The sequence below is a fragment of the Hydrogenophaga defluvii genome, from assembly GCF_042665235.1.
GTDB classification, from domain to species: domain Bacteria; phylum Pseudomonadota; class Gammaproteobacteria; order Burkholderiales; family Burkholderiaceae_C; genus Hydrogenophaga; species Hydrogenophaga defluvii_A.
Genome location: NZ_JBHTBZ010000040.1, coordinates 756 through 55,978, shown reverse-complemented (window position 1 = coordinate 55,978; position 55,223 = coordinate 756). Strand labels below are relative to the sequence as shown.

Here is a 55,223-nt window from a genome sequence, read left to right as displayed (position 1 = left end):
GCATCACCCGCGACGAGGTGTACATCGCCGATGAAGCCTTCTTCACGGGTACCGCCGCCGAAGTGACGCCCATCCGCGAACTCGACCGCATCGAACTCGGTGCCGGCTCGCGTGGCCCCATCACCGAGAAGATCCAGAACGCGTTCTTCGACATCGTGGGTGGCCGCAACCCGAAATACGCCCACTGGCTGACCCTGGTCTGAAACACCCATCATGAGCACACCCACAGCCAACGCCGCCATCGAGCTGGCCGCCACGGACCTCAACGCCCACGGCGGCGTGTTCTGCCCCAGCCCGCTGGCCGACATGAAACTCTGGAACAGCCACCCCAAGGTCTACCTGGACGTGGCCAAATCGGGCGAAGCCCGTTGCCCGTATTGCGGCACGGTGTACCGTCTCAAGGCCGGTGAACACGTGGCCCAAGGGCACTGAATAGGTGGGGCCGCATGGAGGGGCCCCAAGACCAAGCCAGATGACAAGAACAGATAGGGCGGTAGGTGCTCTGGCCACGGCACTGGGCATAGCGGTTTTTTTGCCGGTAGGTGCTTCCTACCTTTTGCTGTTTCTGCTGACGTGTTTGCTGTTGTCGGACAGCACGTCATTCTGGGAACGCTGGCCATTTGCCGACCACCCCGGTCTCGGCTGGCTGTTGCTGGCATCGCTGGTGTGGCCGATGGTGGTGCTGCTTGCGACCGGCTGGGAGGCAGCCAGTGCGAGCCGGCTGTTTCACATCGTTCGAGTGGCGTGGGTGCTGACACTCGGGTTGATGCTGAGGCCGAACGAGGCGTGGCAAGCTGTGTATGGTCTGCTCATTGGCGCTGGACTGAGTGTGACGGTCATCCTCGTGCACCAGGTGTGGCCACTGCCTGACAACCCTCTGTGGGCCAAGCTGCTGATCGTAGACGGCAATGCCAGCAGCCAGAAGATGATCATGCTCGCCTGTACCGCAGGTGTTGGTCTCTGGCTGGCCTTGCAGAATCGGCACGGCACCTTGCACCGTGTCTTGCTCCTCTCGCTGGCGGGGGCCGCGATGACTGCCGCCGCCAGATACGGCTACTCACGCAACGCCTATCTGCTGCTGGTGTTGTTGCCAGGCGCGCTGTTTCTGTACCGCTTGCGACACCACCGTGCAGCGCTGTGGGTGCCGCCGGTGTTGGTCTTGACGATATTTGCACTGGCTTGGTCGCTGTCACCTGTGATGCAAGCCCGCTGGCTGCGAGCCGTCAGCGAGCTGCAAGCGTCGTTGGCCGGTCTCGACTACGAGGGCAGCAGCGTGGGCGTGCGCTGGGCCATGTTCCGACTGGCCTGGGACAGTATCTGGGCACACCCACTCCTGGGCACCGGACTGGGCAGCTGGGAGCCGATATGGCATGCCCACTCTGTGCAAGCGCCGTTGATGAGCCTGACCAACAATCCCCACAACGACTTCCTGCTGTATGGCATGGAAACCGGGCTCCCGGGCATGCTGATCTTGGCGACAACCTTGGGTTGGTTTCTTTGGAAAAGCTGGGTCAACCACTCCCCTCTGGGCGGTATCGCCTTTCTTCTTGCCATCGCTGTGGTCGTTACCGCGACGATCAACGCGCCTTTCCGAGATGCGACCTTGGGCATGTCGCTCATTTGGTTGATGGCCGCCACGACAAGCCTACACACCAGGTTGCCACAGACACACTCCGATCAACACGTCGTCATGACCCCGAAGCCCAACACACCATGAGCATCCTCGTCACCGGCGGCGCCGGCTTCATCGGCGCCAACTTCGTTCTCGACTGGCTCGCACAATCCAACGAGCCCATCGTCAACCTCGACAAGCTCACCTACGCCGGCAACCTGGAAAACCTGGCCTCGCTGCAGGGCGACGGGCGCCACACCTTTGTTCAAGGTGACATCGGCGACCGTGTCCTGCTCGACCGCCTGCTGGCCGAGCACCACCCGCGCGCCGTGTTGCACTTTGCTGCCGAAAGCCACGTGGACCGCTCCATCCACGGCCCCGAGGACTTCATCCAGACCAATGTGCTCGGCAGCTTTCGCCTGCTCGAAGCCGTGCGCGGATACTGGAACACCCTGCCCGAGACGGAAAAAGCCGCCTTCCGTTTCCTGCACGTGAGCACCGACGAGGTGTATGGCAGCCTCTCTCCCACCGATCCGGCCTTTGCAGAAACCCACCGCTACGAACCCAACAGCCCGTATTCCGCCAGCAAGGCCGCCAGCGACCACCTGGTGCGCGCCTGGCACCACACCTTCGGCCTGCCGGTGCTCACCACCAACTGCAGCAACAACTACGGGCCCTACCACTTCCCCGAAAAACTCATCCCGCTGATGATCGTCAACGCCCTGGCCGGCAAACCGCTGCCGGTGTATGGCGACGGCATGCAGGTGCGCGACTGGCTTTACGTGAAAGACCACTGCAGCGCCATCCGTCGCGTGTTGCAGGCCGGTCGCCTGGGCGAGACCTACAACGTGGGTGGCTGGAACGAGAAGCCGAACATCGAGATTGTGAACACCGTGTGCGCCCTGCTGGATGAAATGCGACCACGCGCAGACGGCCAGCGTTACGCGACCCAGATCACCTACGTGAAAGACCGCCCCGGCCACGACCGGCGCTACGCCATCGACGCGCGCAAGCTCGAAGCCGAACTGGGCTGGAAACCGGCCGAGACGTTCGAAAGTGGCATACGCAAGACCGTGGCCTGGTACCTGGACAACGCCGACTGGGTGGCGCGTGTACAAAGCGGCGCCTACCGGGACTGGGTGGCCACCCAGTACGAAAGCGCAGCGTGAAGGTACTTCTGCTGGGCAAAAACGGACAGGTTGGCTGGGAGCTGCAGCGCAGCCTGAGCGTGGTGGGCGAACTCGTGGGGCTCGACCGCCACAGCACCGATCACTGCGGCGACCTTTCCCAGCTCGACGGCCTGCGCGATACCGTGCGTGCCCTCAGCCCTGATCTCATTGTCAACGCCGCCGCCCACACCGCGGTGGACAAGGCCGAGAGCGAGCCCGAGTTGGCGCAGCGCATCAATGCCCTGGCCCCGGGGGTGTTGGCCGAAGAAGCGGCCCGGCTGGGCGCGCTGCTGGTGCACTACAGCACCGACTACGTGTTTGACGGTGGCGGTTCAAGGCCCTGGCTGGAGTCCGACACCACCGGGCCACTTTCGGTCTACGGCAGCAGCAAACTGGCCGGGGAACACGCGATTGCCGTCAGCGGTTGCAGCCACCTCATCCTGCGCACCAGTTGGGTGTACGGGGCACGCGGTGGCAACTTCGCCAAGACCATGCTGCGCCTGGCCGCTGAACGCGAGCGGCTGACCGTCATCGACGACCAGTGGGGGGCTCCCACCAGTGCCGAGCTTTTGGCCGACGTGACCGCACACGCGGCCCGCAGCACCCTGCTGCATCCCGAACGTGCGGGCCTCTACCACTGCGCCGCTGCGGGCGAAACCACCTGGAATGGCTATGCCCGGTGTGTGCTGGCGCACGCACAATCTCGGGGCCGCATACTCAAGGCGGGGCCGGAGCAAGTGGACAAGGTGCCCACCTCAGGTTTTCCGACCCCCGCCCGCCGTCCCCACAACTCGCGGCTGGACTGCACCAAGTTGCAAACCACCTTCCGCCTGCGCCTGCCCCCCTGGCAACAAGGTGTGGCCCGCATGCTCGATGAAATTCTCTGACAACACCCCATGACCCAACGCAAAGGCATCATCCTCGCCGGTGGCTCCGGCACCCGCTTGCACCCGGCCACCCTGGCCATCAGCAAACAGCTGCTGCCCATCTACGACAAGCCCATGGTCTATTACCCGCTGAGCACGCTCATGCTCGCGGGCATGCGCGACATCCTGCTCATCAGCACGCCACAAGACACGCCGCGTTTCGAGCAACTGCTGGGCGACGGCAGCCAGTGGGGCATCAACCTGCAATACGCCGTGCAACCCAGCCCCGATGGCCTGGCTCAGGCCTTCATCATTGGCGAGCCCTTCATTGGCAACAGCCCCAGTGCCCTGGTGCTGGGCGACAACATCTTCTACGGCCACGACTTCCAGCCCCTGTTGCACGCGGCCGATGCCCAGACCAGCGGCGCCACCGTGTTCGCTTACCACGTGACCGACCCCGAGCGTTACGGTGTGGTGGCGTTTGATGGCGCCGGCAAGGCCAGCAGCATCGAAGAAAAACCCAAGGTCCCCAAAAGCAACTACGCCGTCACCGGTCTGTACTTCTACGACCAGCAGGTCATCGACATCGCCAAGGCCACCAAGCCGAGCGCCCGTGGCGAACTGGAAATCACCACGGTGAACCAGACCTACCTGGAACAGAACCAGCTGAGCGTGCAGATCATGAAACGGGGTTACGCCTGGCTGGACACCGGCACCCACGACAGCCTGCTGGACGCGGGCCAATTCATCGCCACGCTGGAGCGCCGCCAAGGCCTCAAGATTGCTTGCCCGGAAGAAATTGCCTGGCGCAGCGGCTTCATCGACGACGCGCAGCTCGAAAAGCTCGCCGCGCCACTGGCCAAAAGCGGCTACGGCCAGTACCTGCAAGGCCTGTTGAAAGACAAGCCATGAACGTGATTGAAACCGCCCTGCCCGGCGTGCTCATCATCGAACCCAAGGTGTTTGGTGATGCGCGCGGCTTCTTCTTCGAGAGCTTCAACCAGCAGCGCTTCAATGAAGCCACGGGCACGCGCTTTGACTTCGTGCAGGACAACCACAGCCGTTCGGCCAAGGGTGTGTTGCGTGGCCTGCATTACCAAATCCAGCAACCCCAGGGCAAACTGGTGCGGGTGGCACGGGGCGCGGTGTTCGACGTGGCGGTGGACCTGCGCAAAAGCTCGCCCCACTTCGGCCAGTGGGTGGGGGTGGAGCTGAGCGAGGACAACCAGCGCCAGCTGTGGGTGCCACCGGGTTTTGGCCACGGTTTTGTGGTCACCAGCGACAGCGCCGACTTCCTGTACAAAACCACCGACTACTACGCGCCGGCCTTCGAGCGCTGTGTGGCCTGGAACGACCCATCCATCGGCATTGAATGGCCGAAGCTTGGCATGACCCCCTTGTTGTCGGCCAAGGACACCGCTGGCCTGACCCTGCAAAACGCCGACGTGTTTGCCTGACCAGCGCTGCGGCCACCCAGCGTTGCTGGGTCGTGCCGCTCGTTCAAGCCTCAATCAACCTTGGCGCCGCCCTTGAACCACTGGGCAAACAAGGCCCGCTCATCATCCGTGAGGCCGGTCGCGTTGTTCATGGGCATGAGCTTGCTGACCACCACCTGCTGGTAAACCGTTTGAGCGTGCTGTTGCAACAGCGCCGGGCTGTCCAGCCGCACGCCCTTGGACTGCAGTGCCTCGCCGTGGCACATGGCACAGCGTTGTTCGATCACCGGCTTAAGCTGGGCGTAGCTCACCACAGCGGGTGCCGCGGCGGCAGTGGGCGAAGGCGCGGGCTTGAGCCACACGATCAAACCGATCAACACCACCACACCCACGGCGGCGTATTTCCATGGGTGGGGGTTGCGACCCAACTTGTGACCGTGGCGCATGACAAAAAACTGTCGGATGGCCGCGCCGGCAAACATGAGCCCAATCAGGATGAGCCAGTTCTGCGGATGGCTGTAGGTGAAGCTGTAGTGGTTGCTCAGCATGGCAAACAGCACCGGCAGCGTGAAGTAGGTGTTGTGCACGCTGCGCTGTTTGCCACGCTTGCCGTGGATGGGGTCCACCGGCCGACCGGCCTTCAGATCGGCCACCACGGTGCGTTGGCCGGGAATGATCCAGAAAAACACGTTGGCGCTCATGGCGGTGGCGATCATGGCGCCCACCAGCAAGAAGGCCGCCCGACCTGCAAACATCTGTGTGGCCGCGTAGGCGGCAATACACACCAGCACCAACACGGCAGCGCCCACTTTGGCATCGCCGTTCTCACCTTGGCCCAGGGTGCGGCAAATGCCGTCGTACAGCAGCCAGAACACCACCAGGAAAGCCAGGGCAGCACCAATGGCGGCCGCCGGCGTCCAGGCCATCACCTTGGGGTCGATCAGGTAGACGCTGGGGCTCCACAGGTAGGACACCAGGAACAACGCGAAGCCGCTGAGCCAGGTGGAGTAACTTTCCCAGTAGAACCAGTGCAAGTGATCGGGCAGCTTGGGCGGGCTGACGTTGAACTTGACAGGGTGGTAGAAACCGCCACCGTGCACCGCCCACAACTCGCCGCTCACGCCCTGCTTTTTCAGGTCATCATCGACCGGTGGCGTGAGGCTGCTGTCAAGGAAGACGAAGTAGAAGGAGGAGCCAATCCAGGCAATGGCGACGATGACGTGCAGCCAGCGCAGCAGCAGGTTGGCCCAATCGAGCAGGTAGGTTTCCATAGCAGCCTCTCCCAAGTGACGGCGTTGCGGTTCACCACTGCGGGCGCTCTGAACCACTTCCGAACCGCGAACCAGACAAACCTGAAACCCTTCAGCTTGCCAGCACCGCTGCGATTGCTGAAGCAAAGTGTATACAGTTTTTGGGAACCAGGCACCCAAGGGATTACCCTTGTCTCGCCATCATGCAAGGACGATGCCAAGCTAGGAGTCTGCGCGGCAGAAGCGCGTCGGCTGCAACGCGTGGAGAAAAGTCCCACTTTGCACCCGTTTTTCCGGCTGTGGCTACGGCCAGAGTCCTCAAAAGCGGGCACAAATTGGACTCTTTTCCCACGCGTTTCGCTTCGACGCCTTCTGCCGCGCAGACTCCTAGGTGGCGGACCGATGTCTCGAGACACGACCTCAGGGCGACTGCCCCAGGACGCACTCACATCATCAGCGCCTTCACCAGATCGAGCTGGCGCCCCGCGCCCACCTGCTGCAGATCCAGGCTGGCTTCAAGCCGGCTGAGGTGATCCATCATGTACGCCACTGCGGCATCGGTGTTTTTTTCTTCGCACAACCGCAGAAACTGCTCGTGTTCATCGGTGGCACAGTGGGCGTCGTTGTGGCTCTGGTAAAGCATGGCGATCAGGGAACTGCGCCCCACCAACTCTGTGACGATTTCTGTGAGGATGTGGTGCCCCGTCAGTTCGGCCAGTGCCACGTGGAAGTCGCCGAGCAGTTGTTCTCGCACCGCCCCCAGCGCCAAGCCCTTGAGACTGGACCGTTCCATGCGGACGTGCTGCCGCAGGCGATCAAAGTCGGCCCGCGTTGCACGGGCCACAAACAAGCGCACGATTTCGCTTTCAATGAGACGGCGCGCCGAAAAGATTTCGCGCGCCTCCTCCACCGTGGGCTGGCAGACAAACGTGCCCTTGTCGGGCACGGTATGCACCAGCTTGTCCTTGGCCAGCATCACCAAGGCGGCACGCACCTTGGTGCGGCTGACCGCATACACCCGCCCCAGGGCCTCTTCACGCAACCAGGTGCCGGGGGCAATGCGCCGCTCGACGATGGCGGCCGCCAGGTCTTGGGCAATGCTCTCGACAGTGGGGGCCGAGCCAGCTCCCTGCGAAGCAGAAGCCGCCCCCGGTACTGGACCGGTTGAGGGCGCTGTGTGGGCAGAGGAGCGGCGAGTGACCATGCACCCGATTCTAGGCTCAGGCCCTCCGTGCGACAGGTACCGTGCCCTGGTCCACGGGTTGGGCGCCGTCCATGAAGCGGCGGCTAGGTGCCCAGTGCTTCATCAGCAGGTAGTAGCACAGGCCAGCGGGCAAGAGGCTGGCATACCAGCTCACCTTGGAGAAGTAGAGCGCCACCACCGCGCCAAACAGGGTGGCGATGATGCCAGCCCAGTTCACGCCACGGTAAGGACCGTTTTCATCGTAGAGCTTCTGCAAGTCCAGCCGACGACCGCGCAGGATGTAGTAGTCCACCACCAACACGGCAAAAATCGGCCCCAGAAAAGCGGAATAGGTCTGCACAAACATTTGCAGCCCACTGGACGACTCGTCCTTGACCAGCTCCCACGGAAAGGTACAGAAAGCCAGCAAGCCCACCAGCACGGCCGATTTTTTGAACGACAGCTTGAACACGTCCATCAGCACGTAGGCGGGGGGCACCACGTTGTTGAGCACGTTGGTGGTGACCTGCGCAAACGCGATGAACAGCAACGTGATCACCAACAGCGGCTTGTTGTCCACCGCACTGGAGAACACCGCAATGGGGTCGCTGGTGCCGGTGGCGCCCGCCACCATCAGTCCGATCAGGCCCATGAAGATCGTGGCTGGCAGGATGGACATCGCGTAGATCGTGGTCAACAGGCCGGGACGCACGTCGCGGTGCAATTCACGGGAATAGTCGCTGACGTTGAGCATCATGGTGCTGTAGATGCCCAGAAACAGCATGGTGGCACCCCAGAAAGGCAGGCCCCAGGTGCCTTCGATGCTGGTGATCTTGGCGTCAATGGCACCCCCGTACTTGGTGATGACGGCCCAGAACATGTAGAGCAGCGAAGCGATGATGAAAACGCTGCCGACGTTTTCCAGCCACTTGATGCCCTTGAAGCCATACACCGACAACGCAATCTGGAGCACCTGGAAAATGATGAACCAGACCACCAGGTTGTCGAAACCCAGCAGCGCAGCCGAAACGGCGTTCAACGCACCCGCACCGATCCAGCTCTGAAAGCCGAACCACACCACGGCGGGCACCGCACGGATCAAGCCGGGGAATCGGGTACCGGCAAAGCCGAAAGCGGTGCGCGCCTGCACCATGAAGGGTATGCCGTACTTGTGGCCGGCTGCCCCATTGATGGTCAGGGCCACGCCGATGACGAAGCAGCCCACCGCAATGGCCGTCACCGCCTGCAACATGTTGAGTTGCCCCACCAGGCTGGAACCCATGGCGAAGGTGCCGATGGACACGCAGCCTCCCAGCCAGGCCAGCAGGTAGGACCATTTGTCCATGATCCGTGTTTGTTGTGGCGCCAGCGATTCTTCGCCCGCCGACTTGTCGTGAGATTCACTCATGGATTGCCTCCGTCGATCGTTGAAATACGCGCCGCTCAGGCGCTGAAATGCCTGAACTGGCCTGCAAAGGCCTTCGGGCGTGGGAAATCGAGGTCACCGTGTTTGCTGGTCTTGAGCCCCAGGTGCACGAGGGATTCGGCCAGCTTGACGGCCGCGCTGACGCCCTCCACCACCGGCAGGCCAACGGCGTCCGAAATGGTGTCCGTCAGATCGGCCATGCCGCCGCAGCCCAGCACGATGGCGCCGATGCCATCCTCGTGTTTGGCCCGCAAGCTTTCCTCAATGATCTTGCGCAGCGCAGCATCCGGATCGTGCTCCAGGTCCAGCACCGGAATTTCGGCGGCCCGCACCTTGCGACACAAATGCGCAAACCCGTATTGCTGCAACAGGTGCTCCGCAATGATCCCGGTGCGACCCAGGGTGGTGACCACCGAAAAGCGCGTGGCCACCATGGCCGCCATGTGAAACGCGGCTTCGGCGATGCCAATCACCGGCGCCCGTGTGAGCTCACGGGCCGACCAAAGCCCCGGGTCTCCAAAACAGGCGATCACATAGGCGTCGGTTTGCTCGCGCTCACCCGCCAGCACTTCCTCGGCCACGCCCACGGCGGCAACAGCTTCATCGAAATGGCTCTCGATGGACACCGGCCCCCCCGCCGGCTGGGTGGCCACGATCTGCGTGCCGGGGCCAGCCACACGGGCTGCGGCCGCGCCAATGGTCTCGGTCATGGCGCACGTGGTGTTCGGGTTGATGACACGTATTTTCAAGGACCCTCCGTTTATGGTTAAAGTTTGAATTCAATTTTTGTACACAATATTTGGATTCAATAACAAAAGACGGTCCACCAGCATAGGGATTTACCCCCAGCAGCAGGCAGGCGAGCTCGGTTGAACGAAGGGGAAAAAGTCAGAGCACCCCCATGCACAGGGGGCGCTCCCACGGCCGACAGGGGCGTCAGCGTGCTTGGCGCATCAGCAGCTGCGCTGCCACCGAGGCCGCAATCGTGGCCGGAGCCTTGCCTGTGATCTCGGGCAAGCCGATCGGGCAGGTGATGTGGGACAACTCGGCGGACGTGAAACCACGCGCCTCAAGGCGGTGTCTGAAGGTGGCCCACTTGGTGCGGCTGCCAATCAAGCCCACAAACGGGAGATCGCCGCTTGCGCGTTGCCGAAGCAGGCAGGCAGCCACCACATCCAGATCCTCGGCGTGGCTGAAGCTCATGACGAGCACCAACGAACCTGGCCGCAAGTCGGCCACCGCCCCATGCACCGGATCGGAATGTTCGGCCTGCACCTGGGGCGGCAAATCGGCCGGGAACACCTCGTCGCGGCTGTCTGTCCATTGGATGTCAAAAGGCAATGGCGTCAGCGCCGCCACAATGGCGCGCCCCACGTGCCCTCCGCCGAACAAGGCCACCGGCGTGTGCTGCGCGCGCAGGCGCTGGCTCAGCGCGTCCCGGTCGGTTGGGCCCGCCCACTGGTAGCGCAGCGTGACCTGACCGCCACAACATTGGCCCAGGCTCGGGCCCAGCACCACCGTGTGTTCTTGCGCCGGACCTGGCCCCGAACGCAGCAACTCACGGGCATGTTCAGCGGCACGCCATTCCAGGTGCCCACCCCCCACCGTCCCGATCTGCCCGTGGAGCAACACCGCCATCCAGGCCCCGGGCTCGCGTGGCACCGACCCTTTGACGGCGACCACCTCGACCAGCACCGCGGCAGCGGTGTCCAGGTGCGCAAGCAATTCCGACAAATGGGACATGGGCGTAAACAAATGCAAGGAATGTCAGGCAAACAGTATGCCGTGCAACACCCTCAGGCAGGCTCTGCGATGGCGCATACACTCCCAACGCAAAACCCGATGAGGCACCGGCCATGCAAACGAACATCGACCTTTCCCGCCGCCTGACACGCGCCCTGCCCCTGACCCTGGTGGCGCTGCTCGCTGCCTGCAGCCTCCCCCCATCGATGCGCCCCGGCACCTCGCCAGCGGACGGCACACCCACAGCGCCACCAACGGCCAAGCCACCGCCCCCGGCAGCCGATGGGGTGAAAACCTCGTATGCCACCGATCCCCGCAGCTACCGCCGCGATGCGGCGACCCACCTGTATTCGCTGAATACCGGGCGCATCTTTGTGGGCAAACTGCCGCCTTTGTTGTATGCCGTGGGCGTGATGCAGGTGGAACTGGACGGGCGCGGACACGTGCGGCATTTCAGCTGGCTCAGGGCCCCCAAACACGCACCCGAAGTGATGGCAGAGATTGAGCGCACCGTGCGCCGCGCTGCGCCGTTCCCAGCACCCGCTCGGCTGGGCAAGGTCACCTATACCGAAACCTGGCTGTGGGACAAAAGTGGGCGCTTCCAGCTCGACACCTTGACCGAAGGCCAGCGCAGCGAACTGTGAACGCGGGCGCCAGCGCCGTGGCCACAACCGGCGCACAGGCCCTTCAACTGCCGCGGTACGTCGAGTAAGACCAGGGGCTGACCAGCAGAGGCACGTGGTAGTGCTGATCGGTGTGGGCCACGCCGAAGTCCAGTGCCACGCGACCCAGGAAGTTGGGCTCAGGCAAGACCACGCCTTTGGCCTTGAAATAGCCCTCCACGTCGAACACCAATCGATAGGTGCCGGCCTTGAGACTGGTGTTGTCGTACAGCGGACCATCCGGGTTGCGGCCGTCGTCATTCAGCTGGAAACGCTTGACCAGACTGGCACGCAGTTCGTCGCTGCCAGCCACGCGCTCGGTGGTGTACAGCGCCACCGACATGCCCGCAGCGGGGCAGCCGTTCATCGTGTCCAGTACGTGGGTGCTCAGGCCCATGGCTCTTCCTTTGTCTCAATCGGTGAGGGATGTGCGGTCGACCAAAAGTGTATACAGTTTTTGGATTTGTGGCTATGATGAATCCATGGAATCGTCCAGCACACGCCAGATTGTTGAATCGCTGAGCCGCGCCATCGTGGAGCACCGGCTGCACCCGGGCACCAAGCTGGCCGAGCAGAAATTGGCCGATCATTTTGGTGTCTCCCGCACCTTGGTGCGGCAGGCTTTGTTCCAGCTGGCGCAGAACCGCCTGGTCACCCTCGAACCGGCACGGGGGGCGTTTGTGGCCACACCCTCGGTGGAGGAAGCGCGGCAGGTGTTTGCGGTTCGGCGCATGCTCGAAGCGGAAATGACGCGCGAGTTTGTTCGCACCGTCACACCCGCAAAAATCAAGGCCCTCAAGGCGCATGTGGCCGAAGAACGCAAGGCCGTGGACGGCACCGACGTGGCCAGCCGCACCGAATTGCTGGGCGACTTTCACGTGCGCATGGCCGAACTCATGGGCAACCACGTGCTGGCCGGCATGTTGGGTGAGCTGATTTCGCGGTGCGCCTTGATCACCTTGATGTACCAGAGCGCACACGCCGCCGGCCATTCGCACGAAGAGCACGAAACCATCGTCAAGGCGCTGGCCGCCAAGGACGCCGACCTGGCCGTGCGCCTGATGAACGAACACCTGCAACACGTCGAAGAAAACCTCAGCTTCGACCGCAAGCTGCCCGCCAACACCTTGTCAATGGCCCTTTCCTGAGCGCCCCCATGAGCACCCACAACAGCACCTACGACACCACCCTCGCCTACCCGCGCGACCTCCTCGGCTACGGCCGCCACACGCCCCACGCCCAATGGCCGAGCGGCGCCCGGATAGCGGTGCAGTTCGTCCTGAACTACGAAGAAGGCGGCGAGAACTGCGTGTTGCACGGCGATGCCGGCTCGGAGCAGTTCCTCTCCGAAATGTTCAACCCGGCCTCCTACCCCGACCGCCACATCAGCATGGAAGGCATCTACGAGTACGGCTCGCGCGCCGGCGTCTGGCGCATCCTGCGCGAGTTCGAAAAACGTGGCCTGCCTCTCACCGTTTTCGGCGTGTCCATGGCGCTGCAGCGTCACCCCGAACTGACCGCTGCGTTTGTCGAACTGGGCCACGAGATCGCCTGCCACGGCTGGCGCTGGATTCATTACCAGAACCTGGACGAGGCCACCGAACGCGAGCACATGCGTATCGGCATGGAGATCATCGAGCAGATGACAGGCAGCCGGCCCCTGGGCTGGTACACCGGCCGCGACAGCCCCAACACCCGCCGCCTGGTGGCCGATTTCGGCGGCTTCGAGTACGACAGCGACTACTACGGCGACGACCGGCCCTTCTGGATGAAGGTGAAAAAAAGCGACGGCAGTGTGGTGCCCCAACTCATCGTGCCCTACACGCTGGACTGCAACGACATGCGCTTCGCCCTGCCCCAGGGTTACTCGCACGCCGACCCCTTCTTCCAGTACCTCAAGGACACGTTCGACGCGCTCTACGCCGAGGGTGACCCGAGCGGCGACAACGCGCCCAAGATGATGAGCATCGGCATGCACTGCCGGCTGCTGGGTCGTCCGGGCCGCATCACCGCGCTGCAGCGTTTCCTCGACCACATCCAGGGCCATGACAACGTGTGGGTGTGCCGCCGCCTGGACATCGCGCGGCACTGGAAGGCGACCCACCCCTACAAGAACACAGCGGAGACATGACATGGCTTTGACACTGGAACAACTCAACACCTCGCCACCAAGCGAGTTGCTGGCCGAGCTGGGCGGCTTGTACGAACACTCACCCTGGTTCGTGGAAACGGCGCTGCAAAGCCGCCCCTTTGCGTCGCTCGCGCACTTCAAACACACGCTGGTGCAAGCGGTGGATGGCGCCGGCCGCGAGTCCCAGTTGGCCCTGGTGCGCGCCCACCCGGAGCTGGCCGGCAAAGCCATGGTGGCCAAAACGCTGACCGCCGAATCGACCAACGAACAAGGCAAGGCAGGCCTGACCGCCTGCACGCCCGACGAGTTCGCGCGCATTCAGCAGCTCAACGCCGACTACAACGCACGTTTCGGTTTCCCCTTCATCCTGGCGGTGCGCGGCGCGCGTGGTCTGGGCCTGAACAAGGCACAAATCATCGAGACCTTCGAGCGACGGGTCTACAACCATCCCGACTTCGAACTGGCCGAGGCCTTGCGCAACATCCACCGCATCGCCGAGATCCGCCTGAACGACAAGTTCGGCGTCGAACCCACGTTGGGCAACGACGTGTGGGACTGGCAGGAAAAACTCAGCGTACACAGCGACCCCGGATTTGCCGAAAAAGGCCAGCTCACCGTCACCTACCTGACCGACGCCCACCGCGCTTGCGCCCAGCGCATCAGCCACTGGATGCGGGACTGCGGATTTGACGAGGTCGAAATCGACGCCGTGGGCAACGTGGTGGGCCGCTACCACGGCGCCACACCAGATGCGAAGTACCTGCTCACCGGCAGCCACTACGACACCGTGCGCAACGGCGGCAAGTACGACGGGCGCCTGGGCATCTTCGTGCCCATGGCCTGCGTGCGCGAACTGCACCGTGCCGGCCGCCGCCTGCCTTTCGGCTTTGAGGTGGTGGGTTTTGCCGAAGAAGAAGGCCAGCGCTACAAGGCCACCTTTCTGGGCTCCGGCGCACTGATCGGCGACTTCAAGCCCGAGTGGCTGGACCAGAAGGACGCCGACGGCATCACCATGCGCGAGGCCATGCAACACGCCGGCCTGTGCATCGATGACATCCCCAAGCTGCAGCGCGACCCCGCACGCTACCTGGGCTTCGTCGAAGTGCACATCGAGCAAGGCCCGGTGCTCAACGAACTCAACCTGCCACTGGGCGTGGTCACCTCCATCAACGGCAGCGTGCGCTACGTGTGCGAAGTCATCGGCATGGCCAGTCACGCGGGCACCACGCCCATGGACCGCCGCCGCGACGCGGCCTGCGCCGTGGCCGAGCTGGCGCTGTACATGGAAAAACGTGCCGCCCAAGACGGCGATTCGGTGGCCACCATCGGCCAACTGAACGTGCCCAGCGGTTCCATCAACGTGGTGCCCGGGCGCTGCACCTTCAGCTTGGACCTGCGCGCGCCCACCAACGAACAACGCGATGCCCTCGCGCGCGACGTGCTGGCCGAGCTGACCGCCATCTGCGAGCGCCGCGGCGTGCGCCACACGCTGGAGGAAACCATGCGCGCCGCCGCCGCGCCCAGTGCACCGGCCCTGCAGCAGCGCTGGGAAGCCGCCGTGCGCGCCCAAGGCCTGCCGGTGTTCCACATGCCCAGCGGCGCCGGCCACGACGCCATGAAGCTGCACGAAGTCATGCCCCAGGCCATGCTCTTCGTGCGCGGTGAAAACAGCGGCATCAGCCACAACCCCCTCGAATCCACCACCAGCGACGACATGCAGCTGTGTGTGCAAGCCTTTGCCCACCTGCTCGACAGCCTGGCCGCCAACCCCCTTTGATACCTGACACAAGCATGTCCTCCACCACCAACTACGCCGCCCTCGACCAATGGATCGCCGACCACTTCGATGAAGAAGTGGCCTACTTGCGCGAACTCGTGCGCGTGCCCACCGACACACCGCCCGGCAACAACGCCCCGCACGCCGAACGCGCCGCCGAGTTGTTGGCCGGCATGGGCTATACGGCCGAAAAACACGCCGTGCCTGCATCGGAGGTGCAGGCGGCTGGCTTGCAGACCATCACCAACCTGATCGTGCGCCGCCGCTTTGGCGACGGTGGCAAGACCATCGCGCTCAACGCCCACGGCGACGTGGTGCCGCCCGGCGAAGGCTGGACCCACGACCCCTACGGCGGCGACGTGGTGGACGGCCAGATGTTCGGCCGTGCCACGGCCGTGAGCAAAAGCGACTTCGCCAGCTTCACCTTCGCACTGCGTGCGGTGGAAGCTGTGGCCCAGGCCCAGGGCCTGAAGCTCAAGGGTGGCGTGGAGCTGCACTTCACCTACGACGAGGAATTCGGTGGCGAGGTCGGCCCGGGTTGGCTGCTCAAAAACAAGCTGACCCAACCCGACCTCATGATTGCGGCCGGCTTCAGCTACCAGGTGGTCACCGCCCACAACGGCTGCCTGCAAATGGAGGTGACGGTGCAGGGCGAAATGGCCCATGCCGCCATCCCCGACAGCGGCACCGACGCGCTGCAGGGTGCGGTCCACATCCTGAACGCGCTGCACCGTCTGAACGCCGACTACATGAAGGTGACGTCCTCGGTCGAGGGCATCACCCACCCCTACCTCAACATCGGCCAGATCAGCGGCGGCACCAACACCAACGTGGTGCCCGGCAAGGTGGTGTTCAAGCTCGACCGCCGCATGATCCCCGAGGAGAACCCGGCCGAGGTGGAGGCCGCCCTGCGCCAGACCATCGCCGACGCGGCCGCCAGCTTCAAGCCGCCGCGCGGTGGCAAACAGTTGCAGGTGGACGTGCGCCGCATGCTGCTGGCCAACGCCATGAAGCCCCTGCCCGGCAACCAGCCGCTGGTGGATGCGATCCAGAAACACGGCGGCGAGGTGTTTGGTGAGCCCATCCCCGCCGTGGGCACGCCGCTGTACACCGACGTGCGCCTGTATGTGGAGCGTGGCATCCCCGGCGTGATCTACGGCGCCGGCCCACGCACCGTGCTTGAATCGCACGCCAAACGTGCGGACGAGCGCGTCCAACTGGCGGACCTGCAAGGCGCCACGCGCGTCATCGCCCGCACCCTGCTCGACCTGCTCAGCTGACAGCGGTTTTCAGAAGCTCGTCCCGAAAAGCCGCCACCGCCGGCGAGGGCGAGCCGCCTGGGGCACGCAGCAGCGTCAGGGTGCGCGCCAGCGGCGGCGACCCCACCGCGCGCACCTCCAGACCGTGCCACTGCGCCAGCGGGCGCAAGGCACGCGTCACCACCGCCACACCCAAGCCTTCGCTCGCCAGCCCCATCATGGTCCAGGGCAAGGCGATCTCGTACGCGTAGGCCAGCTGTATGCCACGGGCCGCCAGTTCGTCTTCCAGCAAGCGGCGCACCGGGTTGCCGGGCAAATAACCGATCAAGGCCTCGCGTGCCACCTCGGGCCAGTCCAGCCGGCGCGCCCGGGCCAGCGGGTGCTCGCGGTGCATGGCGAGCACGAACTCATCGGCGTACAAAGGTGTGGCCACCAAGTCGGTTCGCAGCTCGGTGGCGGTGGCAATGCCCAGGTCGGCCGCGCCGCTGCGCACCAGGGCATGCACCTCGTGTTCGGGCACGTCGTGCACGGTCACGCGCACACCTGGGTGGCTGTCGCGAAAACGCCGTATCACCGGCGGCAGCAGCATGGCGCACTGCGCGTTGGGCGCCGCCACCGACACCCGCCCGCGCGAGAAGCGGGCAAAGTCGCGCGCATCGACCAGCCACTGGTCCCAGTCTGCCACCAGCCGGTGAGCGGCCGGCAACAAGGCATTGCCGGCATCGGTGAGGCGGCAACCCCGGGTATGGCGATCAAACAGGCGGGTGCCCAGCAGGGTCTCCAGCTTGCCCAGCGATGCGCTCAACGACGACTGCGACATACCCAAGCGCTCTGCCGCACGGGTGAAGTGGCCACTTTCAGCCAAGGTGATGAAGACCCGCAATTCGGGCAAGGAGGATTTGATCGTCATATTCGATTGAATTATTTGATTGTGCATCTTTCTCGATTGCAGCGCGACACCTATCCTTGCCCATGGGGCCCACCTAAAGGCCATACATCTACACATACCAACGAGGAGACAAAATGAACCACACCACCACCGGCGTGCACCCGGTAGACGAGCGCCTGCCCAACGGGCGCCTGTTCACGCTGGGGCTGCAACACGTTCTGGTCATGTACGCCGGGGCCATTGCCGTGCCCCTGATCGTGGGCCGCGCTCTCAAACTGTCGCCCGAACAGGTGGCCCTGCTGATTTCGGCCGATCTGTTTTGCTGCGGCGTCGTCACGCTGATCCAGTCGCTGGGCATGACGCAGTGGTTCGGCATCCGCATGCCGGTCATGATGGGCGTGACCTTTGCTGCCGTGGGGCCCATGGTCGCCATGGCCAACAGCCTGCCCGGCACCGAGGGGGCGCGCACCATCTTCGGCGCCATCATCGCGGCGGGGGTCATAGGCATCTTCATCGCGCCACTGGTCAGCCGATTGCTGCGGTTTTTTCCGCCGGTGGTCACCGGCACCATCATCGCGGTCATTGGCATCAGCCTCATGCGCGTGGGCATTGGCTGGGCGCTGGGCGGCCCGGCCTTTCTGGCCAAAATCCCCGATCCGGCCAACCCTGGCAAGATGATCGTCAACGCTGGCTACGGCGCGCTGGACAACTTGGCCATCGCCTTCTTCGTGCTCGCCGTGATCCTGGCCATTGCCAAGTTCGGGCGTGGCTTCCTGGCCAACATCTCGGTGTTGCTGGGCATCGTGGCCGGCGGCGTGCTGACCGCCGTGCTGGGCAAGATGCACTTCGACAAGGTGGCCAGCGCCCACTGGTTCGACGTGGTGTTGCCCTTCTCCTTCGGCGCCCCGATTTTTGACCCGGTGCTGATCGTGACCATGGTGCTGGTGATGATCGTGACCTTCATCGAATCGACCGGCATGTTCCTGGCGCTGTCCGACCTGACCGGCCGCAAGATGACCCAACAAAACCTCACCGCCGGCCTGCGCACGGACGGCCTGGGCACGCTGATCGGCGGCATCTTCAACACCTTCCCCTACACCAGCTTCTCGCAGAACGTGGGTCTGGTGGGCGTGACCGGTGTTCGCAGCCGCTTCGTCTGTGTGGCCGGCGGCATCATCCTCATCGTGTTGGGCCTGATCCCCAAAATGGCAGCGCTCATCGAGTCGCTGCCCCAATACGTGCTGGGCGGCGCCGGCCTGGTGATGTTTGGCATGGTGGCGGCCACCGGCATCCGCATCCTGGCGGGCGTGAACTTCAAGGACAACAAGAACAACCTCTACATCGTGGCCGTGTCCATCAGCCTGGGCATGATGCCCCTGGTGGCCCCGGCGTGGATGCAACACATGCCTCACGGCTTGCACCCGCTGCTCGAATCGGGCATCCTGCTGACCACCATCAGTGCCGTGGTGCTGAACATGTTCTTCAACGGTGCCCAGGGCGGTAGCGAAGAGGAAATCCGCCAGGCGGCCATGCAGGCCGAAGGCGGCCACTGAAATGGCCCACCCCTGCGCCGCCTTCGGCGTCACCCCCTCAAGGGGGCGATGCCTGCCGACTGGCAGAGCCAGATCGGCGGCATCCCCGGTAAGGCACGTCGCTGGCATGGTCCATCACTGAAGCATTGAAATAACCAGTTGGGCCGGTCTGCACCCAAGCAGACCGGCCCTTTCTTTTTTGGAGCACACCATGCACACCCTGTTGATCAAAAACGCCCGCCTGCTGGTGACCATGGACGCGCAGCGCCGCGAGATCGAAGACGGCGCCGTCTTCGTGCGTGGCCACGTCATCGAAGCCGTGGGCCCCAGCCATGAACTGCCCAGCAGCGCCGACACCGTGATCGACGCCCGCGACCAGGTGGTCATTCCCGGCCTGGTGAACACGCACCACCACATGTACCAAAGCCTCACCCGCGTGGTGCGCCCGGCGCAGGACTGCGAGTTGTTCGACTGGCTGCGGGTGCTCTACCCCATCTGGGCGCGGCTCACGCCTGAGATGGTGCGTGTCTCGACCCAGACCGCCATGGCCGAGTTGCTGCTCTCGGGCTGCACCACCAGCAGCGACCACCTCTACCTCTTCCCCAACGGCTCGCGCCTGGACGACAGCCTGGCAGCGGCGGCCGAGATCGGCATGCGTTTTCACGCCGCGCGCGGCGCCATGAGCGTGGGCGAAAGCGCTGGCGGCCTGCCACCCGACAGCGTGGTCGAAACCGAAGCCCACATCCTGGCCGACACCCAGCGCGTGATCGAACTCTGGCACGACCCGGCCCGCCACGCCATGCAGCGCGTGGTGGTGGCGCCCTGCTCGCCTTTTTCCGTCAGCCGCGAACTGATGCGCGACGCCGCCGTGCTGGCGCGCGAACACGGCGTCTCGCTGCACACCCACCTGGCCGAAAACGACAAAGACATCGACTACACCCGCGAGAAGTTCAACTGCACCCCGGCCGAATACGCCGAACAACTGGGTTGGGTCGGCCCCGACGTGTGGCACGCCCACTGCGTGAAGCTGGACGAGGCCGGCATCCGCCTGTTCGCGAGCACCGGCACCGGCGTGGCCCACTGCCCCGGCTCCAACATGCGCCTGGCCTCGGGCGCCGCACCCATACGCGCCATGCGCGACGCGGGTGTGCCGGTGGCCATCGCGGTGGACGGTTCGGCCTCCAACGACAGCGGCCACATGCTGGGCGAAGCCCGCCTGGCCCTGCTGCTGCAGCGCGTGGCGCACGGCCCCATCAAGGGGCCCTCAGCACTGACCGCACGCGAGGTGCTGGAGCTGGCCACCCTGGGCGGCGCCCGCGTGCTGGGGCGCGACGACATCGGCGCCCTGGCCCCCGGCATGGCCGCCGACATCGTCACCATCCCGCTCGATGAGATCGGCCTGGCCGGTGCCCACCACGACCCGCTGGCCGCCCTCTTCTTCTGCCATGTGCCCCGGGTGCAACACAACATCGTGCACGGCCGCGTGGTGGTGCGCGATGGCCGGTTACAGACGGTGGACCTGCCGGTGCTGCTGGAGCGGCACAACCGCCTGGCGCGTGAGCTGGTGCAAGGCTGAGGCCCCGGCCTCAACCGCTCAGCTGCTCAGCCTGGCTGTGCCACGCTGACAGCGGCACGCCCCACACGCTGGGCCAGTCGCTCCACGTCGTGCACCAGCAGGCTGCGGCCGGCCACCGAAACGATGTCGTCGTCCACCAGCTCTTTCAAACAACGGGACAACGTCTCTGGTGTCAGGTTGAGGTGCGCCGCCACCACGTTCTTGCCAAAACCCAACTCGATGCGGGCAGAGTTGCCGCCGTCTGGTGGCAACTGCCGCAAGAGGAAGTAGACCAGGCGCTGCAGCGGCGGGTGCATGGAGTAGGACCCGATGTCCTCCACGATGCCCTTCACCCGCATCGACAGGCTTTGCAGCATGGCCATGGCAAAGCCGCTGTCGCGCTCAATGACCGCCACGATGGCCTCGCGCGGGAGGTACAGGAGCAGTGAGTCCTCAAGCGCTTGTACGTTCATGAAATAGCGGTCACCCGTGAGCATGGTGATGTCGCCAAAACAGCCCCCCTGGCCGATGAGCTGGATGGGGCGCTCGGCACCCTGCGAGGACAGCAGGTACATCTTGATGCGGCCATACACCACCACGTGGAAGCCCTCGCAGGCATCGCCCTCGCGGAACAGCAGCTGCCGCCGCCGCACCGACACGCGGCGCACGCGGGCGGCCAAGGCGTCGAGGTCCTCGTCGCTGGCGCGGCTGAACAGCGGCACCACACGCAACATCCCCACCACCGCTTCACGCGCCAACATCAACATCTGGATCTCCCCCCTCGTTTTGAGCCAGATGCTAACCCGCCCCACACCTCACCGGCCACTCACGCCCTCGCCTGAGCAGACCGCGAGTGGTTGACCAAGCCAATGGCGATCGCCGCGATGGCGCCTGGAATGCCGATGGCGAGGAAGTTCTGTGTCAGCGGCAAGGACATACCAACCAGCACACCGATCAGGATGGGCGCCAGAATCGCCCCCAGCCGGCCCACCCCCAACATGGTGCCCACGCCGGTGGCGCGGATCGCCATGGGGTAGAACTGCCCGGCGTAAGCGGCCGTCACGATCTGGGTGCCGATGGTGGACGCGCCCGCCAAAGCCACGACCAGGAACAACAGCGCCTCGGGCAGGGGCTGACCCAACAGGCTGACGGATACGCCCGCCAACAGGTACATGCCCACCAGCACGCGCTGAATGTTGAAACGATCGGCCAACCAGCCGCCACCCACGGCACCCACGATGGCGCCCAGGTTGAGCACCAGCACAAAGGTCAGCGCCGAGCCCAGGCTGTAGCCCGCGCTGGCCATGAGCTTGGTGAGCCATGAGCTGAGCGCGTACACCATGAACAGGCACAGGAAGCAGGACAACCAGAACATCAGCGTGCTGCGCCCGCGTCCGCCGTCAAACAGGGCGCCAAACGATGCCGACTGACCCGACGCAGACGCCGGCGAAACGAAGTGCTCGTCAGGGCGTGGTGCACGCTCGGGCCGCAGGCGCGCCACGATGTCGCGCAGGCGGTCTTGTTGGCCACGGCGCAGCAGGAAGGCCATGGATTCGGGCATCTGAACCCAGAACATGGGAATCAGCAACAGCGGCAAGCCTGCCGCCCAGAACACCGATTGCCACCCGTATTGCACCAGCAGCGTCTTGCCCAGCAGCGCCGCCAACACACCGCCCAGCGAGTAGCCGCTGAACATCATGGCCACCAGCAAGGCGCGCAGGCGCAGCGGCGCGTATTCGGTCATTTGCGCAATCACGTTGGGCATGACGCCGCCAATGCCCAGTCCAGCGATGAAGCGGTAGACACTGAATTCGATGGGGTCGTCGGCCCAGCCGGCGGCGGCCGTGAACACGCTGAACACAGCGATACAGATGGCGATGACCAGCTTGCGCCCAAAGCGGTCGGCCAGGGCGCCAAACATCACGTTGCCAAACATCATGCCGAACAGGGCCGAGCTGACCATGAAGCCGGCCTGGGTGGCGTCGATGCCGAAGTCCGCCATCATGGATGGCAAGGCCACGCCCACCACCGCGAGGTCGTAGCCGTCAAAAACAATGATGAGCGCACACCAGATCAGGATGCGGAGGTGAAAGCGGTTGAAACGTGCGTTGTCGGCAACGGCACAGACGTCGGTGGTCTGCATGGTGAAGGTGTCCCCTGAGTTTTTTTCAAAAACGGCCGTGGTGCCAGTGGGCACCACGGCCGGCCGCGCCCCAGGGTCTGCGCCCAGGTGCGCGGCATCGGCTTCTTTTTTAGTGAAGGCTCACAGTTCCAGCCACAACGCGTCTTCGCCCTTGGCAAACACGCCATCGGGGGCGGTGGGGATCTTGCCGGTCAGGGTGTCGGCGATCACGCGGCGCTTGGTGCTTTCGAACTCGTTCAGGTCCTTCATGCGCGAGATCATGATCACCTCGCCCACCGGGCCACCAGCGCGCACCTTGACTTCCGGCTCCACGCCGTAGTGCTGCTTGATCGCGGCAGCGCGGGCTTTGAAGTAGGCCAGCGCCTCGGCTTGTTTGCCACCATTGGGGGTACCAGTGCGGGTGTAGACAACGGTCATTTTGAAATCCTCCTCAGATTGATTGATTTACAAGTTTGCAGCCACGTTGTGACAGCCCCTGCAGAGTAGGGGCGAGGGGGGGTCTGCATCCTTGATTGCAATCAAGTTTTCCGAGCCCACCCCCGTCGGGAGGGGGTGAAATCGGGTAAGTCCCTATGCCTCGGGCTGACGCCAAAATGACCGCGGCATCAGACACGATTTTTCATAATGGAAGCCCCAACAGGAGACACCCATGCTGACACTCTGCGGCTTCTCGGCCAGCAACTACTACAACAAGGTCAAACTCGCCCTGCTCGAAAAAAACCTGGGCTTCCAGGAGGAGCAGGTGTGGGTGGGCCAGTGCGACCTGGCCGCCACGCCCCTGGGCAAGGTGCCCTACCTCAAGACCGAACACGGCACGTTGTGCGAGTCGCAGGTCATCCTGGACTACATCGAAGCGGCCCACCCGCAGCCCGCCCTGGTGCCGACCGACCCCTTTGGCGCGGCCAAGGTGCGCGAACTCATCACCTTCCTGGAACTGCACCTGGAGCTGGTGGCGCGCAACCTGTACGGCGAGGCGTTCTTCGGCGGCAAGGTCAGTGACAGCACCAAAGAGAAGGTGGGGCAGCAGCTGGAAAAAAACATCGCCGCGTTTGCCAAGCTGGCCAAGTTCGCGCCCTGTGTGGGGGGCGACCGCTTCACCCTGGCCGATTGCGCCGCCATCGTGCACCTGCCGCTGGTCAGCGGGGCCACCAAAATCATCTACGGCCGGGACTTCCTGGCCGAACTGCCGGTGCGCGACTACCTGAAAAAAATGGGCGAGCGCCCACACGTGCAACGTGTCAACGCCGACCGAAAAACCAGCACCGAGCTGATGCTGGCGCGCGCCAAGGCCAAGGGTTGAAGCCGCTGCTCAGTTCAGCATGGCGCCAATGTCGCGCCGCAGCACCTGCGCCCAGGTGCGGCGGTCCATGCCACCGGCGCGTTGCGGCGGGCCGTAGCGCAGCTCGGCACGCACGTTGCCCGCTTTGAGCGTGCGCCAGATGGAGGCGATCAGCGTGGTGTCGCCGATGTAGGTGGGCGCGTCGCTGGGCTGCCCGCTGTCACGTTCGACAAAACACAGCGCCACCGGCAACACGGGCACGTTCACCGCGATGGCGGCTTGCAGCAAGTTGCCGTGAAAGGGCAAGAGTTCGCGGCCGTCGCCCGTCGTGCCTTCGGGGAAGACGCTGAGCATGTCCCCTGCGCGCAAGGCATCGGCCATCTGGTGCACCACGCGCATGGCGTCGCGCCGGCTTTCGCGCTCGATGTAGAGCGTGCCCGCCCCCGTGATCAAGGCGCCCAGCACCGGCCAGCCACGCACATCGGCTTTGGAGACAAAACGGGTCGGCTGGGCGGCGTTGAGCACCAGGATGTCCAACCACGAAATGTGGTTGCACACCACCAGCAGGGGGCCCTGAGCGGGCGGCTCGCCGAGCACATGCAGGTCCACCTGCAGGATGGCCAGCATTTGCCGCGACCACAAGCGCACACGTTCGGTGCGATCGGCCGGGCTCAGTTGCGGGAACACCCGGTGGATGGTCCACAAACCGCCCAACACGTGCCCCAGGCCCCGCACAAAGGCGCTGATGGCGCGGAGCGTGGCAGGCAAGCCCGCCATCACGCGTGGGCCGCGCTGCGATCGAAGGCCAGTTGCCCGCCCACCAGCGTGGCCCGCACACGGGCCGGCAGCTCGTGGCCACCAAAGGGCGTGTGTTTGCCCTGGCTGCGCAAGGTGTCCGCGCCCACCACCCAGTGCTCGCCGGGTTGGAACACACACAGGTCGGCCACACCGCCCACGGCAATGCGGCCCACGCTGGCTTGCAGGGTGCCCAGGCTGTTGCCCAGCACAGCGGCCGGCCGGTGCGTCAGCGTGCCCAGCGCCTGCGTCAGCGGAATGTTGTCCTGGTCGGCCCACTTCAGCGCCAGGCCCAGCAACAACTCGATGGCGGTGGCACCGGCCTCCGCTTCGGCAAACGGCAGCACCTTGGCGTCGGCATCCACCGGGTTGTGGTCGGACACCAGGGCGTCGATGCACCCATCGGCCAGGCCGGCACGCAGGGCAGCGCGGTCACGCTGCTGGCGCACCGGCGGCGTGACACGGGCGCGGCTGTCGAAGTAGCCGATGTCCACGTCGCTCAGGTGCAGGTTGTGCACGCTCACGTCGCAGGTGACGGGCAGGCCCTCGGCCTTGGCCTGGCGCACCAGCTCCAGCCCGGCGGCACTGCTGAGGCGGCACAGGTGCAGACGCGCGCCGCTGCCGGCCTTGTGCACACCACGCAGCAATTCAAACACGGTGTGCAAAGCGATCACCTCGGCGGCCACCGGCACCCCCGCCAAACCCATGCGGGTGGCCAGCGGGCCACTGGCGGCCACGCCCTTGCCCAGCCAGAAATCTTGCGGACGCAACCACACGGTGTAGCCAAAGGTGGCGGCGTACTGCAAGGCGCGCTGCAGCACCTGGGTGTTGACGATGGACACCTCGGCCTGACCAAACCCGACACAGCCGGACTCGGTCAGCTCGACCATCTCGGTCAACACCTCACCTTTGAGGCCACGCGTGAGTGCGCCCAGCGGGAAGACCCGCGCCAGGTGCAGCTTTTCGGCGCGGAACTTGAGCATGTCCACCAGGCCAGGCTCGTCCAGCACCGGGTCGGTGTCAGGCGGGCACACCAACGAGGTGACGCCCCCCGCCACGGCTGCGGCCATCTCGGATTCGAGCATGCCTTCGTGCTCCAACCCCGGCTCCTTCAAGCGCGCGCACAGGTCCACCAGACCCGGGGCCACGACGCAGCCGCTGGCGTCCAGCGTGCGGTTGGCATGGAAATCGGCCGGCACCTGGCCCACCGAGAGGATGCGGCCAGCGGCAATCGCGATGTCCGCGCGTTCGTCGCGGCCGGTGGCGGGGTCGATGACGCGACCGTTCTGGATCAAGATTTTCATGCTTCGTTACCTGCAACGATGGACATCACCGCCATGCGCACCGCGATGCCGAAAGTGACCTGTGGCAACACCACGCTCTGTTTGCCGTCCACCACCGAGGAGGCGATCTCCACACCGCGGTTGACAGGCCCCGGGTGCATGACGATGGCGTCGGGCTTGGCCCAGGCGAGGCGCTCTGGGGTAAGGCCAAAGCTCTTGGCGTATTCCTGACTGGAGGGGAGCAGCGCGCCGCTCATGCGCTCGTTCTGCAGGCGCAGGGTGATGACCACGTCGGCACCCTTGATGCCCTCTTCCAGCGTGTGGCACACGCGCACGCCCATCTGCGACAAATCGCTGGGCACCAAGGTGCGCGGCCCCACCACACGCACCTCGGGGCAGCCCAGGGTGGTGAGCGCGTGGATGTCGGAGCGCGCCACGCGCGAGTGCAGCACGTCGCCCACGATGGCCACGGTGAGATTGCTGAAATCGCCCTTGAAGTGGCGGATGGTGTACATGTCCAGCAGGCCCTGGGTGGGGTGGGCATGTCGGCCGTCACCCGCGTTCACCACGTGCACGTGGGGGGCCACGTGTTGGGCGATCAGGTAGGGTGCGCCGGATTCGCTGTGGCGCACCACAAAAATGTCGGCCGCCATGGCGGACAGGTTGGCGATGGTGTCGAGCAGCGACTCGCCCTTGGAGGCCGAGCTGCGCGCGATGTCCAGCGTGTAGACGTCGGCCGAGAGGCGGGTGGCGGCGATGTCGAAGGTGGTGCGGGTGCGGGTGCTGTTCTCAAAGAACAGGTTGAACACGCTTTTGCCACGCAGCAAGGGCACCTTCTTCACTTCGCGGTCGCTCACGCTGACGAAATTGCCGGCGGTGTCGAGGATGTGGGTGAGGATGTCCTTGGACAGCCCTTCGGTGGACAGCAGGTGAATCAGCTCGCCGTTTTTGTTCAGTTGCGGGTTTTTCATGCGCGTTGCTCCACCACAAAACTCAGACGGCCGTCATCGCCTTGTTCAAGTTCGAGCGACTGGCTGGCGGGCAGGCTCAGGCGCGCGGCGGCCACGTCGGCGCTCACGGGCAGCTCGCGGCCACCCCGATCCACCAGCACGGCCAGGCGCACGCTGGCGGGCCGGCCGTAGTCGAACAGCTCGTTGAGCACGGCGCGCAGGGTGCGGCCGGTGTAGAGCACGTCGTCCAGCAGCAGCACATGGGCGTGGTTGACGTCAAAAGGCAGTTGCGTCTGCGCGCTCGCGGCCAGGCCGCGCTGGGCAAAATCGTCGCGATGCATGGACGAGGAGATCACCCCGCTGGCGCCGGGCAGGCCCAGGTCGCGCTGCAGGCGCGCGGCCAGCCAGGCGCCGCCACGGGTGACGCCGGCCAGGCGGGTGTCGGGCTGGGCCGCCACCAGCGGTCGCACGCCACGCAGCAGCTCCGCGTAAAGCGCCTCGGCGTCGAGCGCGAGGCTGGGGCTGGTGATTCGGGTCAAGGCAAACTCCTCAAATGCTGTTCCAGGATGATGCAGGCCGAGGCGGCGTCGGCGTCTTTGGCACCTGCCGCCAGGGCTTCGGTGGTGCTGTAGCGCTCGTCCACTTCGTGCACGGGCAGGCCAAAACGGCCGCGCAACTGGCGCGCGAACTTGCGCGCGCGTTCGGTGTTTTCATGGGGGGCCCCATCGGGGTGAAAAGGCACACCCACCACCAAGGCGTCGGGCTGCCATTCCTTGATGCGGGCGGCGATGAGCGGAAAACGCGCATCGCCTTCGGCCACGATGGTGGCTTGCGGCGACGCACTGCGGGTCAGCACATTGCCCGTGGCCACGCCCGTGCGCTTGGTGCCGTAGTCGAACGCCAGAAAGGTTTGCGCATCAGCCATGGGCACCACCTCGCGCGAGGTCGCTCAACCGGGGATGCCGCCGATCCGGCTCTGCCGGTCGGCTGGCATCGCCCCCTCGGGGGGTGACGCCAAAGGCGGCGCAGGGGGGGCCAAGTTCAAGCATGGCCGGCGTCGGGCGACAACATCCACGGCTCCAGGCCCAGCAGCTTCATGGCCTTGGCGTAACGGTCTTCCACCGGCGTGTCGAAGATGACGGCAGGGTCGGCCTCCACCGTGAGCCAGCTGTTTTCGGTGATTTCGGATTCGAGTTGGCCCTGTCCCCAGGACGCGTAACCCAGCGACACAAACACCTTGTGCGGACCGGCGCCGACCGACATGGCTTCGAGCACGTCCTTGGAGGTGGTCATCTCCAGCCCGCCCGGAATACTCAGGGTGGAGGCGTAGATGGATTCCTTGGGGTCGGCGCCGCTGGACAAGGCCTCGTGCAGCACAAAGCCGCGTTCGGTCTGCACGGGGCCGCCCTGGAACACGGGGGTGTCCATCAGGTCGTCGCGGTGCAACTCAAGCTCGACCTTCTGGAACAACTCACTCAGCAGGATGTCGCTGGGTTTGTTGATCACCAGGCCCAGGGCGCCCCGCTCGCTGTGCTCGCACATGAACACCACGCTGCGGCCAAAAACCTCGTCACTCAGGCCGGGCATGGCAATCAGGAAGTGGTTGGTGAGGTTGATGGGGGCAGAATCCGATGACATGCACCGATTTTAAGAGCCCGCACATGAAGAAATACGATAGGGGTCTGGTCTGGTTCCGGCGCGACCTGCGGGTGAGCGACCAGGCCGCCCTCTACCACGCCCTGAAAAGCTGCAAACAGGTGTGGTGCGCTTTTGTGTTCGACAGCGACATCCTGGACGCTCTGCCCCGCTGCGACCGCCGGGTGGAGTTCATCCACGCCTCGCTGTTGGACCTGGACGGCGAGTTGCGTGCCCTCGGGCAGGCCCACGGCCAGGTGCCCACCGGCCTGATCGTGCGCCATGCCAGCGCCCAAAAGGCCATCCCAAAACTGGCCGAGGAACTGCGGGTGCAGGCGGTGTTTTGCAACCACGACGACGAGCCCCAGGCGCTGGCGCGGGACGCGCAGGTGCGGGGCGCGCTGGCGCATGCGGGCGTCATGCTGCACGACTTCAAGGACCACACGGTGTTTGAGCGCAGCGAGGTGCTGACGCAATCGGGCACCGCGTTTTCGGTGTTCACGCCCTACAAGAATGCCTGGCTGAAAAAGATCGAGCCGTTTTTCCTGCACAGCTACCCGGTGGAAAAATACGCCGCCGCCCTGGCGCCCTGCCCGGCCAGCCACCCGCCGGGTGTCCCCACGCTGGCCGAGATCGGCTTTGAGACCACCAACCTGCGGGCGCTCAAAATCGCCACCGGCAGCCACGGGGCACGCGGCCTGTTCGAGGACTTCCTGGACCGCATCGACCGCTACCACCAAACGCGCGACTTCCCGGCGGTCAAGGGCCCCAGCTACCTCAGCGTGCACCTGCGGTTTGGCACCCTGTCCATCCGCCAGCTGGCGCGCGTGGCCTACCAGATGCACCTGGCCGGGCAACAAGGCGCCAGCACCTGGCTGGGCGAGTTGATCTGGCGCGACTTCTACATGCAGATCCTGCACCACCACCCCCACGCGGTGGCCAGCGCCTTCAAGCCCGAGTACGACGCCATCAAGTGGGAACACGGCAAACACGCCCAGGCGCTGTTCCAGGCCTGGTGCGAAGGGCGCACCGGCTACCCGCTGGTGGACGCCGCCATGGCCCAGATCAACCAGACCGGCTACATGCACAACCGCCTGCGCATGGTGGTGGCCAGCTTCTTGGTGAAAGACCTTGGCATCGACTGGCGCTGGGGCGAGCGCTACTTTGCCGAAAAACTGATCGACTTCGATCTCGCCGCCAACAATGGCGGCTGGCAGTGGGCCGCCTCCACGGGCTGCGACGCCCAGCCTTATTTCCGCATCTTCAACCCAGTGAGCCAGAGCCAGAAGTTCGACCCCGAAGGCAAATTCATCCGCCGCTACCTGCCGCAATTGGCCAAGCTGCCCAACGCGGCCATTCACGTGCCCTGGCTGGCCAAACCCATCGACTTGCAGACCGCCTACTTTGTGCTGGAACGCGACTACCAGGCGCCCATCGTGGACCACGCAGAAGCCCGCGAGCGCACGCTGGCGCGCTATGCGGTGGTGAAGAAGGCGGCGTGATCAGGCGGCAGGGATGGGCAGGTTGTTCATCTGGCCTTTGAAGTCCTGCAACGAAAAATGGGTGTGTACCCGCCGCACCCCCGGCATGCGGTGCAGTCGCTTTTGCAACAGGTCGGAGTAGTGGTCCAGATCGCGGGCCACCACCACCAGCATGAAGTCCTCAGGGCCGGAAATGGCGTGGAACATCACCACCTCGGGGATGGCTTTGACGGCAGTCTCAAACGCATGCGACGACATCTCGTTCTGATGGTCTATGCTGACCAGCACAAAGGCCAGCACGCCATAACCCAACGCCCGGCGGCTCAGCGCAGCGTGGTAACCGGTGACGATGCCGGCGTCTTCCATGCGTTTGACACGCCGCCACGCCGGTGATTGCGACAAATGGGCCGTCTGCGCCAACTCGCCGGACGTCAGCCTCGCGTTCGCCTGCAAGGCTTGAAGCAGCACCAGATCGGTTTTGTCGAGGTCGGTTTGCATAACTTTTTCCCCTCACCCATCATTGAGAATAAATTATTCTATTATCAAAAACGTCTTGGATAATTCAAGATGAAAAAATACAATACACCACATAGATCAAATCCATTTGACCGGACTCACGCATGAACCAGCGCTCACTGTGGGACATCTCACCACCCGTGCACTCGGCAAGCCCGGTGTTTCCGGGTGACACCCGCTACAGCCAACGCTGGTGCGCCACCATCACACCCGACTGTCCGGTGAACGTGAGCGCCATCACCTTGTCGCCCCATGTGGGCGCCCACGCCGATGCCCCACTGCATTACGACGCCACCGGCGCCGCGATTGGCGAGATACCGCTCACGCCTTTTCTGGGCACCTGCCGCGTCATCCACGCCATCAGCTGCGGCCCGCTCATCGAGTGGCGGCACATTGAACACGCGGTGGCCGGGTTGCCCGAACGTGTGCTGGTGCGCACCTATGAGCGCATGCCCCAACACGCGTGGGACGGCGCTCTCAGCGCCTACGCGCCCGACACCGTGAGGCGCCTGGCCGACCTGGGCGTCAAACTCATCGGCATCGACACCGCCAGCATCGACCCGGCCGACAGCAAGACCCTGGACAGCCACCAGGTGATACGCCAGCGCGACATGCGGGTGCTGGAGAACCTGGTGCTCGACGACGTGCCCGAGGGCGACTACGAGCTGATTGCCTTGCCGCTCAAACTCACCCAGGCCGACGCCAGCCCCGTGCGTGCGGTGCTGCGCGCCTTGCGCTGAGCAAAAAAACACATCCGCCGGAGACAACGCGCCATGCACACCTTACAAGACTGCCAAGGCCTGGACGCCCAGGACCCTCTGCGCGCCCTGCGCGACCTGTTCACCCTGCCCGATGGCGTGATCTACCTCGACGGCAATTCGCTGGGCGCCATGCCCGCCGCCGCGCCCGCGCGAATCGCCCAGGCCACCACGGCCGAATGGGGCCAGCAACTGATACGCGCGTGGAACACCGCCGGCTGGTTCGACATGCCCCAACGCATCGGCAACAAGATCGCCCGCCTGGTGGGCGCCGGCGCGGGCGAGCTGGTGGCCACCGACGGCACCTCGGTCAACCTGTTCAAGGTGCTCAGTGCGGCGCTGACCATCGCCCACGAAACGTCGCCCGAGCGCCGCGTGGTGCTCAGCGAGCGCAGCAACTTCCCCACCGACCTCTACATCGCCGAGGCGCTGTGCAAGGAACGTGGCTACACCCTGCGCCTGATCGAGCCCGAGGAATTGGTCACCGCGCTCGACCAGCAAGTGGCCGTGCTGATGTTGACGCAAGTGAACTACCGCACCGGCGCCATGCACCCGATGTCGCAGGTCAACGCCATTGCGCACGCGGCGGGGGCACTCACCGTGTGGGACCTGGCGCACAGTGCCGGCGCCGTGCCCGTGGCACTCAAGGCGGATGGCGCCGACTTCGCCATCGGCTGCGGCTACAAGTACCTCAACGGCGGCCCCGGTGCACCCGCTTTTGTGTGGGTGCACCCACGCCACGCCGAACGGTTCTGGCAACCCCTGGCCGGCTGGTGGGGGCACGCCACCCCCTTCGATTTCACGCCCGACTACCGCCCCGCGCCCGGCACACAGCGTTACCTGTGTGGCACCCAACCCATCTTGAGCATGGTGGGGCTGGAGGTGGGTGTGGACACCCTGCTGGCGGCCGAGCCCCTGGGCGGCATGGCCGCGCTGCGCAGCAAGTCGCTGGCGCTCACCGATTTGTTCATCGAACTGGTGGAGGCCCGCTGCGGCGGTCACGGTCTGTCCGTCGTCACGCCGCGCGACCACGCCCGGCGCGGCTCGCAGGTCTCGCTGTCGCGACAGGACGGCGCCTACGCCATCGTCCAGGCCCTGATCGCGCGCGGCGTCATCGGCGACTACCGAAAAGGCAGCGGCCCTCGCCACCCCGACATCCTGCGCTTCGGCTTCACCCCGCTGTACGTCGGTTTCGAAGACGTCTGGAACGCCGTCGAACACCTGCGGCAGGTGCTGCTCAGCGGCGAATGGCAGCGCCCCGAATTCAACCAGGCACACGCTGTGACCTGACACTTTTCCACCAACCTCACTGAAAGAGACCATGAGCACCTCTCCCTCGCTGTTTGCCCACGTGCCCGCCTACGGTGGCGATCCCATCCTGTCCCTGATGGAAACCTTCCAGAAGGACCCGCGCCCCAACAAGGTGAGCCTGTCCATCGGCATCTACTTCGACGAAGAAGGCCGCCTGCCGGTGCTCGAATCGGTGCGCCGCGCCGAAGCCGGTGGCATGGAAAAAATTGGCCCGCGCCCCTACCTGCCCATCGAAGGCGCTGCCGCCTACCGTGATGCGGTGCAAAAGCTGGTCTTTGGTGCCGAACACGAGGCCGTCAAGAGCGGGCGCATCGCCACGCTGCAAAGTCTGGGCGGCTCGGGCGCGCTCAAGGTCGGTGCGGACTTCCTCAAGTTCTACTTCGGCCAATCCGAAGTGTGGGTCAGCGACCCCACCTGGGAGAACCACATTGCGCTGTTTGAAGGCGCGGGCCTGAAGGTGCACACCTACCCCTACTACAACAACGCCACCGGCCAACTGCGCTTCGACGACATGCTGGCGGCCTTCAAGGCCCTGCCCGCACGCAGCATCGTGCTCTTGCACGCCAGCTGCCACAACCCCACCGGCGTGGACCTGAGCCAAGAACAGTGGCAACAGCTGATCCCCGTGATCGCCCAGCAAGGCCTGATCCCCTTCATCGACATGGCCTACCAGGGTTTTGGCGATGGGCTGGACGAAGACGCCTACGCCATCCGCGCCCTGGCCAGCGCTGGGGTGCAGTTCTTTGTCGCCAACTCCTTCTCCAAAAACTTCTCGCTCTACGGCGAACGTTGCGGTGGTCTGCACGTGGTCTGCACCGATGCCGCCGCTGCCGACACCGTGTTGGGCCAGCTCAAGGCCACGGTGCGTCGCAACTACTCCAGCCCGCCCACACACGGCGAGGTGGTCATCACCCAGGTGCTCACCAACCCCGAGCTGTACGCCTTGTGGCAAAAGGAATTGGCCGAGATGCGCGACCGCATCAAGGCCATGCGCGAAGGCCTGCACAAGGTGCTGACGGCCCGCTTCGGCACCGAACGCAACTTCGACTACTTCCTGACCCAACGCGGCATGTTCAGCTACACCGGCCTGAGCGAAGCCCAGGTCAACCGCCTGCGCGACGAGTTCGCCGTCTACCTGGTGCGTTCGGGCCGCATGTGCATGTCGGGCCTCTCCACCAAAAACGTGGACTACGTGGCCAACGCGGTCGCGCAAGTGCTGTAAGCGGCGCACAGGAGCCTCTCCCATGTGCCCCCACGCCCAAAGCGGAGCCGAGGCCAAGCCCTCGGCCCCCGAATCCATCGTCCATGAAGAAAAGGCGCAGCTGGATTTCAGCCGCTCCATGAGCTATGGCGACTACCTGCAGCTCGACCAGGTGCTGAGCGCACAAAAGCCGCTGTCGCCCGCACACGATGAGTTGCTGTTCATTGTGCAGCACCAGACCAGCGAACTGTGGATGAAGCTGATGCTGCACGAGCTGCGCGGCGCCATCCGCCACATCGCGGCCGACGAGCTGGCACCGGCCTTCAAGATGCTGGCGCGTGTGAGCAAGATCATGGAACAGCTGGTTCACGCGTGGGACGTGCTGGCCACCATGACGCCGCCCGAGTACACCGCCATGCGGCCCTACCTGGGCGCCTCCAGCGGCTTCCAGAGCTACCAGTACCGCTGCATCGAGTATTCGATGGGCAACAAGAACCCGGCCATGCTCAAACCCCACGAGCACCGGCCTGACCTGCTGGCCCAGGTGCGCGCCAGCTTCGATGCGCCCTCGCTCTATGACGAGGCCCTGCGCCTGATGGCGCGCCGCGGCATCGCCGTGCCGGCCGAGTACCTTGAACGCGACTGGACCCAGCCCTACGTGGCCAGCCCGGCGGTCGAGGCCGCCTGGCTGGAGGTCTACCGCAACCCGCAGCAGCACTGGGACCTGTACCAGCTGGGCGAGGAGCTGACCGACCTGGAGGACGCTTTCCGCCTTTGGCGCTTCCGCCACGTCACCACCGTGGAGCGCGTGATCGGCTTCAAGCGCGGCACCGGCGGCACCGGCGGTGTGAGCTACCTGCGCAAGATGCTCGACGTCGTGCTGTTCCCCGAAATCTGGACGCTGCGCACCGCGCTGTGACAGAAAGCCCGGCGTGAACCCGCGCCAGCTGCGCTACTTCGTGGCCATCGCCAAGGCCGGCAGCATCAGCCAGGCCGCCTTGGCGCTGCACATCGCCCAGCCCTCGCTGAGCCAACACATGGCCACCATCGAAGCCGAAATGGGCGTGCCGCTGCTCAAGCGCCATGCGCGTGGCGTCACCCTCACGCCGGCCGGCCAGCGCCTGTTCGACCGCGCCAGCGCCATCCTGCGCCAGCTCGACCACCTGCCCGACGAGGTGGCCGCCGCACAAGGCCTGCCTCGCGGCGAAGTGCGCCTGGCCATGGACGGCTCCATCGCGGCGGTCCTGGTCGCGCCGCTGTACCGCGCGATGGAGGCACGCTACCCCGACGTGCGGGTCTTTGTCACCACCGGCCTGTCGCACCAGATGCGCCAACTGGTGGAAAGCCGCAGCGTGGACCTGGCCCTCATGCCCAACGCCTTCGAGTTGCCCAGCCTGCTCAGCGACCCGGTGTACGAGGAACATTTCTGCCTGTTCGGTGCACGTGGCAGCTGGCCCTCGCGCCAGCGGCGCATCCGCTTCGACGACATCGGTGACCGGCCCCTGGTGGCCGCCGACCGCCAGCACGACCAGCGCAAACTGATCGAACGCGTGGCCAACGCACGCCGGCGCAGCCTCAACGTGCGCTACGAAATCAACGATGCCGAGCTGACCCGCGCCCTGGTGCGCGGCGGCCTGGCCCAGGCCCTGCTGCCCGTCAACGCCTTCGCCGCCACCGACGGCGCACCCAGCGTGCTGGCGCTGGACATCGTGGAACCCGCGTTGACCCGCATCCAGTCCCTGGCCTGGCCCGCAGGCACCCCGCTCACACCCGCCGCCGACGCCACCCGCCAGTGCCTGCAAGAGACTGTGGCCGCGCTGATGGCGGAGGGCGTGCTTCAAGGTCGGCTGCCCCGCTCCGCCAACCAGGCGGAAGAACCCGTGGATTGAAGCCGCAGATCACATTTGTGGCCGTGGCCCAGCGGGCTCTTGCTGCCTGTCACAGCTTCGGCACGGAACACGATCCCTTGCTGCTCCACCTGCGTGCCCGCCCACGAGCGCAAAAAACAAGCGTAAAACACACGCCATTTGCGCCGATACTTGCACCCAAAAATCAGCGGCGCATTGCCTCCCCACGCCTCATGGCCATCAAGAAATCCGATCTGTATTCCTCCCTCTGGGCCAGCTGCGACGAACTGCGCGGCGGCATGGAGCGGGGCCACACGCGATGACCAACCGCTATCAATCCACCGGGGCCGAAGCCGAGTTCGAGCCGGGATCGAACGGGCAGGTGCTGCGCAATCTGGTGGGAATCACGTCCATCGAAGACATGAACGAGTTGGAGCTGGAGCTGCTGGGCGAGGTTTATCGGGAGGTGCTGCTGCAGGCGTTGCCTGACCGCGCCCTGACGGTGACAGACCTGAAGCATTGGCACCGCATGTGGCTGGGCAACGTGTATGCCTGGGCTGGCCAGGAGCGTTCTGTCAACCTGGGCAAGGGTGGCTTCCAGTTCGCCACAGCCAGTTTGCTGCCGGGCTTGCTGGGCAAGTTCGAACAAAAGCACTTGGCGCGATGGACCCCTTGCAGCAGATGGCATGTCGACGAGCTGGTTCAGGCCATCGCCATCACCCACGTGGAGTTGATCGTGATCCACCCGTTTCGTGAGGGCAATGGGCGTCTGTCACGTCTGTTGGCCGATGTCATGGCCGTTCAGGCAGGCCGAGAGCCACTGGACTACAGCAGCTGGGAGCAACACAAACCGGCCTACATTGGCGCCATTCACGCGGGATTTTCAGGGGACTACGGCCCGATGTCTCGGTTTGTGGCCGAGGCCATGACCACGGGCGACACCAGCGTCAACGGGCCAGTTTGATGTGCGCGAACCGCCCCCTGGGTTGCTGCAACTTTTGCTCCAGCTCCACAACGCTGCGGCCAGTTTCTACGGCGGTGGAACTGGCCACGGCCCGCAGCACGGCTTTGAGGCTGGGCGTCTTGCGTTGGGGTTCGGAGGTTTTGAGCATGGGGCGAAATTGCTGACTGAGCCTGAGAATTTTATCGAAATTCCATGCGTGTGTTGTCATCGGGAAAGAGGCATGACCGAGGCCTGGATTCAGCGCATCCTGGCCCATGGCGACGACATCCATCACCGGCTCAAGCGCGATGCCGCCAACGGCCTGCGCGATTGGAACACTTGACGGTGCACCCGCCCTCTTGGGGGTAGGCATTGGCCACAGTGGCGCGAGGCACGCGCTGAACTCAACGCATTGCCGCTGGCGGGTTGAGTCCAACATTTGGCACCATCCGACCACACCAAATGGACCCACCCGACAGAACCAATTACGTCACCATCCAGGCCTTGTCTGCACCTCCCCAGAAAGGCCCCCATGTTTCGCAGCAGCACCGAACACGTTGACAGCTACTACGCCGCCACTTCGCGCGAGCAACAAACGCCCCGCCCCGCCCTGAGTGAAAGCCGCCGGGTGGATGTGTGTGTGGTGGGCGCCGGCTTTTTTGGCCTGTACTGCGCGCTGGAGCTGGCGCGGGCGGGCAAGTCGGTGCTGGTGCTGGAGGCCAGCCGCGTGGGCTGGGGCGCGTCGGGGCGCAACGGCGGGCAGATGATCATCGGCTTTCCGTGTGGCATGCAGCGCCTCAAGGGTGTCATGGGCCATGAGAAGGCGAAAAACATGTTCGACGAATCGCTCAAGGCGGTGGCGTCCATGCGACAACTCATGCGCGACGAGCAGATCGCATGCGATCTGGTGGAAGGCCACCTGGAGGTGGCGGTGCTGCCGCGCCGGGTGGCCGACCTGACCGGCTGGATCGAAGAGTGCGAAACCGAATGGGGTTATCACAAGCTGCAATTTGTGGACAAGGCCACGCTGCCCAAGTACCTCAACTCCGAGCGCTTCCAGGCCGGCATCGTGGACCCCGAGGGCGCGCACATCCACCCATTGAAGTACGTGCTGGGCCTGGCCCGGGCGGCCGAAAAGGCCGGCGCCACCATCCACGAACAAACCCGTGTCGAGCGCTACACCGAGGACGCGCAAGGCATCACCGTGCAGGTGGCAGGCGGCATGCAGGTGCGATGCGATCAGATCGTGTTGGCGGCCAACGCCTACCTCGACCAGGTGGACCCACGGGTGTCGGCGCGCACCTTGCCGGTGGGCACCTTCATCGGCGTGACCGAGGTGCTGGGTGAATCGGTGTGCCGCAGCCTCATCCCCGGCAACCACGCGGTGTACGACAACCAGTTCATCCTCGAATACTTCCGCATGACGGCCGACCACCGCCTGCTGTTCGGCGGCAAATGCACCTACATGGGCGGCACGCCTGCCAACCTGCCGCAGGCGATGAAGGTCAACATCCTGCGCACCTTCCCGCAGCTCAAAGATGCGCGCATGGACTTTGCCTGGGGCGGCCACATCGACATCACGATGCGCCGCATGCCCGATTGGGGTCGACGCGGCGAGCGGGTGTTCTGGGCCCAGGGGTTTTGTGGCCACGGCCTGGTGCCCACCCGCGTGGCCGCCACGCTGGTGACCGAAGCCATGGCCGGGCAGCCCGAGCGGCTCGACTGGTTCGCCGGCATCGTCAACCCGCCCTTCCCCGGCGGTGAGCGTTTGGGTGGCCTGATGCAGGCGGTGGGCATGGGTTGGTACAGGCTGCGCGACTTTGTGTAGACCTGGGGATCGGCATACCCCCCGGCAGTAGAAGCCCTCTTGCGCCAGGTCAAGGCGGTTGATTTGATGTTTTGACACAATCAGCGCGCCTATCCCGGCCCAGGAGACACGCTTCATGAGCACACACAACACACCAGCCGCCGGACTGGCCGAGCAGTACCAGCGGGGCGACCGGCTGATGCTGGTTGCCTTGCTCATCTACAGCCTCACCGCAGTGGGCATCGTTATCGCCTTCGACCGACCGGGCATGGGCCTGATGGGCGGTGTGATGTGGGCCCTTGGCCTGGCATTGCCGGGCCTGCTCGGCTACCTGATGGCGCCTGGCAGCCTGGCCACACGCCTGCTGATGGCGTTTTCACTGACCGCCCTGGTCGCCTTGCAGATACAGGCCAGCGCTGGCCTGCGCGAAACACACTTTGGTGTGTTCGTGACGCTGGCGCTGGTGATGGTCTACCTGGACTGGCGACCGGTGTTGTTGTCGGCCGTGCTGTTTGCGCTGCACCACGTGGGCTTCGACCGCCTGCAAGCCGCCGGCTGGGGCCTGTACTGCCTGAGCGAGCCCGACTTTGGCCTCATCGTGGCCCATGCTGCCTATGTGGTGATTCAGACCACCTTCGAGTTGTTTTTTGTGGTGAGGCTGGGCAACAGCGTGCGCGGCAACGCCGAAGTGGCCTCGCTGGCCCAGCGCATGCAGGACCCCACCCACATCGTGCTCGACGTGGCCAACCTGGAGGTCAACGCCCCGCTGGCACGCGAGCTCAAGGCCGTGTTGGGCCGCACCGCTTCGGCAGTGCAAACCGTGCGCGAAGCGGTGCAGAACATTCAGACCGCCAGCAGCGAAATCGCCAGCGGCAACCAAGACCTGAGCCAGCGCACCGAACAAACCGCAAGCAGCCTGCAGCAGACCGCCAGCAGCATGGAGCAACTGACCGCCACCGTGCGCCAAAGCGCCGACGCCGCCCGCCAGGCCAACCAGTTGGCCGGCAGCGCGGCCGAAGTGGCGCAACGTGGCGGCAGCGTGGTGCAGCAGGTGGTGGGCACCATGGACGCCATCTCGGACAGCAGCAAGAAGATCGCGGACATCATCGGTGTCATCGACGGCATCGCTTTCCAGACCAACATCCTGGCGCTCAACGCTGCGGTGGAAGCGGCCCGCGCCGGCGAGCAGGGGCGGGGGTTTGCGGTGGTGGCCGGCGAAGTGCGCAACCTGGCGCAGCGCAGCGCACAGGCGGCCAAGGAAATCAAGGAACTGATCAACGCCAGCGTGGACCGGGTGCAGGGCGGCAGCGAGCTGGTGCAGCAAGCCGGCGCGACCATGCAGGAGATCGTGCAAAGCGTGCAGCGGGTCAGCGACATCATCGGCGAGATCAGCAGCGCGGCCACGGAACAGAGCGAGGGCATCGCCCAGGTCAACACCGCCGTGAATCAGCTCGATGAGATGACCCAGCAAAACGCCGCCTTGGTGGAGCAGAGTGCCGCTGCGGCCACCAGCCTGCGCGACCAGGCCGACCGCATGGCGCAAGCGGTGGCGGTGTTCCGCACCGGTGCCGTGGACCATGCCCCCGTTGCCCCTGCCAACACCCCACGCAAGCCGCCTGTGCCCCAAGTCGGGCCCGCCACGACGAAGCCCGCACCCACGCGAAAAGCCCCACTGCCCCAGCCACGCGCCGCGGCCCCGCGGGCATCGCTGGCGCGTCCCGGAAAACCGTCGCCTGCCAACGACGGCGGGGAATGGGAAAGTTTCTGAAGCGCAGCGTCAGGCAGGGTCACCCGCCTGTGCGGCCCGCGCCAGCAGCAAGCCGCGCTCTTGCTGGTTGCCGGCCAACGCGGCCGCACGCTCAAAGGCCACACGCGCTTCGGACCGCCGACCGAGCTTGAGCAGCAGGTCGCCCTGCACGCTGGGCAGCCAGTGGTAACGCGCCAGGGCGGGATGGGTCAGCAGGCCATCGACGATGGAAAGACCGGCCTCGGGGCCGTGGGCTTGGGCCACCGCCACCGCGCGGTTGAGTTCCACCACGGGCGACGGCGCGACCGTGGCCAACTCGGCATACAGCGCGGCGATGTCTGGCCAGTGGGTGTCTTGCCAGCAGGCGGCGCGGGCGTGGCACGCGGCAATGGCGGCCTGCAGCAGGTAGGGGCCTCGCGCCCCGCCCGCCAAGCGTTCCCCCCTTTCCAGCGCAGCCAGGCCACGCCGGATCAACAGCCGGTCCCAGCGGCCGCGCACCTGGTCGGGCAGCAGCACAGGCCGGCCCTGGGCGTCGGTGCGGGCTGCGGTGCGCGAGGCCTGCAGCTCCATCAGCGCCAGCAGGCCGGCCACCTCGGGCTCGGTGGGTGCCAGCTCCAGCAACATGCGGCCCAGGCGCAGGGCCTCCTCGCACAGCGCGGGGCGCATCCAGTCGGTGCCGCTGGTGGCGGTGTAGCCCTCGTTGAAGATGAGGTAGACCACCTCCAGCACCGAGGCCAGGCGCGGCGCGAGATCGGCGCCACGGGGCACCTCGTAGGGCACATCGGCCTCAGCCAGGCGGCGCTTGGCGCGCACGATGCGCTGGGCGATGGTGGCCTCGGTGGCCAGGCAGGCACGCGCGATCTCGTGGGTGCTCAGGCCCCCGAGCAGCTTGAGCGTGAGGGCCACACGGGCATCGGGCGCGAGCACCGGGTGGCAGGCGGTGAAGATCAGGCGCAGCAGGTCGTCGGCCACGTTGCCGGCGCGACGTTCGTCCAGGCTGTCGCTGAAGTCGGGCACGGTCAGGGCCTCCATCGCGGCCAGATCAGCCGCCAGCTCGCCCTGGCGCGCCTCGCTCATCTGCCGGTGGCGCAGGTGGTCCAGGGCACGGCGCTTGGCGGTGGTCATGAGCCAGGCGCCGGGTTTGTCGGGCAGGCCGTTCAGTGGCCAGTGCTCCAGCGCCGCCACCAGCGCGTCCTGCGCCAGCTCCTCGGCCAGCCCCAGGTCGCGCACCAGGCGCATGAGCGCGCCGACAATGACGGGCGATTCCAGGCGCCAGACGGTGGCGATGGTGTCGTGGACAGCCGAATGCACGTGTGGCTGATCACATTTGCGCCGGCGCGGCGGCCTCGTCCATCCAGAACACCTCCCACTGGTGGCCATCGGGATCGGCAAAACCGTGTTGGTACATGAAGCCATGGTCCTGTGGCGCGTTGGGCGTGGTGCCACCGGCGGCCACGGCCTTGCCGACCAGCTCATCCACCTCGGTGCGGCTTTCGCACGACAAGGCGATCAGCACCTCGGTGGCCTTTTTGGCATCTGAAATGGGCAGCTTGGTGAAACCCTGAAAAAACGGCTCGACCAGCAACATGGCGTAGATGTTCTCGGCGATTTCCAGGCAGGCGCCCTGCTCGTTGGTGAAGCGCGGGTTGAAGTTCAGGCCCAGGGCCTTGAAGAAGGCCTGCGAGCGGGCCATGTCCTGGATGGGCAGGTTGACGAAGATCTGTTTGAGCATGGTGGTGTCCTTGTCGGTGAATGGGTGGGACTCAGGGTTTTTCGGCCAGGGCCTTGAGGTTGGCCAGCCCTTGCTCGAAGTCGCGGCCGACCATGTGGTCCATGTTGATGAAGATGCCGATGAGCTTGGGCAGGAAGCTGCTGGGGCCATGCATGGCCCAGGTGACGCGGGTACCGGCACCGTCGGGCGCCAGCGTGAACTCCACCACGTTGTGGCCTTCGAAAGGCTCCCACATGTCCAGCTGCATGGTGACGGCCGTGGGCGCCTGGGACCCGGTGATGCCGATGCGGCCTTTGCCCACGTCCTTGTTGCCCTGGAAATCGTAGCCCGCGCCGGGACCGGCCTCGGGCCCGCTGTACTGGCCCTTCATGGCCGGGTCCTTCTGGTTGTAGGGGTTCCAGGTGTTGAAGCGGTGCAGGTCGTTGATCAGCGGAAACAGGCGCTCGGCCGGGGCGTGGATGGTGGTGGCGCGCTCGACGCGGAAGACGTCGGGCCGGGTGCTGGCGTAGACCAGCAGCGCGGCCACGGCCACCAGGAGCAGCACGGCCACGGTCTTGATCATGGCAAGTCCTTGGCCTGCTGCTGGGCGTCCAGCTGCTTGAACTTGTCCAGCGCCTCGCTGGGCGGGAACTCGTCAAGTTCGATCAGCTGGCGCAGTTCGATCACCGCCTCTTTGCCGCGCCCGGCGGGGTTGGGGAAACGCCGGCTCCATTCGAGCGCCTCTTCGCGCGAACGCACCTGGATCAGGGTGTAGCCGGCGATCAGCTCCTTGGCCTCCGCGAACGGGCCGTCGACCACGCGGGTGCTGCCGTCGGTGCCGTACTGGACGCGCCAGCCGGTGCGGCTGGGGTGCAGGCCGCTGCCGTCGAGCAGCACGCCGGCGCGGGCCAGTTCCTCGTGGTAGGCGGCCATTTCGGCCATCAGTTCCTCGGGCGCGGCGGGGGTGACCTCGGCCTCGAACTCGGCGCAGGATTTGACGATGATCATGAAGCGCATGGGGTGTCCTTCAGCTGGGTTGCAGGATGCTCAGGCGGTTGCCTTCGGTGTCGATGAAGGGCACGTACTCGCCCACACCGGGAATGGTCATGGGCTCGCCAAGCACCTGCCCGCCGGCCGCGCGCACGCGGGTCATGGCGGCCAACACGTCGGGCACGCCGATGACCACCGAGGGCGTCTGCATGTGCTCGGGCATGTCGGCGCTGCGCGCAAACATGCCGCCGCCGATGGCACCGGCGGGGGCGCCGGGTTTGGCGTCGGTGGTGGCGGTGGTGAGCAGCAGGTAGTGGCCCATGTCGGCGCCCAACATCTGGGTCTGCCATCCGAACGCGGCGCTGTAGAAGGCTGCGGCGCGTTCTCGGTCCTGGTAGGACATCTCGAAATGGATGACGGGGCACATGGGGATGTTCGCGGACGCGGTCATGACGGTTCTCATTCACACAGGGTTTTCAGCAGCGCCAGGGCGCGCGGCCAGGTCTCGGCCATGAAGGCCTCGTGGTCGCCAAAGACGTCGGCATCCACCCGCACGCGGGTGCCGCCGGCTTCGCTGACGAAGCGGTAGTTCTCGTGGCAAGGCGCCCAGGCACGCACCGCCTCGCTGGTGGTGTCCGCCACACCACCGCTGATCTGCCCCAGGTGGCGGATGGAAATGAAGTCTGCCGGGCGATGCTCGGCGATCTGCGACACCATGCCACAGCCGTCCGGGCCCAGGAAGTGGATGGTCTGCCCCGCGTCCCAGCCACCTTCGTAGCGTGAGCCTTCGCAGAAGGCGCTGGTCCACCGCTCGTAGGTGGGCGAAAACAGCATGGTGCGCCACACCCGCTCAGGTGGGGCGTGGATCAGGATGTCGAAATGTTGTGTCTTCATGGTCACCTCTGGTCGGGGAAACCGAATGTTCGGTTTCTACTCCCACGACGAAACAGGCGACCAGGTTTCGACAGACCGGGCCTAAGTGGTTTCCCTAGACCGCCTCCAGAGGCAAAGACTCAGGACACGTAACACGGTGCCAGCGCGCGCACCTCCACCGTGGCCCATTGTGCGGCCGGACAGGCGTGGGCCCAGGCCAGGGCCTCGTCACGGGTCACGTTCTGCAGCAGGAAAAAACCACCCACCATTTCTTTGGCCTCGGCAAACGGGCCGTCCAGCGCCTGGGCGCGTCCGCTGCTGTGGCTGACGCGCACAGCGGTGTCTTGCGACGATAGCGACTCCACCGCCTTGAGCTGGCCCTTGGCGGCGATGGCTTCGCCAAAACGCTGCATGGCGGCGTAGGCCGCGCGGCCTTCGGCTTCGGTGCGTGTGGCGCGTTGGCCCACGGGTTCAACGATCAACAACATGTAGCTCATGGCTTGCGCCCTCCCAATAGGTCAACCCGCCTGCATCAGCACGTACCAACCCGGCACCGGTTGGCCCTGGTCTTCGCGGATGGGCGCTTCTTGCAGCACCCGCAGTTGCAGGCCATGCGCCTGGGCCAGGCGGCTCAGGTAGGGCGCCGAATGCGCGTGACGCAGGCTGGGCAACAGCAACACATCATGCTCATCGGGCGCGCGCTCGACCGTGAAGGCCAGCCAGCCTCCGGGGCGCAGCACTTTGGCCACGCCTTCGAACACCGCCTCCAGCCGGCCCACGTAGATGAACACGTCGGCCGCGATCACCAGATCGAAGCGTTGCAGTGCGCCGTTCAGGGCATCGACCACGTCGGCGTGTTGCAGCGCGTCGTAGTGGCCGCTGGCGCGGGCCTGCGTGACCATGCGCTCGGACAAATCCACCCCGGTCAGCGAGTCACAGCAGGGGCGCAACAAAGCGCCACACAGGCCGGTGCCACAGCCCAGGTCCAGCGCCGCGTCAAAACGCGCCACGCCCTGGGCTTGCAGCAGTTGCACCAAGCGCTGGGGGCCCTGGTAGCGCAGCGATGCCACGAGGTGTTGCTGGAAGCTGTCGGCATAGTCGTCGAACAGGGTTTCGACGTAGGCACGCGGCGGTCGATCGGGCGCCTCGCCCCCGGTGACGGCGGCGAGGAAATAGCGGTGCAACTCGGGGTCTGCACCCAGCGCCAGGGCGCGCTCGAAACACTGGGCCGCCTCGGGCAGGCGGCGCGCCTCGCGCAGCAGGTTGCCCCGCAGCGACCAGGCCTCGGCGATGCCCTCGTCCAGGGCCAGCGCCCGGGTCAAGGCATCCAGCGCCTCGGCAGGCTCACCAAGTTGCCCCAGGCACCGCGCCAGCGCCACCCAGGTGCTGGGCTCGTTGGGGTCGGCCTGTGCGGCGGCCCGCAGGTGGGCGGCCGCGTCTTCAAAACGGCCCTGGTGAAAGCGGGTGAGGCCCAGGTTGCTCAGCACCGAAGGGCGGCCGGGCGCCAGCGCCAGCGCGGCTTCGAAGGCCTGCCCGGCGTCGTCCAGGCGGCCTTGCTCGAAGCGTTCAACGCCTTGCAGAAAATGCGAGCGCGCGCGCGCCAGGGCATCGCTCATGCGCAGGGCTCAGAGCTTGGAGAAATCGGGCTTGCGCTTTTCCATGAAGGCGCCAAAGGCCTCGCGTGCGGCGGGTTCGCGCAGCATGCGGCCAAAGTGAGCGGCTTCTTCGTTCATCTGCGCCAGCACGAGCGCGGTCTGGCCTTTTTTCATGAGCTGTTTGGTCTGCAGCAGCGCGCTCATGGGCTTGGCGGCCAGCTTGCGCGCCACAGCTTGCGCGTAGTTGGTGGCTTCGGAGGGAGGCAGCACCTTGTTGACCAGGCCCACTTCGAGTGCGGCCTCGGCCATGAAGGGCTCGCCCAGCAGCAGGGCCTCGGCGGCGCGGTGGTAACCCATCATCTGCGGCACCAGCAGGCTGGAAGCGGCCTCGGGGCACAGGCCGAGGTTGACGAAAGGCATGGCAAAGGCGGCGTTGTCGCCCGCGTACACCAGGTCGCAGTGGAACAGCATGGTGGTGCCGATGCCCACGGCCGGGCCACACACGGCAGCAATCACCGGCTTGGGAAACTGGGCGATGCCGCGCAAGAAGCGGAACACGGGCGCGTCGTCGGACGTGGGGGGCGTGTTCAGGAAGTCGGCGATGTCGTTGCCGGCGCTGAACACCGCTTCGTGGCCCTGGAACACCACCACACGCACGGCCGCGTCGTCTTGTGCGGCGGCCAGGGCGTCGGCCAAGGCCGCGTACATGGCGGCGGTGATGGAGTTTTTCTTGTCGGCGCGGTTGAAGGTGATGGTGCAAATGCCGTCTTCGGTGTGGACGAGGATGTCGCTCATGGTTGTCTCGTGTGTGGCTGAAGTCAAAACGCGCAAGTTATCATGGGAAAGCGCTGTATAGGAATACAGTTGCGACACATTGGAGTCACGCCCCCATGAACGAACCGGTCAAGCTCACCGCCCGCCAGCAAGACATCCTGACGCTGATCGAGACCACGATGGCCGACACAGGCGCGCCGCCCACCCGGGCCGAGATCGCCACCGCCTTCGGCTTCAAGTCGGCCAACGCGGCCGAAGAGCATCTGCGCGCCCTGGCCCGCAAGGGCGTGATCGAGCTGGTGGGCAACACCTCGCGTGGCATACGGCTGCGCACCGGCAGCCACCCCTTGGCCCGGCAGATGCCGTTGGCCCTGCCCGAGTTGCAGCAGCTCACCCTGCCCCTCATCGGCCGCGTGGCCGCTGGCGCGCCCATCCTGGCGCAGGCCCATGTGGAAAGCCGCTTCACGGTCGAGCAGCGCCTGTTCAGCCGCCGGCCCGACTACCTGCTGCGTGTGCGCGGTCTGTCCATGCGCGATGCGGGCATTTGGGACGGCGACCTGCTGGCCGTGCACAGCACACGCGAGGCACTGCACCACCAGATCGTGGTGGCGCGGCTGGGCGACGAAGTGACCGTCAAACGCCTGGTGCGCCTGCGCGGCCACATCGAGCTGCATCCGGCCAACCCCGACTTTCAGCCCCTGGTGGTGGGGCCAAACGACGCGTTCGAGATTGAAGGCGTGATGGTCGGTCTGATCCGCGACGGCTCAAGCGCCTGAGCCCCTCAGCCTGAACACGCCCACCAGCTCGGCCAGCCGAGCGGCCTGCAGTTTGAGGCTCTCGGCGGCGGCCGCGCTCTCTTCCACCAGCGCGGCGTTTTGCTGCGTCACCTGGTCGAGCTCCTGCAAGGCCTCGCCCACCTGGCTGATGCCGGTGGACTGTTCGCTGCCGGCGGCCGATATCTCGTTGATGAGCCCCGTCACACGCCGGACCTGAACCGCCGTGTCACCCACACTTTCTCCGGCCTGCCCCACCAGCTGAGAGCCCTGCTGCACGCGTTCAACGCTGGCGGTGATGAGGGTCTTGATTTCTTTGGCGGCAGAAGCGCTGCGCTGTGCCAGGTTGCGCACCTCACCGGCCACCACCGCAAAACCCCGGCCCTGTTCACCCGCACGGGCGGCCTCCACCGCTGCGTTCAGCGCCAGGATGTTGGTCTGGAAAGCGATGCCGTCGATCACACCGATGATGTCGGCGATTTTCTGGCTGCTGGCCGAAATCTCCTGCATGGTAGACACCACCTGCCCCACCACCTGGCCACCCCGGGCGGCGGCTTCGCTGGCGGCCGAGGCCAGCTGGCTGGCCTGGCGCGCGGTTTCGGCGTTTTGGTGCACGGTCGCCGTGATCTCCTCCATGGAGGCGGCGGACTCCTCCAGGTTGGCGGCCTGGTTTTCGGTGCGCGAGGACAGGTCGGCATTGCCTGCCGCGATCTGGGCCGAGCCGGTGGCGATGGAATCGCTGCTGAGCCGCACCTCGCTGACCACCCGCACCAGGCTGTTGTTCATGGCGCCCAAGGCCCGCAGGAGGTCGGCCAGCTCGTCTTTGCCGTGGGCCTCGATCTGCATCGTCAGGTCGCCGTCGGCCACCGCCTCGGCCAGGCGCACCGCACGGGCAATGGGCTGGGTGATGGAGCGTGTGATCCACACGGCCGCCAGCACCGACATCAGAACCGCAACCGCGAGCAAGCCGAGGGTGAGTGCGCGCACCCACTGGTACTGCGTCGCCGCGCTCTGGTTGACTTCTGCAGCGACTCGAAGCTGCAGGTCGATCAGCTCGGTCACCTTGCCCCCTATGGGGTCGATGGCCAGGTACAGCGGCCCGTCAAACTGGGCCAGCTGGTCGCGCACGGTGCCGCTCATGCCACGCAGGCCGGCCTCAAGCTGGGCCACCGCCTCATTGGCCGGACGGAACAGGGTTTCGGCCTCGCCCACCAAACGCTTTTCATCGGCCGTGAGCGATGTGGACACGTAGTCACGCCAGCTGGTGTCGATGTCGCGGCGTGCTGCCTGCACCAGCTTGAGCGCGTCTTCCGCCTTCAGCAAACCGGCGTTGGCTTTGTTGACCGCGTCGATGATGTTGATGGCGTAGGCGTCGGCCACGCGTTTGAGTGTCTGCAGCGGCACCACGCGGTCGTTGTAGACCGTCTCCAGACCCTCGTTGGTTTTGCTCAGGGCAAAAAGACTGCCCACCCCCAGGACCAACAACAGCACGATGCCCATCAGAAACCCGGCGGTCAGCCGAGTGGCAACGCGAACATTCGACATCATGTTCATGATGACCTCCCTTTTGTCTTGTTATGGAATGCACAAACCCACCACCGGAACATGGGGCCATCAACTGTGTGGTGTTTGCCCTGTGTCCCGCATCTGCACACGGCCCCACTTTGGGGCACCAGATGCAGACGACCGAAATGTAAAACACTTTTGCATTTCTAGGGAAGCACAAAAACAGCGCTTTTCATCGAAAAAGATGGAATTGAAAGCCAAAGGCGGCACATCAACCACAAAGGTGCCTGACAGCGCACCCTAGCGGGGAGCTGCCGAGCCCAGCTGGTATGCCAGCAGCCAAAAGTGCTCTCGCTGGAGGAAGTCCACCTGCTTGCACCCCGCAGGCAGCAAGGCCCGCAGTTCGGCCTCCATCGGGAAATTCTTCAGCACCCGGTGCACCGAACCATCGGGCAGCGGCCGGTGCTGGTAGGTGTTGCCCTGTGTGTCGGTTTCGACAATCGGCAACTCGCGGCACTGAATGGCCGTGTTGTCCAACAGCAGCACCCTGGCGCCTGGCAACAGGTGCCGGTGCAGACCTGCCAGAAAATCCACGCGCGCCTCGATGGGCACATGCGAAAACCACAGGCCGGCAAACACGCCGTCAAAGTGGCCCAGGTCGTGTGGCAAGTCATAGGCATTGGCCCGGCGAAAGTGGACGTTTTCCGCGCCCGGTCGCAGCCGGGCAAAGGCCATGGGCGCCTCGTTTGCATCGGTGGCCACCACAGACTGGGCGCGGGCAGCGATGCCCGGCGTCCAGTAGCCCGTGCCACACGCCACCTCCAGCACCCGCCGCCCGGCCAGACGCTCGGGGATGTGGCGCTGGAAAAAGGCGATGTCGTCCTGCCGTTCCGGCCGCATGTACACGGCGTCGTAAATGGGCGCGCGGGCGGCGTAGTAGGCCAGCATGTCGGGGGAGGTGTGGGGGGCCATGGGCATCTCAAAGGGGTTCAGTTCTCGGCGTCAAACACCACCACACCGGGCCAACGCTGCCCGAAGCGCTTGGCGCGCACCCGCTGACGGTAGGCCTCGACGCTGGCGCGGGCCGGGTTGTGGCGCACGTGCATGTTGAACAGGTCGTCCAGGCCGAAAGGTGCGAGCACGTCAATCTGGTCTTGGGGCGTGAGGCATACGCCCACGGCGGTGGCCACTTCAGGCCAGGTGGCCAAGCCGGCCACCAGTGACGGCAAAGGCTCGACCTCTTGACCAAACTTCGCCGCGTACCACAAGTGCACCGCGGCCTGGTTGGTGACGTCCCACACCGGCCCGGGACAACACGAGGACAGCCGCTCGCGCAACCGCGCTTCGGTGGCGGGGCTCAGGTCGTTGGCGTCGAAGTAGACCAGGTCCAGGTCATCGCAAGGGGTGGCCAAACCACGGCCGTGCAGGTGGTCCCAAACGAGGTTGCGCACCACGCCCGCACCAATACACCAGGACGGCAAACCCAGTGAGCGGCCTGCCGACAAGGCCCGCATCAGCGCGGGGCTCTGGCGTACGAGTGCCACCAACTGCTGGCGCCGGGCCTCATCCACAAGATTGCTCCGGCCCGATCAGGGAACACCCCATGTGCCACTTGCGCACAAAGCCCTCGCCGACCCGAACAGCCAGGGGTTCACAACCCCACGGCTCGAAGCCGGCTGCGCGGTACAGCGCGATGGCACCGGCGTTGCCTTCGGACACGGTGAGTTGCACCAAGGCGATGTGGGGGCACACGCGGGCGTGGGTCAGCGCGGCATCCACGAGTTGGCGCCCCAGGCCCTGGCCGCGCTGTTCGGGGTGGACGTACATGCCGAACAGCGTGGCCTTGTGGCGCACTTTCTCGCGCCGCTCAAACGACAGGCCAGCCACACCCTGGATGGCGTCGCCCGCCATGCTGGCCCACACGGCTTCGGCGGCATCGGGCGTCTGTGCGAGGCGCGCCTCCCACCAAGCCAGCGGCAAGGCTGCACGCTCATCCACGCTGGAGGTGAAGGCATCGGGATGGCGTGCGTAGGCGTCGAGCATGAGCGCGCGGTAGGCGGGGGCGTGGTGGGGCAGCAGGCGGACGATGGCCATGGGGTCTCCTGCCACACAGTGTAGGAGTCAGTGGAAATCCCGGCTGCTGCTTGTCAGCCCGCCCAGCAAAGGCGAGAGGTTCACCAAGTGCTGAGCGATGAGGTGCATCACCGTGTGTTCGCCCTCCCCCGTTCGCTGCCAGCGGCCATAAACCGCCAGCAAATGGGACTGCAGTAAGGCGGCGCGCTGGCGTTCGCGCAAAGCTTTCCAGACGATGACCTGCACGGTGCCGGTCTCGTCTTCCAGCGTGACGAAGACCACGCCTTTGGCGGTGCCCGGGCGCTGGCGGGTGGTGACCAGGCCACAGGCGCGCACCAGGCGGCCGTCGGGCGCATCACGAAGTTCGGCGGCGGTGCGCAAACGCTGGTCGGCGAGCTGCGGGCGCAGCAAGGCCAAGGGGTGTTGGCGCAGCGTGAGGCCCAGGCTGGCGTAGTCGTGCACCACGGCTTCGCCCTCGGTGGCCTGGGGCAAAACCAGTGTGGGCTCGTGCACCGGCGCCCCGCGCAGCAGGGCCGGAGCGGTGTGCAAGGCGCTGGCGGCCCACACCTGCTGGCGGCGGTGGCCGGCCAGGCTGGCCAGGGCGTCGGCACCGGCCAGGGCTTTGAGATCGGCGGCGTCGAGCCGGGCGCGCTGCGCCAGGTCTTGCACATCGCTTGGCATGGCCTGGGCACGGGCCTCGGTGATGCGCTGACTGACTTCCAGCGACAGCCCTTTGACCAGGGAGAGGCCCAGGCGCACCGCAGGCTGTGAGGGGTCGGCAGAAGCAGGCTCCAGCACGCTGTCCCAACCGCTCACACACACGTCCACCGGCCGCACCTCCACACCGTGGCGCTGGGCGTCTTGCACCAGTTGCGAGGGGCTGTAAAAACCCATGGGTTGCGAGTTCAGCAAGGCCGCCAGGAAAGCCGCTGGGTGGTGGCGTTTGAGCCAGGCGCTGCTGTACACCAGCAACGCGAAGCTGGCGGCATGGCTTTCGGGGAAACCGTATTCGCCAAAACCTTCAATCTGGCGAAAAATGGCTTCGGCAAACTCGGCCGTGTAGCCATTGGCGAGCATGCCCTGCACCACCTTGTGGTGGAACTTGTCCACCCCGCCCTTGCGCCGCCAAGCGGCCATGGCGCGGCGCAGTTGGTCGGCCTCGCCGGGAGTGAAGCCGGCCGCAATCACCGCGATCTGCATCACCTGCTCCTGAAAGATGGGCACGCCCAGCGTGCGGGCCAGCGCGGGCTTGAGGGCTTCGCTGGGGTAGTCCACCTGGCCGCCGTTCCGCGCCAGTTCGCGCCGCTGCAAGAAGGGATGCACCATGCCGCCCTGTATGGGCCCGGGCCGCACGATGGCGACCTCGATCACCAGGTCGTAAAAGGTGCGTGGCTGCAGGCGCGGCAGCATGCTCATCTGGGCGCGGCTCTCGATCTGGAACACGCCCACGGTGTCGGCGCGGCAGATCATGGCGTAGGTGGCCGGGTCGTCTTGGGGGATGTCCTGCAGGCGCATGGCCCTGCCCTGCCCTGCGCCCTCCCATCTGCCCACCATGTCCAGCATGCGCCGCAGGGCGCTGAGCATGCCGAGGGCCAGCACGTCCACCTTCATCAGGCCCAAAGCGTCGATGTCGTCCTTGTCCCATTCGATGATGCTGCGGTCCTTCATGGCGGCGGGCACCACGGGCACGGTGGACGTGAGCCGGTCTTGCGTGAGCACAAAGCCGCCGCTGTGCTGCGACAGGTGGCGCGGAAACCCCAGCAAGGTGCGGGTGATGGCGAGCAGCTGGCGCAGGCGGGGTTCGTCCGGGTCCAGGCCCATTTCGATCAGGCGTTCGTGCAGCAGCTCGGCGCCGTCCCACCACTGCTGGTGTTTGGCCAGGGCATCAACGGTGGCCAGCGGCAGGCCCAGGGCTTTGCCCACGTCGCGCAAGGCGCTGCGCGGGTGGTAGGTGGCCACGGCAGCGGCCAGGGCAGCGCGGTGGCGCCCGTATTTGGTGTAAAGGTACTGGACGATCTCTTCACGCCGTTGGTGCTCAAAGTCCACATCGATGTCGGGCGGTTCGTTGCGCTCCTTGCTGATGAAACGCTCGAACAGCAGGGTGGACTGCGCCGGGTTGACCTCGGTGATGCCCAGGCAGTAGCAGACCGCCGAGTTGGCGGCCGAGCCCCGGCCCTGGCACAAAATCTTGCGGCGGCGCGCCTCGGCCACCACGTCGTGCACGGTCAAAAAGTAAGGCTCGTAGCGCAGCTCGGCGATGAGGGCCAGCTCCTTCTCAAGCTGCGTGCTCACGTCGCTCGGCACGCCCTGCGGGTAACGCTCTGCCGCGCCACGCAAGGCGAGCTGGCGCAGGTGGCTGCTGGGGGTTTGGCCGGGCGGCACCACCTCGTGTGGGTACTCGTAACGCAGCTCGGACAACTCGAAGTGGCATTGGTTGGACACGCGCTGGGTTTCTGCCAGCAGCTCGCTCGGGTAGATCAGCGACAGGCTCAGGCGGCTGCGCAAATGGGCCTCGGCATGGGGGCTCAGGGCAAAACCACAATCGGCCACGGGCCGGTGTTCGCGGATGGCGGTCATCACGTCCAGCACCGGCTTGCGGCTGCGCACGTGCATGAGCGCACCGCCAGCGGCCACCAGGGGCAGGCTGGCAGCCTGGGCGGCGGCCGTCAGGCGATCCAGCCACAAGGCATCGTCCAGGCGGCGGTGCAAGGCCACCCCCAGCCAGGCGCGGCCGGCAAAACGCTGGTGCAGCCAGCACGCAGCGGCCTCGATGTCAGCGGGGCAGCTGCCGTGGGGCTGGTCAGGCTGATCGGCCAGCTCGCGCCAGGGCAGCAACAAGGCCAGCACGTCGTCCAGCGGCGCATCCACCAGCGGCGCTTGTTGCCAGTGCAGGTGGTAGCGCTCGCGCCCACGCTGTTCGCAGCTGCGTGCGGTGGTGATGAGCTCGCACAACTGGCCGTAGCCCCGGCGTGTGCGCGCCAGCAGCACCAGGGTGAAACCGCCACAGGCCAGCTCGGGGGCGCTGACCCGCAGTTCGGTGCCGATGAGCAACTTGAGACCAGCCTCTTTGGCGGCCAGGTGGGCGCGCACCACACCGGCCATGGAGCATTCGTCGGTGATGGCCAGGGCGCTGTAGCCCAGCGCGGCGGCACGCGCCACCATCTCGTCGGGGCTGGAAGCGCCGCGCTGGAAGCTGAAGTGGCTCAGCGCGTGGAGTTCGGCGTAAGCGGGCAGCATGGTTCAAGGCCGCAGCGCCGGGCCGCCCCAAGCAAGGCCGCACCCCCTTGGGGGGCAGCGACCCGCGCAGCGGTGGAGCGTGGGGGCTTCATCCATAAATGCCGTGCAGAAACCAGGCAGGCTCTTTGCCGCGCAGCAGAAAAATCCACACCAACCCCGCCTGTGGACTCAAAGCCACGTGGTAATCGCGCTGCACCGGTCCAGCATCACAACGTTCGTCCACCCACCAGCCACTTTCAATGCGCTGTGGCCCGGTCAGCAGTTGCAGCGGGCCTTGGTAGACCGGTCGGTCCTGCATCACGGCGAGGCGCACAGGCTCGCGCAGCAGCCAGGGGGGCTGCCAGGTCAGCGTGGGCGGCAAAGCGGGGGCAATTGCCTGCCGGGCTGCACTGGCCGGTGCCCAGCGGGCCATGGCTTCGGGCCGGTGGTCGGCGCACACCTGGCCTTGCAACACCTGTTGTGGCCCCAGTCGGGCTGCCAGGCGCTCCAGCAACTGCCCCCAGGCTTCGCCGCCGGCCGGACGCTCACCCGACAGCAGGCTCAGCGAGGTGGTGGGCAGCGGCGCCACCTCGTCGGCCACCAGCCGCAGGGCCGTGGCCGGCGCGGCCAGGGTGGTGCGCGCCAGGTGTTCGGCCAGCAGGCGCGTGAGGTGGGCCATGTCACGGGTGGCGTGGGCGGTGCGCAGCGCCACCTGGCCACCACGCAACTCGCTGCGGCGCAGGCGGTCGTGTTCCCAATGCAGGGTGAACGCGAGCACGCCCGATTGGCGCGCGGCCAGCCAGGCCAACAAGGCGTTAAGCAGGCGCTGGGCGCCGAACAGCAGGCCCTGGGCCTGTTCGACGGCACTGGGGCATTCAAGCCTTTGCTCAAAACGCTCGGGCAGGCTGACCCACGGGTGGCTCTCGGCGCGCTGGCCATAGGCGTGGTCAAGTGCGTTCAACAGATCGGCGCCGAAGCGCCTGGCCAGGCCGTCGCGTGGCAGGGCGCGCACATCGCCCAGCGTGCGGCAACCCAGCTGGTGCAAGGTGGGGGCCTGGGGGCGGGCAGCACTCAGGTGGCCCAGTGGCAAGGCGTCCAGGGTGGCGGCCAAGCGCCGGATGCCACAACCGGTGGCGGGCAGCAGGGGCGCCGGCGCGGCACCGGCACCGGCACCGGTATCAAGCTGCCGCAACAAGGCCAGGGCCGCCAGGGCCGTGGGCGCGGTGGCCAAGGCCTGTGCCCCGGCGCCACCCGCCTGGTTGCGCAAGCGCTGCAGCAGCGCGCGCCGGCCGCCAAACAGGCGTTCGCTCGTCGCCACCTCCAGCAACACGGCCTCGTCCAGCAGGCACACACGTGGCGTCCATTGCAAGGCCCACCAGGCCAGGGGCAGCACGGCCTCAGGCGAAGGCGTGGCGGGGGCGGGCAACAGGGCGATCCACCACATGGGGGCGTGCGGGCGCAACAGACGGGGTGGGCAGGCGGCGCAGGCAGGCCATCACCGGCAGTTCGGCCGCCAGGGTGATGGG

General features: G+C 65.7%; 59 protein-coding genes (1 of these 59 only partly in view). 26 read left to right on the top strand and 33 right to left on the bottom strand.

The features are described from left to right. From ACFQU0_RS13775 to rfbC, 7 genes are all read left to right on the top strand, one after another. A protein-coding gene (locus ACFQU0_RS13775; RefSeq protein WP_382201719.1) for a branched-chain amino acid transaminase crosses the window boundary here: on the top strand, nt 1–203 show its 3' portion. It extends 733 nt beyond the left edge of the window; 203 of the gene's 936 nt are visible here — the last part of the coding sequence; the start codon falls outside the window, past its left edge; its stop codon occupies nt 201–203. A gap of 10 nt (nt 204–213) precedes the next feature. Continuing rightward, nucleotides 214–432, top strand: a complete 219-nt coding sequence (locus tag ACFQU0_RS13770) for a zinc-finger domain-containing protein (protein ID WP_382201717.1) — start codon at nt 214–216, stop codon at nt 430–432. 124 nt (nt 433–556) lie between these two features. Beyond that, a complete protein-coding gene (locus ACFQU0_RS13765) occupies nt 557–1,717 on the top strand; it encodes an O-antigen ligase family protein (RefSeq protein ID WP_382201715.1) in 1,161 nt (386 codons plus the stop codon). Continuing rightward, entirely contained in the window at nt 1,714–2,781 is a 1,068-nt protein-coding gene (gene rfbB / locus ACFQU0_RS13760) for a dTDP-glucose 4,6-dehydratase (protein ID WP_382201713.1), read from the top strand. Before ACFQU0_RS13765 ends, rfbB begins: the two co-directional genes overlap by 4 nt. Next, the gene (rfbD, locus tag ACFQU0_RS13755; protein WP_382201711.1) at nt 2,778–3,668 is read left to right on the top strand and encodes a dTDP-4-dehydrorhamnose reductase; all 891 of its coding nucleotides are present in this window, start codon (nt 2,778–2,780) and stop codon (nt 3,666–3,668) included. Before rfbB ends, rfbD begins: the two co-directional genes overlap by 4 nt. Before the next feature lie 9 nt (nt 3,669–3,677). Further along, nucleotides 3,678–4,559 (top strand): glucose-1-phosphate thymidylyltransferase RfbA, encoded by an 882-nt coding sequence (gene rfbA / locus ACFQU0_RS13750; RefSeq protein WP_382201709.1) that lies wholly within the window; start codon nt 3,678–3,680, stop codon nt 4,557–4,559. Then, nucleotides 4,556–5,104 carry a dTDP-4-dehydrorhamnose 3,5-epimerase gene (gene rfbC / locus ACFQU0_RS13745; RefSeq protein ID WP_382201708.1) on the top strand — a complete coding sequence of 183 codons (549 nt, stop codon included), beginning with the start codon at nt 4,556–4,558 and terminating at the stop codon, nt 5,102–5,104. The genes rfbA and rfbC overlap by 4 nt, the downstream gene beginning before the upstream one ends. 50 nt (nt 5,105–5,154) lie before the next feature. Here rfbC and ACFQU0_RS13740 read toward each other — a convergent pair whose 3' ends face one another. From ACFQU0_RS13740 to xdhC, 5 genes are all read right to left on the bottom strand, one after another. Continuing rightward, the gene (locus ACFQU0_RS13740) at nt 5,155–6,354 is read right to left on the bottom strand and encodes a urate hydroxylase PuuD (RefSeq protein WP_382201706.1); all 1,200 of its coding nucleotides are present in this window, start codon (nt 6,352–6,354) and stop codon (nt 5,155–5,157) included. A gap of 424 nt (nt 6,355–6,778) precedes the next feature. Then, a complete protein-coding gene (locus ACFQU0_RS13735; RefSeq protein WP_382201705.1) occupies nt 6,779–7,537 on the bottom strand; it encodes a GntR family transcriptional regulator in 759 nt (252 codons plus the stop codon). A 16-nt stretch (nt 7,538–7,553) separates the two neighbouring features. After that, complete coding sequence (locus tag ACFQU0_RS13730) at nt 7,554–8,924, bottom strand: NCS1 family transporter (protein ID WP_382201704.1); 1,371 nt, start codon at nt 8,922–8,924, stop codon at nt 7,554–7,556. Nucleotides 8,925–8,959: 35 nt separating this feature from the next. Further along, nucleotides 8,960–9,691, bottom strand: coding sequence for an aspartate/glutamate racemase family protein (locus tag ACFQU0_RS13725; RefSeq protein WP_382201702.1), 732 nt, complete (start codon nt 9,689–9,691; stop codon nt 8,960–8,962). 187 nt (nt 9,692–9,878) lie between these two features. After that, nucleotides 9,879–10,685 carry a xanthine dehydrogenase accessory protein XdhC gene (gene xdhC, locus ACFQU0_RS13720; protein ID WP_382201700.1) on the bottom strand — a complete coding sequence of 269 codons (807 nt, stop codon included), beginning with the start codon at nt 10,683–10,685 and terminating at the stop codon, nt 9,879–9,881. A gap of 113 nt (nt 10,686–10,798) precedes the next feature. Between xdhC and ACFQU0_RS13715 the strand changes: the two genes are divergently transcribed. After that, entirely contained in the window at nt 10,799–11,329 is a 531-nt protein-coding gene (locus ACFQU0_RS13715) for a hypothetical protein (RefSeq protein WP_382201698.1), read from the top strand. A 43-nt stretch (nt 11,330–11,372) separates the two neighbouring features. Here the strand turns inward: ACFQU0_RS13715 and uraH are convergent, their stop codons facing one another. Then, nucleotides 11,373–11,744: a hydroxyisourate hydrolase gene (uraH, locus tag ACFQU0_RS13710; RefSeq protein WP_382201696.1), complete on the bottom strand. Its 372-nt coding sequence runs from the start codon at nt 11,742–11,744 to the stop codon at nt 11,373–11,375. A gap of 85 nt (nt 11,745–11,829) precedes the next feature. Here uraH and ACFQU0_RS13705 point away from each other — a divergent pair, with 85 nt between their 5' ends. Genes ACFQU0_RS13705 through ACFQU0_RS13690 form a run of 4 tightly spaced genes read left to right on the top strand, consistent with a single transcriptional unit; the run spans nt 11,830 to nt 16,535 of the window. Further along, nucleotides 11,830–12,495, top strand: a complete 666-nt coding sequence (locus ACFQU0_RS13705) for a GntR family transcriptional regulator (RefSeq protein ID WP_382201694.1) — start codon at nt 11,830–11,832, stop codon at nt 12,493–12,495. Nucleotides 12,496–12,503: 8 nt separating this feature from the next. Next, nucleotides 12,504–13,478 carry an allantoinase PuuE gene (gene puuE / locus ACFQU0_RS13700; protein WP_382201692.1) on the top strand — a complete coding sequence of 325 codons (975 nt, stop codon included), beginning with the start codon at nt 12,504–12,506 and terminating at the stop codon, nt 13,476–13,478. A gap of 1 nt (nt 13,479) precedes the next feature. Next, entirely contained in the window at nt 13,480–15,255 is a 1,776-nt protein-coding gene (uraD, locus tag ACFQU0_RS13695; protein ID WP_382201690.1) for a 2-oxo-4-hydroxy-4-carboxy-5-ureidoimidazoline decarboxylase, read from the top strand. 14 nt (nt 15,256–15,269) lie between these two features. Further along, complete coding sequence (locus ACFQU0_RS13690) at nt 15,270–16,535, top strand: M20 family metallopeptidase (protein ID WP_382201688.1); 1,266 nt, start codon at nt 15,270–15,272, stop codon at nt 16,533–16,535. On the opposite strand, the gene ACFQU0_RS13685 is transcribed toward ACFQU0_RS13690, so the two are convergent. Further along, on the bottom strand, nt 16,528–17,424 hold the full coding sequence (locus ACFQU0_RS13685; protein WP_382201686.1) for a LysR family transcriptional regulator: 897 nt from the start codon (nt 17,422–17,424) through the stop codon (nt 16,528–16,530). The two genes, ACFQU0_RS13690 and ACFQU0_RS13685, sit on opposite strands and share 8 nt — an antisense overlap. Before the next feature lie 113 nt (nt 17,425–17,537). Here ACFQU0_RS13685 and ACFQU0_RS13680 point away from each other — a divergent pair, with 113 nt between their 5' ends. Together ACFQU0_RS13680 and ACFQU0_RS13675 are read left to right on the top strand one after the other, a co-directional pair. Further along, nucleotides 17,538–18,956 (top strand): nucleobase:cation symporter-2 family protein, encoded by a 1,419-nt coding sequence (locus ACFQU0_RS13680; protein ID WP_382201684.1) that lies wholly within the window; start codon nt 17,538–17,540, stop codon nt 18,954–18,956. 190 nt (nt 18,957–19,146) lie between these two features. Next, entirely contained in the window at nt 19,147–20,511 is a 1,365-nt protein-coding gene (locus ACFQU0_RS13675; protein ID WP_382201682.1) for an 8-oxoguanine deaminase, read from the top strand. A gap of 26 nt (nt 20,512–20,537) precedes the next feature. Here the strand turns inward: ACFQU0_RS13675 and ACFQU0_RS13670 are convergent, their stop codons facing one another. The 3 genes from ACFQU0_RS13670 to ACFQU0_RS13660 all read right to left on the bottom strand — a co-directional run bounded on the left by ACFQU0_RS13670 (nt 20,538) and on the right by ACFQU0_RS13660 (nt 23,050). After that, nucleotides 20,538–21,257: a Crp/Fnr family transcriptional regulator gene (locus ACFQU0_RS13670; RefSeq protein ID WP_382201680.1), complete on the bottom strand. Its 720-nt coding sequence runs from the start codon at nt 21,255–21,257 to the stop codon at nt 20,538–20,540. 59 nt (nt 21,258–21,316) lie between these two features. After that, nucleotides 21,317–22,633: an MFS transporter gene (locus ACFQU0_RS13665; RefSeq protein WP_382201679.1), complete on the bottom strand. Its 1,317-nt coding sequence runs from the start codon at nt 22,631–22,633 to the stop codon at nt 21,317–21,319. Between the two features lie 120 nt (nt 22,634–22,753). Beyond that, nucleotides 22,754–23,050 (bottom strand): hypothetical protein, encoded by a 297-nt coding sequence (locus tag ACFQU0_RS13660; protein WP_382201677.1) that lies wholly within the window; start codon nt 23,048–23,050, stop codon nt 22,754–22,756. A gap of 232 nt (nt 23,051–23,282) precedes the next feature. Between ACFQU0_RS13660 and ACFQU0_RS13655 the strand changes: the two genes are divergently transcribed. Beyond that, nucleotides 23,283–23,933 carry a glutathione S-transferase gene (locus ACFQU0_RS13655; RefSeq protein ID WP_382201675.1) on the top strand — a complete coding sequence of 217 codons (651 nt, stop codon included), beginning with the start codon at nt 23,283–23,285 and terminating at the stop codon, nt 23,931–23,933. A gap of 9 nt (nt 23,934–23,942) precedes the next feature. Here ACFQU0_RS13655 and ACFQU0_RS13650 read toward each other — a convergent pair whose 3' ends face one another. From ACFQU0_RS13650 to ACFQU0_RS13625, 6 genes are all read right to left on the bottom strand, one after another. Beyond that, nucleotides 23,943–24,680 (bottom strand): lysophospholipid acyltransferase family protein, encoded by a 738-nt coding sequence (locus tag ACFQU0_RS13650; protein WP_382201673.1) that lies wholly within the window; start codon nt 24,678–24,680, stop codon nt 23,943–23,945. 8 nt (nt 24,681–24,688) lie between these two features. Next, nucleotides 24,689–26,011: a dihydroorotase gene (locus ACFQU0_RS13645; RefSeq protein WP_382201671.1), complete on the bottom strand. Its 1,323-nt coding sequence runs from the start codon at nt 26,009–26,011 to the stop codon at nt 24,689–24,691. Beyond that, on the bottom strand, nt 26,008–26,961 hold the full coding sequence (locus tag ACFQU0_RS13640; protein ID WP_382201670.1) for an aspartate carbamoyltransferase catalytic subunit: 954 nt from the start codon (nt 26,959–26,961) through the stop codon (nt 26,008–26,010). Before ACFQU0_RS13640 ends, ACFQU0_RS13645 begins: the two co-directional genes overlap by 4 nt. Continuing rightward, nucleotides 26,958–27,479: a bifunctional pyr operon transcriptional regulator/uracil phosphoribosyltransferase PyrR gene (gene pyrR, locus ACFQU0_RS13635; protein WP_382201668.1), complete on the bottom strand. Its 522-nt coding sequence runs from the start codon at nt 27,477–27,479 to the stop codon at nt 26,958–26,960. Before pyrR ends, ACFQU0_RS13640 begins: the two co-directional genes overlap by 4 nt. Next, on the bottom strand, nt 27,476–27,865 hold the full coding sequence (gene ruvX, locus ACFQU0_RS13630; RefSeq protein ID WP_382201666.1) for a Holliday junction resolvase RuvX: 390 nt from the start codon (nt 27,863–27,865) through the stop codon (nt 27,476–27,478). Before ruvX ends, pyrR begins: the two co-directional genes overlap by 4 nt. A gap of 116 nt (nt 27,866–27,981) precedes the next feature. Next, nucleotides 27,982–28,578 (bottom strand): YqgE/AlgH family protein, encoded by a 597-nt coding sequence (locus ACFQU0_RS13625; RefSeq protein WP_382201664.1) that lies wholly within the window; start codon nt 28,576–28,578, stop codon nt 27,982–27,984. Nucleotides 28,579–28,601: 23 nt separating this feature from the next. Here ACFQU0_RS13625 and ACFQU0_RS13620 point away from each other — a divergent pair, with 23 nt between their 5' ends. Next, nucleotides 28,602–30,077, top strand: a complete 1,476-nt coding sequence (locus tag ACFQU0_RS13620; RefSeq protein WP_382201662.1) for a cryptochrome/photolyase family protein — start codon at nt 28,602–28,604, stop codon at nt 30,075–30,077. Here the strand turns inward: ACFQU0_RS13620 and ACFQU0_RS13615 are convergent, their stop codons facing one another. Beyond that, the gene (locus tag ACFQU0_RS13615; RefSeq protein WP_382201660.1) at nt 30,078–30,554 is read right to left on the bottom strand and encodes an Lrp/AsnC family transcriptional regulator; all 477 of its coding nucleotides are present in this window, start codon (nt 30,552–30,554) and stop codon (nt 30,078–30,080) included. It abuts the gene before it with no gap. A gap of 122 nt (nt 30,555–30,676) precedes the next feature. Between ACFQU0_RS13615 and kynB the strand changes: the two genes are divergently transcribed. Genes kynB through ACFQU0_RS13580 form a run of 7 tightly spaced genes read left to right on the top strand, consistent with a single transcriptional unit; the run spans nt 30,677 to nt 36,653 of the window. Further along, nucleotides 30,677–31,312: an arylformamidase gene (gene kynB, locus ACFQU0_RS13610; protein ID WP_382201658.1), complete on the top strand. Its 636-nt coding sequence runs from the start codon at nt 30,677–30,679 to the stop codon at nt 31,310–31,312. Between the two features lie 33 nt (nt 31,313–31,345). Continuing rightward, nucleotides 31,346–32,620 carry a kynureninase gene (gene kynU / locus ACFQU0_RS13605; protein ID WP_382201656.1) on the top strand — a complete coding sequence of 425 codons (1,275 nt, stop codon included), beginning with the start codon at nt 31,346–31,348 and terminating at the stop codon, nt 32,618–32,620. Nucleotides 32,621–32,669: 49 nt separating this feature from the next. Further along, nucleotides 32,670–33,863 (top strand): amino acid aminotransferase, encoded by a 1,194-nt coding sequence (locus ACFQU0_RS13600; protein ID WP_382201772.1) that lies wholly within the window; start codon nt 32,670–32,672, stop codon nt 33,861–33,863. A gap of 22 nt (nt 33,864–33,885) precedes the next feature. After that, entirely contained in the window at nt 33,886–34,761 is an 876-nt protein-coding gene (kynA, locus tag ACFQU0_RS13595) for a tryptophan 2,3-dioxygenase (RefSeq protein ID WP_382201654.1), read from the top strand. Between the two features lie 13 nt (nt 34,762–34,774). Further along, complete coding sequence (locus tag ACFQU0_RS13590; protein WP_382201653.1) at nt 34,775–35,731, top strand: LysR family transcriptional regulator; 957 nt, start codon at nt 34,775–34,777, stop codon at nt 35,729–35,731. Continuing rightward, nucleotides 35,728–36,012: a hypothetical protein gene (locus tag ACFQU0_RS13585; RefSeq protein ID WP_382201651.1), complete on the top strand. Its 285-nt coding sequence runs from the start codon at nt 35,728–35,730 to the stop codon at nt 36,010–36,012. Before ACFQU0_RS13590 ends, ACFQU0_RS13585 begins: the two co-directional genes overlap by 4 nt. Then, the gene (locus ACFQU0_RS13580) at nt 36,009–36,653 is read left to right on the top strand and encodes a Fic/DOC family protein (protein ID WP_382201650.1); all 645 of its coding nucleotides are present in this window, start codon (nt 36,009–36,011) and stop codon (nt 36,651–36,653) included. Before ACFQU0_RS13585 ends, ACFQU0_RS13580 begins: the two co-directional genes overlap by 4 nt. Here the strand turns inward: ACFQU0_RS13580 and ACFQU0_RS13575 are convergent. Next, entirely contained in the window at nt 36,637–36,801 is a 165-nt protein-coding gene (locus tag ACFQU0_RS13575) for a hypothetical protein (RefSeq protein ID WP_382201648.1), read from the bottom strand. The two genes, ACFQU0_RS13580 and ACFQU0_RS13575, sit on opposite strands and share 17 nt — an antisense overlap. Nucleotides 36,802–37,164: 363 nt before the next feature. On the opposite strand from ACFQU0_RS13575, the gene ACFQU0_RS13570 reads away from it, so the two are divergent. Next, nucleotides 37,165–38,460, top strand: a complete 1,296-nt coding sequence (locus ACFQU0_RS13570; RefSeq protein WP_382201646.1) for an NAD(P)/FAD-dependent oxidoreductase — start codon at nt 37,165–37,167, stop codon at nt 38,458–38,460. Nucleotides 38,461–38,575: 115 nt separating this feature from the next. Further along, a complete protein-coding gene (locus tag ACFQU0_RS13565) occupies nt 38,576–40,207 on the top strand; it encodes a methyl-accepting chemotaxis protein (RefSeq protein ID WP_382201645.1) in 1,632 nt (543 codons plus the stop codon). Between the two features lie 9 nt (nt 40,208–40,216). Here ACFQU0_RS13565 and ACFQU0_RS13560 read toward each other — a convergent pair whose 3' ends face one another. From ACFQU0_RS13560 to ACFQU0_RS13520, 9 genes are all read right to left on the bottom strand, one after another. Continuing rightward, complete coding sequence (locus tag ACFQU0_RS13560) at nt 40,217–41,497, bottom strand: RNA polymerase sigma factor (protein ID WP_382201643.1); 1,281 nt, start codon at nt 41,495–41,497, stop codon at nt 40,217–40,219. Between the two features lie 10 nt (nt 41,498–41,507). After that, a complete protein-coding gene (locus ACFQU0_RS13555; RefSeq protein ID WP_382201641.1) occupies nt 41,508–41,918 on the bottom strand; it encodes a VOC family protein in 411 nt (136 codons plus the stop codon). Nucleotides 41,919–41,949: 31 nt separating this feature from the next. Then, nucleotides 41,950–42,480 (bottom strand): SRPBCC family protein, encoded by a 531-nt coding sequence (locus ACFQU0_RS13550; protein WP_382201639.1) that lies wholly within the window; start codon nt 42,478–42,480, stop codon nt 41,950–41,952. Then, on the bottom strand, nt 42,477–42,914 hold the full coding sequence (locus ACFQU0_RS13545) for a YciI family protein (protein WP_382201637.1): 438 nt from the start codon (nt 42,912–42,914) through the stop codon (nt 42,477–42,479). Before ACFQU0_RS13545 ends, ACFQU0_RS13550 begins: the two co-directional genes overlap by 4 nt. 10 nt (nt 42,915–42,924) lie before the next feature. Beyond that, nucleotides 42,925–43,338 carry a VOC family protein gene (locus tag ACFQU0_RS13540; RefSeq protein ID WP_382201636.1) on the bottom strand — a complete coding sequence of 138 codons (414 nt, stop codon included), beginning with the start codon at nt 43,336–43,338 and terminating at the stop codon, nt 42,925–42,927. An 8-nt stretch (nt 43,339–43,346) separates the two neighbouring features. Further along, nucleotides 43,347–43,781 carry an SRPBCC domain-containing protein gene (locus ACFQU0_RS13535; protein ID WP_382201634.1) on the bottom strand — a complete coding sequence of 145 codons (435 nt, stop codon included), beginning with the start codon at nt 43,779–43,781 and terminating at the stop codon, nt 43,347–43,349. 119 nt (nt 43,782–43,900) lie between these two features. Continuing rightward, nucleotides 43,901–44,257, bottom strand: a complete 357-nt coding sequence (locus tag ACFQU0_RS13530) for a YciI family protein (RefSeq protein ID WP_382201633.1) — start codon at nt 44,255–44,257, stop codon at nt 43,901–43,903. 21 nt (nt 44,258–44,278) lie between these two features. Further along, nucleotides 44,279–45,376 carry a tetratricopeptide repeat protein gene (locus tag ACFQU0_RS13525; RefSeq protein ID WP_382201631.1) on the bottom strand — a complete coding sequence of 366 codons (1,098 nt, stop codon included), beginning with the start codon at nt 45,374–45,376 and terminating at the stop codon, nt 44,279–44,281. Nucleotides 45,377–45,385: 9 nt separating this feature from the next. After that, nucleotides 45,386–46,150, bottom strand: a complete 765-nt coding sequence (locus ACFQU0_RS13520) for an enoyl-CoA hydratase (protein WP_382201629.1) — start codon at nt 46,148–46,150, stop codon at nt 45,386–45,388. A gap of 95 nt (nt 46,151–46,245) precedes the next feature. On the opposite strand from ACFQU0_RS13520, the gene lexA reads away from it, so the two are divergent. Further along, the gene (lexA, locus tag ACFQU0_RS13515) at nt 46,246–46,905 is read left to right on the top strand and encodes a transcriptional repressor LexA (protein WP_382201627.1); all 660 of its coding nucleotides are present in this window, start codon (nt 46,246–46,248) and stop codon (nt 46,903–46,905) included. Here lexA and ACFQU0_RS13510 read toward each other — a convergent pair. From ACFQU0_RS13510 to ACFQU0_RS13485, 6 genes are all read right to left on the bottom strand, one after another. Further along, nucleotides 46,894–48,456 (bottom strand): methyl-accepting chemotaxis protein, encoded by a 1,563-nt coding sequence (locus ACFQU0_RS13510; RefSeq protein WP_382201626.1) that lies wholly within the window; start codon nt 48,454–48,456, stop codon nt 46,894–46,896. The genes lexA and ACFQU0_RS13510 overlap by 12 nt on opposite strands. 252 nt (nt 48,457–48,708) lie before the next feature. Then, a complete protein-coding gene (locus ACFQU0_RS13505; protein WP_382201624.1) occupies nt 48,709–49,380 on the bottom strand; it encodes a class I SAM-dependent methyltransferase in 672 nt (223 codons plus the stop codon). A gap of 17 nt (nt 49,381–49,397) precedes the next feature. Continuing rightward, nucleotides 49,398–49,979 (bottom strand): nucleotidyltransferase family protein, encoded by a 582-nt coding sequence (locus ACFQU0_RS13500; RefSeq protein ID WP_382201622.1) that lies wholly within the window; start codon nt 49,977–49,979, stop codon nt 49,398–49,400. Further along, nucleotides 49,972–50,502, bottom strand: a complete 531-nt coding sequence (locus ACFQU0_RS13495; protein ID WP_382201620.1) for a GNAT family N-acetyltransferase — start codon at nt 50,500–50,502, stop codon at nt 49,972–49,974. Before ACFQU0_RS13495 ends, ACFQU0_RS13500 begins: the two co-directional genes overlap by 8 nt. Nucleotides 50,503–50,529: 27 nt before the next feature. Beyond that, nucleotides 50,530–53,718 (bottom strand): error-prone DNA polymerase, encoded by a 3,189-nt coding sequence (locus ACFQU0_RS13490; protein ID WP_382201618.1) that lies wholly within the window; start codon nt 53,716–53,718, stop codon nt 50,530–50,532. An 88-nt stretch (nt 53,719–53,806) separates the two neighbouring features. Next, nucleotides 53,807–55,141, bottom strand: a complete 1,335-nt coding sequence (locus ACFQU0_RS13485; protein WP_382201617.1) for a DNA polymerase Y subunit UmuC family protein — start codon at nt 55,139–55,141, stop codon at nt 53,807–53,809. Nucleotides 55,142–55,223: the final 82 nt, after the last annotated feature.

Coding starts and splice junctions, on each gene's coding strand:
- ACFQU0_RS13510 (WP_382201626.1), bottom strand. CDS start 48,456: ATGAACATGATGTCGAATGTTCGCGTTGCCACTCGGCTGACCGCCGGG.
- ACFQU0_RS13645 (WP_382201671.1), bottom strand. CDS start 26,011: ATGAAAATCTTGATCCAGAACGGTCGCGTCATCGACCCCGCCACCGGC.
- ACFQU0_RS13545 (WP_382201637.1), bottom strand. CDS start 42,914: ATGCGCTTCATGATCATCGTCAAATCCTGCGCCGAGTTCGAGGCCGAG.
- ACFQU0_RS13570 (WP_382201646.1), top strand. CDS start 37,165: ATGTTTCGCAGCAGCACCGAACACGTTGACAGCTACTACGCCGCCACT.
- ACFQU0_RS13490 (WP_382201618.1), bottom strand. CDS start 53,718: ATGCTGCCCGCTTACGCCGAACTCCACGCGCTGAGCCACTTCAGCTTC.
- ACFQU0_RS13655 (WP_382201675.1), top strand. CDS start 23,283: ATGCTGACACTCTGCGGCTTCTCGGCCAGCAACTACTACAACAAGGTC.
- rfbB (WP_382201713.1), top strand. CDS start 1,714: ATGAGCATCCTCGTCACCGGCGGCGCCGGCTTCATCGGCGCCAACTTC.
- ACFQU0_RS13520 (WP_382201629.1), bottom strand. CDS start 46,150: ATGAGCGACATCCTCGTCCACACCGAAGACGGCATTTGCACCATCACC.
- rfbA (WP_382201709.1), top strand. CDS start 3,678: ATGACCCAACGCAAAGGCATCATCCTCGCCGGTGGCTCCGGCACCCGC.
- lexA (WP_382201627.1), top strand. CDS start 46,246: ATGAACGAACCGGTCAAGCTCACCGCCCGCCAGCAAGACATCCTGACG.
- ruvX (WP_382201666.1), bottom strand. CDS start 27,865: ATGGCTGATGCGCAAACCTTTCTGGCGTTCGACTACGGCACCAAGCGC.
- ACFQU0_RS13620 (WP_382201662.1), top strand. CDS start 28,602: ATGAAGAAATACGATAGGGGTCTGGTCTGGTTCCGGCGCGACCTGCGG.
- ACFQU0_RS13535 (WP_382201634.1), bottom strand. CDS start 43,781: ATGAAGACACAACATTTCGACATCCTGATCCACGCCCCACCTGAGCGG.
- ACFQU0_RS13685 (WP_382201686.1), bottom strand. CDS start 17,424: ATGACGATCAAATCCTCCTTGCCCGAATTGCGGGTCTTCATCACCTTG.
- ACFQU0_RS13660 (WP_382201677.1), bottom strand. CDS start 23,050: ATGACCGTTGTCTACACCCGCACTGGTACCCCCAATGGTGGCAAACAA.
- rfbC (WP_382201708.1), top strand. CDS start 4,556: ATGAACGTGATTGAAACCGCCCTGCCCGGCGTGCTCATCATCGAACCC.
- uraH (WP_382201696.1), bottom strand. CDS start 11,744: ATGGGCCTGAGCACCCACGTACTGGACACGATGAACGGCTGCCCCGCT.
- ACFQU0_RS13540 (WP_382201636.1), bottom strand. CDS start 43,338: ATGACCGCGTCCGCGAACATCCCCATGTGCCCCGTCATCCATTTCGAG.
- ACFQU0_RS13505 (WP_382201624.1), bottom strand. CDS start 49,380: ATGGCCCCCCACACCTCCCCCGACATGCTGGCCTACTACGCCGCCCGC.
- ACFQU0_RS13675 (WP_382201682.1), top strand. CDS start 19,147: ATGCACACCCTGTTGATCAAAAACGCCCGCCTGCTGGTGACCATGGAC.
- ACFQU0_RS13495 (WP_382201620.1), bottom strand. CDS start 50,502: ATGGCCATCGTCCGCCTGCTGCCCCACCACGCCCCCGCCTACCGCGCG.
- kynA (WP_382201654.1), top strand. CDS start 33,886: ATGTGCCCCCACGCCCAAAGCGGAGCCGAGGCCAAGCCCTCGGCCCCC.
- kynB (WP_382201658.1), top strand. CDS start 30,677: ATGAACCAGCGCTCACTGTGGGACATCTCACCACCCGTGCACTCGGCA.
- uraD (WP_382201690.1), top strand. CDS start 13,480: ATGGCTTTGACACTGGAACAACTCAACACCTCGCCACCAAGCGAGTTG.
- ACFQU0_RS13770 (WP_382201717.1), top strand. CDS start 214: ATGAGCACACCCACAGCCAACGCCGCCATCGAGCTGGCCGCCACGGAC.
- ACFQU0_RS13555 (WP_382201641.1), bottom strand. CDS start 41,918: ATGCTCAAACAGATCTTCGTCAACCTGCCCATCCAGGACATGGCCCGC.
- ACFQU0_RS13575 (WP_382201648.1), bottom strand. CDS start 36,801: ATGCTCAAAACCTCCGAACCCCAACGCAAGACGCCCAGCCTCAAAGCC.
- ACFQU0_RS13485 (WP_382201617.1), bottom strand. CDS start 55,141: ATGTGGTGGATCGCCCTGTTGCCCGCCCCCGCCACGCCTTCGCCTGAG.
- ACFQU0_RS13665 (WP_382201679.1), bottom strand. CDS start 22,633: ATGCAGACCACCGACGTCTGTGCCGTTGCCGACAACGCACGTTTCAAC.
- xdhC (WP_382201700.1), bottom strand. CDS start 10,685: ATGTCCCATTTGTCGGAATTGCTTGCGCACCTGGACACCGCTGCCGCG.
- ACFQU0_RS13625 (WP_382201664.1), bottom strand. CDS start 28,578: ATGTCATCGGATTCTGCCCCCATCAACCTCACCAACCACTTCCTGATT.
- ACFQU0_RS13550 (WP_382201639.1), bottom strand. CDS start 42,480: ATGATCAAGACCGTGGCCGTGCTGCTCCTGGTGGCCGTGGCCGCGCTG.
- ACFQU0_RS13680 (WP_382201684.1), top strand. CDS start 17,538: ATGAACCACACCACCACCGGCGTGCACCCGGTAGACGAGCGCCTGCCC.
- ACFQU0_RS13580 (WP_382201650.1), top strand. CDS start 36,009: ATGACCAACCGCTATCAATCCACCGGGGCCGAAGCCGAGTTCGAGCCG.
- ACFQU0_RS13715 (WP_382201698.1), top strand. CDS start 10,799: ATGCAAACGAACATCGACCTTTCCCGCCGCCTGACACGCGCCCTGCCC.
- ACFQU0_RS13640 (WP_382201670.1), bottom strand. CDS start 26,961: ATGAAAAACCCGCAACTGAACAAAAACGGCGAGCTGATTCACCTGCTG.
- ACFQU0_RS13705 (WP_382201694.1), top strand. CDS start 11,830: ATGGAATCGTCCAGCACACGCCAGATTGTTGAATCGCTGAGCCGCGCC.
- ACFQU0_RS13525 (WP_382201631.1), bottom strand. CDS start 45,376: ATGAGCGATGCCCTGGCGCGCGCGCGCTCGCATTTTCTGCAAGGCGTT.
- ACFQU0_RS13530 (WP_382201633.1), bottom strand. CDS start 44,257: ATGAGCTACATGTTGTTGATCGTTGAACCCGTGGGCCAACGCGCCACA.
- puuE (WP_382201692.1), top strand. CDS start 12,504: ATGAGCACCCACAACAGCACCTACGACACCACCCTCGCCTACCCGCGC.
- ACFQU0_RS13740 (WP_382201706.1), bottom strand. CDS start 6,354: ATGGAAACCTACCTGCTCGATTGGGCCAACCTGCTGCTGCGCTGGCTG.
- ACFQU0_RS13730 (WP_382201704.1), bottom strand. CDS start 8,924: ATGAGTGAATCTCACGACAAGTCGGCGGGCGAAGAATCGCTGGCGCCA.
- ACFQU0_RS13615 (WP_382201660.1), bottom strand. CDS start 30,554: ATGCAAACCGACCTCGACAAAACCGATCTGGTGCTGCTTCAAGCCTTG.
- kynU (WP_382201656.1), top strand. CDS start 31,346: ATGCACACCTTACAAGACTGCCAAGGCCTGGACGCCCAGGACCCTCTG.
- ACFQU0_RS13735 (WP_382201705.1), bottom strand. CDS start 7,537: ATGGTCACTCGCCGCTCCTCTGCCCACACAGCGCCCTCAACCGGTCCA.
- ACFQU0_RS13565 (WP_382201645.1), top strand. CDS start 38,576: ATGAGCACACACAACACACCAGCCGCCGGACTGGCCGAGCAGTACCAG.
- ACFQU0_RS13670 (WP_382201680.1), bottom strand. CDS start 21,257: ATGTTGATGTTGGCGCGTGAAGCGGTGGTGGGGATGTTGCGTGTGGTG.
- ACFQU0_RS13690 (WP_382201688.1), top strand. CDS start 15,270: ATGTCCTCCACCACCAACTACGCCGCCCTCGACCAATGGATCGCCGAC.